At 68.9% G+C, this 57,671-nt stretch carries 50 protein-coding genes, 3 tRNA genes, 3 rRNA genes and 1 pseudogene (2 of these 57 cut by a window edge); 13 read left to right on the forward strand and 44 right to left on the reverse strand.

The genetic code is table 11. The features are described from left to right. From OG587_RS41785 to OG587_RS41800, 4 genes are all read right to left on the reverse strand, one after another. A protein-coding gene (locus OG587_RS41785; protein ID WP_329084383.1) for a CynX/NimT family MFS transporter crosses the window boundary here: on the reverse strand, positions 1-624 show its 5' portion. 606 nt of this gene lie to the left of the window's left edge; 624 of the gene's 1,230 nt are visible here — the first part of the coding sequence; the start codon lies at positions 622-624; its stop codon lies off the left edge, out of view. A gap of 381 nt (positions 625-1,005) precedes the next feature. Further along, positions 1,006-1,689, reverse strand: a complete 684-nt coding sequence (locus OG587_RS41790) for an SRPBCC family protein (RefSeq protein WP_329084385.1) — start codon at positions 1,687-1,689, stop codon at positions 1,006-1,008. Positions 1,690-1,755: 66 nt separating this feature from the next. Beyond that, positions 1,756-2,136 carry a hypothetical protein gene (locus tag OG587_RS41795; protein WP_329084386.1) on the reverse strand — a complete coding sequence of 127 codons (381 nt, stop codon included), beginning with the start codon at positions 2,134-2,136 and terminating at the stop codon, positions 1,756-1,758. Further along, on the reverse strand, positions 2,133-2,495 hold the full coding sequence (locus OG587_RS41800) for a hypothetical protein (RefSeq protein WP_329084387.1): 363 nt from the start codon (positions 2,493-2,495) through the stop codon (positions 2,133-2,135). Before OG587_RS41800 ends, OG587_RS41795 begins: the two co-directional genes overlap by 4 nt. A gap of 86 nt (positions 2,496-2,581) precedes the next feature. Between OG587_RS41800 and OG587_RS41805 the strand changes: the two are divergent. Beyond that, positions 2,582-3,067 (forward strand): annotated as a pseudogene (locus OG587_RS41805) (DUF523 domain-containing protein); the annotation flags it as partial. 155 nt (positions 3,068-3,222) lie between these two features. Here OG587_RS41805 and OG587_RS41810 read toward each other — a convergent pair. After that, on the reverse strand, positions 3,223-3,423 hold the full coding sequence (locus tag OG587_RS41810; RefSeq protein ID WP_329084388.1) for a hypothetical protein: 201 nt from the start codon (positions 3,421-3,423) through the stop codon (positions 3,223-3,225). Here OG587_RS41810 and OG587_RS41815 point away from each other — a divergent pair. From OG587_RS41815 to OG587_RS41830, 4 genes are all read left to right on the forward strand, one after another. After that, on the forward strand, positions 3,413-3,940 hold the full coding sequence (locus OG587_RS41815; RefSeq protein WP_329084389.1) for a hypothetical protein: 528 nt from the start codon (positions 3,413-3,415) through the stop codon (positions 3,938-3,940). The two genes, OG587_RS41810 and OG587_RS41815, sit on opposite strands and share 11 nt — an antisense overlap. Before the next feature lie 43 nt (positions 3,941-3,983). Beyond that, the gene (locus OG587_RS41820) at positions 3,984-4,661 is read left to right on the forward strand and encodes a response regulator transcription factor (RefSeq protein ID WP_329084390.1); all 678 of its coding nucleotides are present in this window, start codon (positions 3,984-3,986) and stop codon (positions 4,659-4,661) included. Beyond that, positions 4,658-5,998: a sensor histidine kinase gene (locus tag OG587_RS41825; protein ID WP_329084391.1), complete on the forward strand. Its 1,341-nt coding sequence runs from the start codon at positions 4,658-4,660 to the stop codon at positions 5,996-5,998. The genes OG587_RS41820 and OG587_RS41825 overlap by 4 nt, the downstream gene beginning before the upstream one ends. 248 nt (positions 5,999-6,246) lie before the next feature. After that, a complete protein-coding gene (locus tag OG587_RS41830; protein ID WP_329084392.1) occupies positions 6,247-7,233 on the forward strand; it encodes a helix-turn-helix transcriptional regulator in 987 nt (328 codons plus the stop codon). Between the two features lie 116 nt (positions 7,234-7,349). Here the strand turns inward: OG587_RS41830 and OG587_RS41835 are convergent, their stop codons facing one another. Then, positions 7,350-8,222 carry an alpha/beta fold hydrolase gene (locus OG587_RS41835; protein WP_329084393.1) on the reverse strand — a complete coding sequence of 291 codons (873 nt, stop codon included), beginning with the start codon at positions 8,220-8,222 and terminating at the stop codon, positions 7,350-7,352. A gap of 88 nt (positions 8,223-8,310) precedes the next feature. Between OG587_RS41835 and OG587_RS41840 the strand changes: the two genes are divergently transcribed. After that, complete coding sequence (locus OG587_RS41840) at positions 8,311-8,922, forward strand: TetR/AcrR family transcriptional regulator (RefSeq protein WP_329084394.1); 612 nt, start codon at positions 8,311-8,313, stop codon at positions 8,920-8,922. Positions 8,923-9,180: 258 nt separating this feature from the next. Here OG587_RS41840 and OG587_RS41845 read toward each other — a convergent pair. The 4 genes from OG587_RS41845 to nadD form a co-directional block, all read right to left on the reverse strand. After that, positions 9,181-9,253, reverse strand: a tRNA-Ala gene (locus OG587_RS41845). Between the two features lie 126 nt (positions 9,254-9,379). Further along, on the reverse strand, positions 9,380-10,012 hold the full coding sequence (locus tag OG587_RS41850) for a histidine phosphatase family protein (RefSeq protein WP_329084395.1): 633 nt from the start codon (positions 10,010-10,012) through the stop codon (positions 9,380-9,382). Next, the gene (gene rsfS, locus OG587_RS41855; protein ID WP_329084396.1) at positions 10,009-10,416 is read right to left on the reverse strand and encodes a ribosome silencing factor; all 408 of its coding nucleotides are present in this window, start codon (positions 10,414-10,416) and stop codon (positions 10,009-10,011) included. Before rsfS ends, OG587_RS41850 begins: the two co-directional genes overlap by 4 nt. Before the next feature lie 358 nt (positions 10,417-10,774). Next, entirely contained in the window at positions 10,775-11,395 is a 621-nt protein-coding gene (gene nadD / locus OG587_RS41860; protein ID WP_329084397.1) for a nicotinate-nucleotide adenylyltransferase, read from the reverse strand. 74 nt (positions 11,396-11,469) lie between these two features. Between nadD and OG587_RS41865 the strand changes: the two genes are divergently transcribed. Together OG587_RS41865 and OG587_RS41870 are read left to right on the forward strand one after the other, a co-directional pair. Next, positions 11,470-12,495, forward strand: a complete 1,026-nt coding sequence (locus tag OG587_RS41865; protein ID WP_329084398.1) for a M48 family metallopeptidase — start codon at positions 11,470-11,472, stop codon at positions 12,493-12,495. A gap of 93 nt (positions 12,496-12,588) precedes the next feature. Continuing rightward, entirely contained in the window at positions 12,589-13,368 is a 780-nt protein-coding gene (locus OG587_RS41870; RefSeq protein WP_329084399.1) for a neutral zinc metallopeptidase, read from the forward strand. Between the two features lie 70 nt (positions 13,369-13,438). On the opposite strand, the gene OG587_RS41875 is transcribed toward OG587_RS41870, so the two are convergent. The 32 genes from OG587_RS41875 to OG587_RS42030 form a co-directional block, all read right to left on the reverse strand. Continuing rightward, positions 13,439-15,307 (reverse strand): serine/threonine-protein kinase, encoded by a 1,869-nt coding sequence (locus OG587_RS41875; protein ID WP_329084400.1) that lies wholly within the window; start codon positions 15,305-15,307, stop codon positions 13,439-13,441. Between the two features lie 208 nt (positions 15,308-15,515). Then, complete coding sequence (locus tag OG587_RS41880; RefSeq protein ID WP_329084401.1) at positions 15,516-15,707, reverse strand: hypothetical protein; 192 nt, start codon at positions 15,705-15,707, stop codon at positions 15,516-15,518. Positions 15,708-15,966: 259 nt separating this feature from the next. After that, positions 15,967-17,256, reverse strand: coding sequence for a glutamate-5-semialdehyde dehydrogenase (locus OG587_RS41885; protein ID WP_329084402.1), 1,290 nt, complete (start codon positions 17,254-17,256; stop codon positions 15,967-15,969). An 18-nt stretch (positions 17,257-17,274) separates the two neighbouring features. Next, on the reverse strand, positions 17,275-18,399 hold the full coding sequence (proB, locus tag OG587_RS41890; RefSeq protein WP_329084403.1) for a glutamate 5-kinase: 1,125 nt from the start codon (positions 18,397-18,399) through the stop codon (positions 17,275-17,277). Positions 18,400-18,548: 149 nt separating this feature from the next. Beyond that, a complete protein-coding gene (gene obgE, locus OG587_RS41895) occupies positions 18,549-19,898 on the reverse strand; it encodes a GTPase ObgE (RefSeq protein WP_329084404.1) in 1,350 nt (449 codons plus the stop codon). Between the two features lie 105 nt (positions 19,899-20,003). Then, positions 20,004-20,261 carry a 50S ribosomal protein L27 gene (gene rpmA, locus OG587_RS41900; protein WP_329084405.1) on the reverse strand — a complete coding sequence of 86 codons (258 nt, stop codon included), beginning with the start codon at positions 20,259-20,261 and terminating at the stop codon, positions 20,004-20,006. 19 nt (positions 20,262-20,280) lie between these two features. After that, positions 20,281-20,583: a 50S ribosomal protein L21 gene (gene rplU, locus OG587_RS41905; protein WP_030924785.1), complete on the reverse strand. Its 303-nt coding sequence runs from the start codon at positions 20,581-20,583 to the stop codon at positions 20,281-20,283. A 209-nt stretch (positions 20,584-20,792) separates the two neighbouring features. Further along, positions 20,793-23,669, reverse strand: coding sequence for an Rne/Rng family ribonuclease (locus OG587_RS41910; protein ID WP_329084406.1), 2,877 nt, complete (start codon positions 23,667-23,669; stop codon positions 20,793-20,795). Between the two features lie 97 nt (positions 23,670-23,766). Further along, on the reverse strand, positions 23,767-24,546 hold the full coding sequence (locus OG587_RS41915) for a TIGR03936 family radical SAM-associated protein (protein WP_329084407.1): 780 nt from the start codon (positions 24,544-24,546) through the stop codon (positions 23,767-23,769). A gap of 101 nt (positions 24,547-24,647) precedes the next feature. Beyond that, complete coding sequence (locus tag OG587_RS41920) at positions 24,648-26,558, reverse strand: TIGR03960 family B12-binding radical SAM protein (RefSeq protein ID WP_329084408.1); 1,911 nt, start codon at positions 26,556-26,558, stop codon at positions 24,648-24,650. Between the two features lie 18 nt (positions 26,559-26,576). After that, complete coding sequence (locus OG587_RS41925; protein ID WP_329084409.1) at positions 26,577-27,473, reverse strand: phosphotransferase family protein; 897 nt, start codon at positions 27,471-27,473, stop codon at positions 26,577-26,579. Next, positions 27,470-28,906: a hypothetical protein gene (locus tag OG587_RS41930; protein ID WP_329084410.1), complete on the reverse strand. Its 1,437-nt coding sequence runs from the start codon at positions 28,904-28,906 to the stop codon at positions 27,470-27,472. The genes OG587_RS41925 and OG587_RS41930 overlap by 4 nt, the downstream gene beginning before the upstream one ends. 31 nt (positions 28,907-28,937) lie before the next feature. Further along, positions 28,938-29,162 carry a hypothetical protein gene (locus OG587_RS41935; RefSeq protein WP_329084411.1) on the reverse strand — a complete coding sequence of 75 codons (225 nt, stop codon included), beginning with the start codon at positions 29,160-29,162 and terminating at the stop codon, positions 28,938-28,940. Between the two features lie 143 nt (positions 29,163-29,305). Next, positions 29,306-30,469, reverse strand: coding sequence for a rod shape-determining protein RodA (rodA, locus tag OG587_RS41940; RefSeq protein ID WP_329084412.1), 1,164 nt, complete (start codon positions 30,467-30,469; stop codon positions 29,306-29,308). Next, on the reverse strand, positions 30,466-30,765 hold the full coding sequence (locus OG587_RS41945) for a hypothetical protein (protein WP_329084413.1): 300 nt from the start codon (positions 30,763-30,765) through the stop codon (positions 30,466-30,468). The genes rodA and OG587_RS41945 overlap by 4 nt, the downstream gene beginning before the upstream one ends. Then, positions 30,762-32,825, reverse strand: a complete 2,064-nt coding sequence (gene mrdA / locus OG587_RS41950; protein ID WP_329084414.1) for a penicillin-binding protein 2 — start codon at positions 32,823-32,825, stop codon at positions 30,762-30,764. The genes OG587_RS41945 and mrdA overlap by 4 nt, the downstream gene beginning before the upstream one ends. 97 nt (positions 32,826-32,922) lie before the next feature. Beyond that, the gene (gene mreD / locus OG587_RS41955; protein WP_329084415.1) at positions 32,923-33,477 is read right to left on the reverse strand and encodes a rod shape-determining protein MreD; all 555 of its coding nucleotides are present in this window, start codon (positions 33,475-33,477) and stop codon (positions 32,923-32,925) included. Further along, positions 33,455-34,477, reverse strand: a complete 1,023-nt coding sequence (gene mreC, locus OG587_RS41960) for a rod shape-determining protein MreC (RefSeq protein ID WP_329084416.1) — start codon at positions 34,475-34,477, stop codon at positions 33,455-33,457. The genes mreD and mreC overlap by 23 nt, the downstream gene beginning before the upstream one ends. Continuing rightward, positions 34,477-35,508 (reverse strand): rod shape-determining protein, encoded by a 1,032-nt coding sequence (locus tag OG587_RS41965; protein WP_329084417.1) that lies wholly within the window; start codon positions 35,506-35,508, stop codon positions 34,477-34,479. Before OG587_RS41965 ends, mreC begins: the two co-directional genes overlap by 1 nt. Before the next feature lie 192 nt (positions 35,509-35,700). Then, positions 35,701-36,111: a nucleoside-diphosphate kinase gene (ndk, locus tag OG587_RS41970; protein WP_329084418.1), complete on the reverse strand. Its 411-nt coding sequence runs from the start codon at positions 36,109-36,111 to the stop codon at positions 35,701-35,703. 91 nt (positions 36,112-36,202) lie between these two features. Then, positions 36,203-38,125: a hypothetical protein gene (locus OG587_RS41975; RefSeq protein ID WP_329084419.1), complete on the reverse strand. Its 1,923-nt coding sequence runs from the start codon at positions 38,123-38,125 to the stop codon at positions 36,203-36,205. Between the two features lie 11 nt (positions 38,126-38,136). Further along, positions 38,137-38,475, reverse strand: coding sequence for a DUF4233 domain-containing protein (locus tag OG587_RS41980; RefSeq protein WP_329084420.1), 339 nt, complete (start codon positions 38,473-38,475; stop codon positions 38,137-38,139). Between the two features lie 181 nt (positions 38,476-38,656). Beyond that, positions 38,657-39,949, reverse strand: a complete 1,293-nt coding sequence (locus OG587_RS41985; protein WP_329094172.1) for a bifunctional folylpolyglutamate synthase/dihydrofolate synthase — start codon at positions 39,947-39,949, stop codon at positions 38,657-38,659. 315 nt (positions 39,950-40,264) lie between these two features. Continuing rightward, positions 40,265-40,381 (reverse strand): 5S ribosomal RNA (gene rrf, locus OG587_RS41990). An 82-nt stretch (positions 40,382-40,463) separates the two neighbouring features. Next, positions 40,464-43,589: ribosomal RNA gene (locus OG587_RS41995) — 23S ribosomal RNA — on the reverse strand. Positions 43,590-44,025: 436 nt separating this feature from the next. Then, positions 44,026-45,549 (reverse strand): 16S ribosomal RNA (locus OG587_RS42000). Together the 16S, 23S and 5S rRNA genes form the textbook arrangement of a ribosomal RNA operon. A 691-nt stretch (positions 45,550-46,240) precedes the next feature. Next, positions 46,241-48,826, reverse strand: coding sequence for a valine--tRNA ligase (locus OG587_RS42005; protein ID WP_443075347.1), 2,586 nt, complete (start codon positions 48,824-48,826; stop codon positions 46,241-46,243). Positions 48,827-49,119: 293 nt separating this feature from the next. Then, positions 49,120-50,400 carry an ATP-dependent Clp protease ATP-binding subunit ClpX gene (gene clpX, locus OG587_RS42010; RefSeq protein WP_329084422.1) on the reverse strand — a complete coding sequence of 427 codons (1,281 nt, stop codon included), beginning with the start codon at positions 50,398-50,400 and terminating at the stop codon, positions 49,120-49,122. Positions 50,401-50,592: 192 nt separating this feature from the next. Continuing rightward, entirely contained in the window at positions 50,593-51,237 is a 645-nt protein-coding gene (locus tag OG587_RS42015; RefSeq protein WP_326642780.1) for an ATP-dependent Clp protease proteolytic subunit, read from the reverse strand. Between the two features lie 11 nt (positions 51,238-51,248). Next, positions 51,249-51,893 (reverse strand): ClpP family protease, encoded by a 645-nt coding sequence (locus OG587_RS42020; protein WP_443075348.1) that lies wholly within the window; start codon positions 51,891-51,893, stop codon positions 51,249-51,251. A 464-nt stretch (positions 51,894-52,357) separates the two neighbouring features. Continuing rightward, on the reverse strand, positions 52,358-53,755 hold the full coding sequence (gene tig, locus OG587_RS42025; RefSeq protein WP_329084423.1) for a trigger factor: 1,398 nt from the start codon (positions 53,753-53,755) through the stop codon (positions 52,358-52,360). Between the two features lie 209 nt (positions 53,756-53,964). Further along, complete coding sequence (locus OG587_RS42030) at positions 53,965-54,831, reverse strand: helix-turn-helix domain-containing protein (protein ID WP_329084424.1); 867 nt, start codon at positions 54,829-54,831, stop codon at positions 53,965-53,967. 243 nt (positions 54,832-55,074) lie between these two features. Here OG587_RS42030 and OG587_RS42035 point away from each other — a divergent pair, with 243 nt between their 5' ends. Then, on the forward strand, positions 55,075-55,584 hold the full coding sequence (locus OG587_RS42035) for an ATP-binding protein (RefSeq protein WP_329084425.1): 510 nt from the start codon (positions 55,075-55,077) through the stop codon (positions 55,582-55,584). Between the two features lie 163 nt (positions 55,585-55,747). Here the strand turns inward: OG587_RS42035 and OG587_RS42040 are convergent. Next, positions 55,748-55,821: transfer RNA gene (locus OG587_RS42040), tRNA-Pro, on the reverse strand. An 89-nt stretch (positions 55,822-55,910) separates the two neighbouring features. Here OG587_RS42040 and OG587_RS42045 point away from each other — a divergent pair. The 3 genes from OG587_RS42045 to OG587_RS42055 all read left to right on the forward strand — a co-directional run bounded on the left by OG587_RS42045 (position 55,911) and on the right by OG587_RS42055 (position 57,196). Next, a tRNA-Gly gene (locus OG587_RS42045) sits at positions 55,911-55,981 on the forward strand. Between the two features lie 331 nt (positions 55,982-56,312). After that, entirely contained in the window at positions 56,313-56,705 is a 393-nt protein-coding gene (locus OG587_RS42050; RefSeq protein ID WP_329084426.1) for an AraC family transcriptional regulator, read from the forward strand. Between the two features lie 80 nt (positions 56,706-56,785). After that, complete coding sequence (locus OG587_RS42055; RefSeq protein ID WP_329084427.1) at positions 56,786-57,196, forward strand: VOC family protein; 411 nt, start codon at positions 56,786-56,788, stop codon at positions 57,194-57,196. A gap of 133 nt (positions 57,197-57,329) precedes the next feature. Here the strand turns inward: OG587_RS42055 and OG587_RS42060 are convergent, their stop codons facing one another. After that, complete coding sequence (locus tag OG587_RS42060) at positions 57,330-57,476, reverse strand: hypothetical protein (protein WP_329084429.1); 147 nt, start codon at positions 57,474-57,476, stop codon at positions 57,330-57,332. Between the two features lie 139 nt (positions 57,477-57,615). Between OG587_RS42060 and OG587_RS42065 the strand changes: the two genes are divergently transcribed. Next, positions 57,616-57,671 carry the start of a phytoene desaturase family protein gene (locus OG587_RS42065; protein WP_329084430.1) on the forward strand. Its footprint extends 1,531 nt past the window's final position, so the window shows 56 of its 1,587 coding nt (coding positions 1-56); the start codon lies at positions 57,616-57,618; the stop codon falls past the right edge of the window.

The following is a 57,671-nucleotide window of genomic DNA, read 5'->3' on the forward strand; positions in this document are numbered from 1 at the left end:
GCCCGCGCCGCGCCGCTCCGGCTCACTGCGCGAGAGCGCAAGCCACGGAATGGCGGCGACGGCGGCGAGCGCCCCCCACACCCCCAGGGCAACGTGCCAGTTGCCGTCGGTGGCCCGCTGGATGGGCACGGTCGCGGCGGCCGCGAGCATCGTGCCCACCGCGAGGGCGGTGGTGTAGACGGTGGTCATGGTTCCGGCCCGGCCGGGGAAGTGACGCTTGATCAGGCTGGGGATGAGCACGTTGCCCACCGCGCCGCCCGACAGCGCCAAGGCGCTGCTGTAGAGGAACACCTCGGCCGAGCCCACCATCGAGCGGATGAGCAGGCCCGCGCCGAGGACGATGAGGGAGAAGAGCAGAAGGCGGTGCTCTCCGACCTTCCCGGCGAGGGCGGGCGTCAGCGCGCCGACCGAGGCGAAGATGAGCACGGGGAGCGTGGTGAGCAGCCCGGCTCCGACGGCGGTCATGCCGAGACCGGAGGTTATCTGGTCGAGAACCGGCCCGACGCTCGTGACGGCGGTACGCAGGTTCAGCGCCGCGAGAACGATTCCCAGCACGAGCAACCAGGCGAGAGAGCCCGTGGTTCCACCGGTGCGGCCCCTGGTCTGATGGGTGAGCACGCTCATGCTGGTTTCAGTCCTCCTCAGTGATTTCATCCAATCGTAGGATGATTGGCTGACCCCAACTCTAACAGGAGTGAAACTTCGGTTTGTTCCTGACCAGGCGTGCCGATTCCGGACGGGCGCGAATCGCTGACAACGTGAAAGCCGGGCCACGTTCCTCTTTACAGAACGTGACCCGGCTCTCTCACGCGCCGGCGCGGCTCTTCGGCTTCCGGGTGCCCGGAATCCCGGACAGTTCGGGCACCGGACGCCTGGGGGGCGACACCGGGCGCGCCCGCGTCGGACGCGCGGCCCAGGGGCCGGCGCCGGACACGTGCCTCGGAGGAGAATCCGCCACCCGATCCGGGCGGCGAGCCTCAGGTACGCGGTTCCGGTGGGCGAGCGTCAGATGCGCGGTCCCGGGGTGGGCGGCGGCTCCTCGCCAAGCCTGCGGCCGGCCGGGGGCAGCGGCTCACCACCGGGCGGGGGAAGCTCCGGGTCCGGCGGGTAGGGCCGGCCCACCGTACGCGGAGGCGGCGAGGGCACGGGCGCGCCGAGACCCTGGCCGCCTCCCGTGCCGGTGCCATGGTGCTCGCCCAACCCCCGGTCACCGGCGCCGGCGGTGTCGCGCTCGTGCGGGCCCGGCACGTCGCCGCGCCACGCGCCGGTCTCGTCGCCGCGCGCCTCGATGAAGGTCTTGAAACGCTCCATGTCGCCACGGACCCGCAGGCGGACGATCTGCAGCCGGTCACCGACGGTCTCGACGAACCCCTCGGGGTCGTACTCCATCTGCAACGTGACCCGGGTGGTGTCGGGGCCGAGATGGTGGAAGGTCACCACGCCCGCCTGGTGCGGCCGCTCGACCGACTTCCAGGCCACCCGCTCGTCGGGGTGCTGTTCGGTGATCTCCGCCTCGAACTCCCGGTGGACCCCCGCGATCTCGACGACCCACGCCGTACGCGTGTCGCTCAACTGCTTGATCGACTCGACGCCCTCCATGAACTCGGGAAAGCTCTCGAACTGGGTCCACTGGTTGTACGCGGTCCGGATCGGGACGTTGACGTCGACGGACTGTTCAATCGAGCTCATGACCGTGCCTCCCTTGTGGTTTGGTCGGTTCGGGAGGCAGACCTGCCCGGCGGGACGCGGGCCTAACTAGCGGCGCCGTAAAAGCCAGTAAAGCCCCAGGACAGGGAGCACGAATGGGATGAAAAGGTATCCGCTTCCGTAACCCGACCAGACCGTGGCACGCGGGAAGGCCTCGGGGTCGGCCATGCTGAGCGTGCCCACGATGAGCACCCCGGCCAGCTCGATACCGCAGGCGACCAGCGCCAGGGTCCTGTTCCCCCTGGCCAGCGCCACGGTGAGCACGATGTAGACGGCGGCGGCGAACGCCGACAGCGAGTAGGCCAGCGGCGCCTCCTGGAACCGGGTGGCGATCTGCACGGCGGCACGCGCCCCCGCGGCGAGGGCGAACACCCCGTAGAGCGCCACCAGCGCGCGTCCGGGCCCGGTGCCGATCGCCGGCTCGCTCACGGCAGTCCCTGCCAGACCTGGAGCATCCGCCCCACCATGCCGGGGATCGCGAAGCCCGCCACCGCGATCACCGCGGGACCCCAGCGCGAGCGCTCGCCGAACCCCCAGAAAGCCGCCGCCGGCGGGATCACCAGGCTGCCCGCCAGGTAGCCGATGAGCGTGGCCGTCTCCGCGGGCCCCTCGCCCCTCACCAGCGCGGCGATCACGAACCCGGCCTGGACGAGCAGGCCGAGTTCCAGCACTCCGAGCGCGACGAGGAGCGTTCTCCCCATCGGCCTGTTCCTGGCCGTGGTGACGAGGCTGAAGATCCCGATCACCAGTGACAGCAGGATCAGGCCGGTCGCGAGCGGGCCGATCATCGAGACCTCACGGGATCGAAAAGCATGGGCAGCAGGGTACTGCCCGGCCCCCTCGCCCTCCGCGCCGCGCCACGTACTCTGGGGCCGTGGAGAGGATCCTGGTCAGCGCCTGCCTGATGGGGCGGAAGGTCCGTTACGACGGGGCCGCCAAGACGAGCGGCGACGCGCTGCTGGCCGCGTGGTGGCGGGAGGGGCGGCTCGTCCCGTTCTGCCCCGAGGTCGAGGGCGGCCTGCCCGTCCCGCGACCGGCCGCGGAGATCGAGGGCGGCGCCGGGGGCGAGGCGGTGCTGTCCGGGGCGGCCCGGGTGCTGACCGCCGGGGGCGCCGACGTCACGGAGGCCTTCCTCGCCGGTGCGCGGGCGGCGCTCGCCGCCGCGCGGGCCCACGGCGTGAGGGTGGCGATCCTGAAGGAGGGCAGTCCCTCCTGCGGCAGCCTGACCGTCTACGACGGCGCCTTCGGCGGCCGGCGCGTGCCCGGCCACGGGGTGACCACCGCCCTGCTCGAGCTGCACGGCGTCGCGGTCTTCGGCGAGGAGCGCGTCGCCGAGGCCGCCGCGCGACTGCGCGAGATCGGCGACCGGCACCCCGGCCCGCGTGAAGAGCACCCCCGCGACCTCGGCGACCGGCACCAGGACCTGCCGGGAGAGCACCTCCGCGACCTGGACGACCGGCGCCCCGGCCCGCCCGGAGAGCGGCCCCGCGACCTCGGCACCCTCGAAGGCCGTTTCTAGTACTCCCACAGGTCGGTGCGGTTCTCCCCGCCGATGCAGAAGACCGCCGAGCCGTGCTGTCCCTGGACGAGATCCACCCGGATCCAGCCGGTGGCCGAGGCGACCTTGGCCTCGTAGCCCGCGTTGGGCGCGGCGGCGATCAGGCGGCACACGCCGTCCTCGATGGCGAACGAGACCGACCCGCCCTTGACGTTCACCACGCGCAGGTTCTCGGTGGAGGTCGACCGCGTCCTGGTGGCCGTCGCCCCGGGCGCGGCGGACGACGAGGGGGCGGGGGCGGCCCGCGCCGCGTCCGGCCCGGACGGAGAGCCGGACGGAGACCTGGACGAAGACCTGGACGGGGAGGAGGACGGCCCCGGACGGGAGAGCCCGCTGTCGCGTGTGCGTACCGGCGCCGCGGCGGTCCTCGACGGGGAGGGGTCGGTGCGCGGCCGGGCGGTGCCCCGTGGGGTGAGGCGGGGCGCCGAGGTCCGGTCCGGCGTGGGGGAGGAGCCGGCGGTCGGCGTGCCGATGGCCTGCGGTCCGGTGGGCGCTCCCCGCGGGAGCCCCGAGTCCCCCGTACGGCCGATGGCGGCGTTGATGGGTTCGATGCTCGCGTCGTCGAAGACCTCGCTGCGGAGCACGTCACGGACGCCGAACCAGGCGACCGAGATCGCCAGGACGGTGGCCCCGCACCACACCGCTATGAATCCCAGCGTCTGCCGCATGTCGTGAATTATTACGCCATATGTCTCATTGTTCACTACCGTTACATGGCATGGCGACGGTTCTAGTGGTCGAAGACGACGAGTACGTGCGATCCGCGATCATCCAGGAACTCAGCAGGCGCCAGCACGCCGTGCGCAGCGCGGGACGTGCGCTCGACGCCCTGAGGGAGATCACCCAGAACCCCCCGGACGCGGTGGTCCTCGACCTCGGGCTGCCCGACCTGGACGGGGCGGAGGCGCTCAAGATGGTCCGCAGCGTCTCCAGCGTCCCGGTCATCGTGGCCACGGCCAGGGACAACGAGGCGGAGATCGTCCGCCTGCTCCAGGCGGGAGCCGACGACTACCTGGTCAAACCCTTCTCCGGCGACCACCTGAACGCCCGCCTGGACGCCGTGCTGCGCCGGGCGCGGAGCGCGACCCCGTCCCCGGTACTGTGCGTCGGCGCGCTGTCGGTGGACCTCAACCGGCGCGAGGCCGGGCTGGACGGTGCCCCGCTCACCCTCACCAGGCGCGAGTTCGACCTCCTCGCCTACCTCGCCGCCCGCGCCGACCGGGTGGTCTCCCGCAAGGAACTGCTCGCCGAGGTCTGGCAGCAGTCCTACGGGGACGACCAGACGATCGACGTCCACCTGTCGTGGCTGCGGCGCAAGCTCGGCGAGAGCGCGTCCTCCCCCCGCTACCTGCACACCGTACGCGGCGTGGGGGTCATGCTGATCACACCGCCGTGAGGCGGACCCTGGCCCTGCTCACCGTCGCGGGAACCTCGATGGTCGCCCTGGCCTTCCTGATCCCGCTCGGGCTCATCGTCAGAGAGATCGCCCACGGCCGGGCCATGGCCGAGGCGGAGCGGCAGGCGTCGGCGCTGGTCCCGGTGCTGGCCATCACCGTCGATCCGGACCGGCTGACCCACGCGCTGCTCAGTACCGGCGCGCGGGACCGGATCGCGGTTCACCTGCCCGGCGGCGGCTCGGCCGGTACCGCCAGGGCCCCCGCCGAGACCGTGGCCGCGGCCTCCCGGCTGACCCGGGCCATCACCGCGGAGATGGACACCGGCTACCTCCTGCTGCGCCCGGTCGCCCTGGACGGCGGCAGGACCGTGGTCATCGAGATCTTCATCCCGTCGGACGACCTCACCCGGGGCGTCGCCTCGTCGTGGGCGGTGCTGAGCGGGGTGGCGGCGGTGCTCGTCGCCGGATCGCTGCTGGTCGGCGACCGGCTGGGCGTGCGCGTGGTGCGCTCGGCCCGGCGGCTGGGCCGGGCGGCGAGCGCCCTGGGCTCCGGGGACCTCAGCGTCCGCATCGAGCCCGAGGGCCCGCCCGAGCTGGTCGCGGCCGGTGAGGCGTTCAACAGCATGGCCGACCGCGTGGTCCAGCTGCTGGCCGCCGAACGGGAAATGGCCGCGGACCTGTCGCACCGCCTGCGCACCCCGCTCACCGCGCTCCGGCTCAGCCTGGACCACCTGGGCCCCGAGGCCGAGCAGAGCAGGAGCGCGCTGAGCCGCCTGGAGACCGAGGTGGACCAGATCATCGCGGCGGCCAGGCAGCCCTCCCGCGCGCCGGAACTCGTCCACTGCGACGCCGCCGAGGTGCTGCGCGAGCGGCTGACCTTCTGGTCCGCGCTGGCCGAGGACCAGCAGCGCCCCTGGGAGCTGATCGGCGCCTCGGCGCCCGCGCGGGTACCGGTCGCGGCCACCGAGCTCAGCGCCGTGGTGGACGCCCTGCTCGGCAACGTCTTCCGGCACACCCCCGAGGGCACGGCGTTCACGGTGACCCTGCACCAGGGCTCGGGCACCGTCGGCATGCTGATCGCCGACGCCGGTCCCGGCATCCCCGACCCCGAGGCGGCGCTGCGGCGCGGGACCAGCGGGGCGGGATCCACCGGGCTCGGCCTGGACATCGCCCGCAGGCTCGCCGAGTCCTCCGGCGGCACGCTGCGGATCGACGCCTCCTCCCTCGGGGGCGCCAGGGTCCAGCTCTGGCTCCGCACCGACCGGCACGACCGTCCCACGCGTACCGCCCGGCGCCTGGTCGGCGACCGCTGGCCCCGCAGGAACGCGCCGCGCTGAGGGACGCACGGAAGGGCTTCCCCGTGCGTTGATTAGGTCACACCTAAAGCCACCTTAAGTAAGGCTAAAACGCACCGTTTCCTCGTTCCTGCTGCTCGATCATGAAGGGGAACGCGGGCGTCACCCCGCGTTCGTGGTTCCCGGTCCGCCCTACCGTGCCGGCCTCGCATCCAGACGGAGGAGGCGCGGCCGGCGCGGCAGGGTGGGCCGGGAACCCACTTCTGCGATCTCGCCGGATAATTCCTGACATGCGCGCGAGCCGTCTCATCTCCCTGCTGATGCTCCTGCAGACCCGCGGCCGGATGACCGCCCGGGAACTGGCCACCGAACTCGAGGTCTCGGTCCGGACCATCTACCGCGACGTGGACTCGCTCCACTCCGCGGGCGTGCCGCTGTACGGCGACGCGGGGCCCTCCGGCGGCTACCGGCTGCTCGACGGTTACCGAACCCGGCTCACCGGGCTGACCACGGGCGAGGCGGAGTCGCTGTTCCTGGCGGGGATGCCGGGTCCCGCCGCCGAACTCGGCCTCGGCTCGGTGGTGACGGCCGCGGGGCTCAAGCTGATGGCGGCGCTCCCGGTCGAGCTCAGGGACAGGGCCGGGCGGATCCGCGAGCGCTTCCACCTCGACGCGCCCAACTGGTACCACGGCGCCGACGAGACCCCGCACCTGGCCGCGGTGGCCGACGCCGTCTGGAACGAGCGCCGCCTGGAGATCCGCTACCACCGCTGGAAGGCCCCCCAGGACGTGGTCCGCACGCTGGAGCCGTACGGGCTGGTCCTCAAGGCGGGCCTCTGGTACCTCGTCGCGCGCGGCGGCGAGCACGTGCGCACCTACCGGGTCTCGCAGATCCTGGAACTGCACGCGCTCCAGGAGCCGTTCGAGCGGCCCGCCGGTTTCGATCTCGCCGCCCACTGGAACGGCGCCCTGGAGGAGTTCGAGGCGCGGCTCCGGCGGGGCGAGGCCGTCATCCGGCTCTCTCCGCTCGGCATGGAACGGCTGCCGGACATGGTCCGCCCGGTCGTCCTGCGCGCCGCGCGGGCCACCGCGGAGCCCCCGGACCACGAGGGCTGGACGCGGGTCACCGTCCCCGTCGAGTCCCCTCGGCACGCGCTGGCGGAATTCCTGCGCTTCGGCGCGGACCTGGAGGTCGTCGCCCCGCCGGAACTGCGCGACCTCGTCGCGGAGACCGCGCGGGCGGTGGCCGGGATCTACGGCGAGCCCGGGACCGGCTGACGCCGGCGCGCGCCACGAGATCGTCCCGAGCGCCGGCGGGCCGGGAACCGGCGCGCGGACGCGCCGGCCGGCGGTGAGCCCCTCTCCCGGCGAGGGGCTCACGCGGGACCGTGTGCTCAGGCCGTCAGGAACTTGAGGATCCGCTGGTTCACCTCGTCGGGCTTCTCCAGGAACGGGAAGTGGCCCACTCCTTCCAGGAGGACGCCGTCCGACCCCTGGGGCAGCGCGTCGACGATGTCGGCGAGTGTCGCCGCGTCGACCACGGGGTCCTCACTGCCGTGCAGGTAGAACGTCGGCTGCGAGGGAAGCTCGGCCAGTACGGCTCCCATCTCCCACTTGTCGGTTCCGAACGTCACCGAGTTGAAGTTGTCGCGGTAGAGCCCGAGACCCGAACGCAGGTTGGCCGGTGCCCGCAGGCTGTCCTTCCCGGCCTTCCGGTCCTCGGCGGAGTCGAAGCCCGGGACGGACCCGCTCCAGTGCTCCCAGAGCCAGTCGATGTAGGCGAAGTCGTTCACGGGCACGATCTGGTCGGCTATGGCCATCTGGAAGAAGTAGAAGTGGCTGTTCTTGTGGATCTGAACGGGGTCCGTGGCCTTGCGGTCGTAGAACCGGACCGGCGGGACGTCGGCCACCACGACCTTTGACCAGCGTTCAGGCGCGTGGGCCGCGGCGCCCCATGTGGCGAAGCCGCCCCAGTCGTGCCCGATGATGACCGCGTCCGTGTCGCCGCCCAGTTCCTGGTGCAGGCTGTTGGCATCGGCGATCAGGTCGGCGATCCGCATGCTGCCGTCCGGCGGGACCTGGGTCGGGGCGAAGCCGCGCATGGCGGGGGCGACAGCCCGGTAGCCCGCCTCGGCGAGAACGGGCATCAGGTGCCGGTACATGCTCGGGGCCTCGGGAAAACCGTGCAGCAGCAGCGCCAGCGGCCCCTCGCCCTCCTCCAGGTAGGCGAAATCGATCCCGTTGGCGGTAACGCGCTTTTCTCGCATGTCTCTTGGTTCCTTGCTTCTGTAACGAACGTTCCACCCAGAACGTAGCACGTCTGGAGCGAACGTTCCAACCAGGTACTGTGGTGAGATGAACGACAAGACACGGCAGGCTCAGGCCGTCCGGCCGGACAGCTCCCTCGGCACCCGCGAGCGCATCGTCCGGACGACCTCACGGCTGATGCAGCGGCAAGGCTACGAAGGGACCGCGATCAAGCAGATCTCCCGAGAGGCCGGCGTCGCGCTCAGCTCCGTCTACCACTTCTTTCCCAGCGGGAAGCAGGAACTGGCCGTCGAGGCGGTCCGCCACGCCGACCAGGAGTTCGCCGGCATCCTGCGCGAGGCGCTGGCCGGCGAGGACGATCCGGCCGACGCGATGATCGCGTGCACCCGGATACTCGCCACGCACCTGCGCGACTCCGACTGGCTCGACGGTTGCCCGATCACGGCCACCGCCCTGGAAACGGCCGGACGTGTCCCGGAGATCCAGCAGGCCGTCACCAGGTCCTTCGAGCACTGGCGGGGCCTGGTCACCGAGCATCTGCGTCACACGGGCATCGCCGAGAACGACGTCCTCGACCTCGCCCACACCGTGATCAACACCCTTGAGGGCGCCGAGCTCGCCGCGCAGGTCTCGAGGAGCGACAAGCCACTGGAGATCGCGGGCCGGCACCTCGCCCGGCTGATCAACACTTACAGATAAGACAGACAAGGACGCGCGGGAACACGGATGAGAGGCCGGGACCACTCAGGACAGCACACCGTCAGCCGCGAGGGCACGGGTCGTGATGGGCCCAGGTGACCACGGGGGGACCACAGGGGGACCACACACCGCCGCGCACGCTCGGACGGGCCCGTCGGCGGCCACGCCGGCCTGGAAAACGACGAGATCCCGCCCGATCACCTCGATCGGGCGGGATCTCGTCAACCACCTTCAGGCCGTTTCGAGAACGACCCGACGTGGAGCTATGGGGATTCGAACCCCAGACCTCCTCCATGCCATGGAGGCGCGCTACCAGCTGCGCCATAGCCCCTGGTCACCGCTTCGAGTGCTCTCGTCGCGGCGCTCGGGAAGCATATAAGGACACCGATGTGTTCACCTAATCGACGACCACACGGCCCGCGCCCGCCACCGGGGCGCAAGCCGCGCCGCTCGAAGGTCACTCCTGGGTGGCCTCGGGGCTGTCGTCGCTGCTGACCGGCTCGGGGAGGGTCCCGGCGTTGTGCTCCAGCAGGCGCCAGCCCTTGCGGGCCTCCTCCAGCACCGACCACGAGCAGTTTCCGAGACCGCCCAGGGCGGGCCAGAGCTCCTGCGGCAGGTTCATGAGCTTGGCGATGCCGAGCCGGATCGCCGCCCCGTGGGAGGCGACGACCAGCAGGCCGTCGGAGTCGATCTCCGCCGCCCAGCGGCGCACGGCCGAGGAGACCCGGTCGGCGACGTCTCCGACCGCCTCACCGCCCGGCGCCTCCCAGTTGGTGAACTCCCGGGGCCACCCCTGGGAGATCTCCTCCCGGGTGAGCCCCTCCCACTGGCCTCCGCCCCGCTCGCGCAGGTCCTTGTCGACGGTGACGTCCAGACCGGTGAGGCGGCCCAGCGCCGAGGCGGTGTCGAAGGCCCGCTGGAGATCGGAGGAAACGATCATGCTGGGGCGGAGCGCGGCGAGCAGCGAGGCCGCGCGGGCGGCCTGCGCGACCCCGGTCTCGTCAAGGGGGATGTCGCTGTGACCCTGAAAGCGGTGCTCGACGTTCCACAGCGTCTGGCCATGCCTGAGGCAGACGACGCGACGACTCACTCAGCTACCGCCCCGCGGGCGCGCTGGGCGGCGACCTGGGTCACGCTGTCCGGCAGCGAGATGGAGGGGCAGTCCTTCCACAGGCGCTCCAGGGCGTAGAAGGTGCGGTCCTCCTCGTGCTGGACGTGCACGACGATGTCGATGTAGTCCAGCAGGACCCAGCGGCCCTCGCGCTCGCCCTCGCGGCGGACGGGCTTGGCGTCGGCCGCGATCCGCAGCCGGTCCTCGATCTCGTCGACGATGGCGCGGACCTGGCGGTCGTTGGTGGCGGAGCAGAGCACGAACGCGTCGGTGATGACGAGCTGGTCGCTCACGTCGTAGGCAAGAATGTCATCGGCCAGTTTGTCCGCCGCCGCCTCAGCGGCGAGCCTGACGAGCTGGACGGATCTGTCGGTTGCTGTCACGGTGTGGGTCAGTCCTCCTGCTAGTCGGCGCTGTCACCTATCAGGGTGCCCGATTCGGCGCTCGTTGAAGAGCCACCTGTTGAACAACGCCTATCGTGTGCCACCCGATTCCGCGCCGCAAACGAATTGGCGGCCTGATCAGGGGCGTCTTCCGCGGTCGGGGCCGCGCTTGTCGATCTCGGGCGGGACGGGCACCGCCCGTGCCGTTCGGCGATCATGCCGGGTGAGCTGCGGATACTCGTCCCACGCAAACTTCTCGAATCATAGCGAATTTCATCGGAACACGTTCTAAGTCACGGCGTTCCCGCAGATCATCACGATTTATCCGATCAGACCCCGCCCGCCGGAGGCCGGAAGATCAGGAGGGAGCGCCACCGTAGAGGTCACGCTTGTTGATGTACTGGACGATGCCGTCGGGGACGAGATACCAGATGGGCTCCCCCGAGGCCACCCGCTGACGGCACTCCGACGACGAGATGGCCAGCGCGGGGATCTCCACCAGGCTCACCTTGCCCTCCGGCAGGCCCGGGTCGTGCAGCACGTGGCCGGGCCTGGTGGCCCCCACGAAGTGCGCGATGGTGAACAGCTCGTCGACGTCGCGCCAGCTCAGGATCTGGGCGAGGGCGTCGGCGCCGGTGATGAAGTAGAGATCCACGTCGGGCCCCCAGGCGGCGGAGATCTCCCGGAGCGTGTCGATGGTGAAGGTGGGCCCCGGACGGTCGATGTCGACGCGACTCACCGAGAACCGGGGGTTGGAGGCCGTGGCGATGACCGTCATGAGATAGCGGTCCTCGGCGGCCGAGACGACCTTGTCGGCCTTCTGCCACGGCTGTCCCGTCGGCACGAAGACCACCTCGTCGAGATCGAAATGGTGGGCGACCTCACTGGCCGCGACCAGGTGGCCGTGGTGGATCGGGTCAAAGGTCCCGCCCATGACGCCCAGACGTCGCTTCCCCTTGCCGGTAGGCGCGTTCATCATGAAACGGACCATACGTGCAAGCCGTGCACAGCTTTTAACCACCCCCCGCGCGTGGCAGGCGGACCCGACGTAGCATGCCGGACATGACCACCACCCCGGATCGCAACCGCGTGCAGCTTCCCGGCATCAGCTCACGCGCCTACGAACACCCCGCCGATCGGTCCGCGCTGGTCGCCCTCCGGTCGCTCAGTGGGTTCGACACGGTGCTCAAGCAGATGTCCGGCCTGGTCAGCGAGCGCCGCCTGCGCCTGATCTACCTCGCCTCGGCCGTGCGCACCGGCGACACCCAGTTCCGAGCGCTGCACGACATGGGCCGCGACGCGGCCTACACGCTCGACCTCCATCGCATTCCCGAGGTCTACGTGCAGCAGAGCCCGCTGGTACAGGCGAAGGCGATCGGCTTCGACGACCCGTTCATCGTCGTCACGACCGGCCTCCTCGACCTGATGGACGAGGAGGAGCAGCGCTTCGTCATCGGCCACGAGACCGCCCACATCCTGTCGGGCCACGCGGTCTACCGCACCATGCTCGACATCCTGACCCGCCTGGCCACGCGCGTGGCCTGGATCCCGCTCGGCTACATCGGCCTGCGCGCGATCGTGGCCGGCCTGGAGGAGTGGCACCGCAAGTCCGAGCTCTCCGCCGACCGTGGCGGCCTGCTCTGCGGCCAGGACTCCGACGCGGCACTGCGCGCCCTGATGAAGCTCGCCGGCGGCTCGCGCCTGCACGAGATGAACATCGAGGCCTTCCTCGACCAGGCCCGGGAGTACGACACGGCGGGCGACGTCCGTGACGGCCTGCTCAAGGTCCTCAACCTGCTGGGCACCACCCACCCGTTCGCCGTCTCGCGCGTCGCCGAGCTCGACAAGTGGCGTCGCGGCGGCGAGTACGAGACGATCCTCGCCGGCGAATACCCCCGCCGCGCCGACGACGCCGGCGCGAAGGTCTCCGAGGAGATCAAGGCCGCCGCCCGCTCCTACCGCGACTCCTGGTCACAGTCCCAGGACCCGTTCATCGGCGTCCTGCGCGACGTGGCCGAAGGCGCCGTCAACGCCGGAGAGCGCATCTTCAACCGCTTCTCCCGCCGCGATGGAAATTAACGAAGAGTTCCACCAAAAGGGCCCGGCGACCACCCCCGGGCCCTTTTTCATATAGGTCAGACATAAGGCGATATTGCCCTAGCATCGTGCCCCATGAGAATTCGGATGATCATCGCTATGGCCGGTGCGGCCGGACTGTTTCTCACGGGTACGGCGAACGCCTACCCGATCAAGGATCCGGTTCTGACGAAGAACGCCTTCTACACCTCCGGCAAGCTCGCCCAGACCAGGTGCGCCGAGCCGCCGATCAAGAACAATGACCGGACGCTGGCCAGGCGGTATATGGCGGCCGTCACCAACTGCCTGAACACCGCGTGGGGAGCGCATTTCAAGGCCGCGGGGCTGCCGTTCGGCAAGCCGAGGCTCAAGTTCGTCAACAAGGTGCCCGCCGGCTACTGCGGCCTCAACGTGGATCCCAAGGAGAAATCGCAGGTTTACTACTGCCGCGAGTCGCGCACGATGGTGGTGCAGATCGGCCAGAACTGGCTCACCAGTGCCGACGACCTCTGGCTGCTCCACGTGACGGGACTGCTGTACGGCGCGCATCTGGCGGGCCTCACCGGCATCGAGAAGGCGTTCGACGAAGCCCCGTACGCGAACAGAAACGAGATGAACGAGCAGATCCGCCGCTCCAGTCTGCAGACCGACTGCCTGGGCGGCGTGTTCACCCGGAGTGTCTGGTCCTCCTTCGGCCGGGGGGCCAAGGACTGGAACGAGTTGCTGCGCACCCTGCGGGACAGCGGTGACGTCAAGGGCCAGGCCCGGACGGCCGGAACGGGCGCCAACCGTGCCGCCTGGACGAAGCTCGGCTACGCCACCGGCGACCCGGCCTCCTGCAACACCTGGACCGCCACCCCGGCCAGGGTCGCCTAGCCTCCGCGAATCCCCCCGGCGGCGCCTCACGAGCCAGGAAAATCCGAGGCGCCCCCGGGACGGGGAGCCCCTACACCAGGAGGGCGATCGCGCGTACGGCCGCGGAGCACAGGGCGACGAACCCGCCCAGCACGGCCAGCGCGCGCAGGCCCTCCTTGCGGAGCTCGACGAGCTCGGCGCCGATCCGCTCGATCTCGCGGCCCAGGATGCCCCCGCAGACGACGCCGAACACGACGCCGGCGACGGCGACCGGGGCGGGATGCGCCCACCAGTCAGGCGGCAGCGAGCCGCCGAGGGTGAGCCAGAGCGCGCAACCGGCGAGGGCGGCCGCCGGCAGCCCCGGCCACGCGAGGGCGGTCAGCAGCGAGACGACGAAGGTCAGCGGGAAGCCCAGCACGCGCAGGACCACCCGGGTCCTGGCCGACTTGCGCTTCCTGACCAGCCAGTGCCCGGCCCACAGCGTACGGGCCAGGGTGGCGAACAACCCGGTGACGGCGAAGGTGGCCGGTGGCCAGATGGCCGTCGCCACGACGCACGGCACGGCCAGCACCGCCAGCAGGAGCAGCGCCGCGTTGCCCGCGGGCAGCGGCCCCGCCCTGCCACCGTCCTGGAGCTCTCCGGCCGCCCCGGCCCGCCCCTGGCCGGCCTGGCGCCGGACGGCCCTGCGGGCGGCGGAGGCGGGACGGCCGCCACGCGACGTCTCGGCGGACGCGGGGGTCCGGCCGGTCCGGGACGCCTCACCGCTCGGGGAGACCGAACGCCCCCCGCGAGGCGTCTCGCCGGTCGTGGCGGCCGACCGGCCACCGCGGGGCACCTCGCCGACCGCGGCGGCCGGGCGCCCGCCGCGGGACGTCTCGCCCGCCACCGGGAGTGCCCGCGCCGCACGGCCCGCCTCACCTGCGGGCACCGCCCGCCCGCCGCGCGGTGTGCCGTCCCCGGCCGGGGACCGGGAGGCTCGCACCGCTCCGTCCACCGGGGTGGAGGGCCTTCCCCTGCCGGTCTCCGCCCTGGCCGCCCGGCCACCCTTGGCGGGATCCTCGCCCTTGGCGCCGGGCTTGGACCGGCCCTCCTGCTTCCTGGCCGGACCGGGCTTCTCCCCCGTGGGAGCGCTCGGCTTCCTGGCCGCCCTCGCCTCGGACGGGATCACCCGGGCCAGGCGGCCCAGGCGGCTGGTGAGGAGGGCCGCGGTGGGGCGCTTGGCCGGCTCGCGGTGCAGGGCGGCGCGGATCAGGGGCAGCAGAGCGGCCGGGACGCCCTCAAGGTCGGCCTGGCCGTTGAGGATCGCGTACATCTGCGCCTCGACGGTGCCCCCGCCGAAGGTGGGGCGGCCGGTCGCCGCGAAGGCCACGGTGGCCGCCCAGGCGTGCACATCCGCGGGCTCGCCCACGTGCTCGTCGGCGAACAGCTCGGGGGCGGCGTAGCCGGGGGTGCCCAGGAAGGTGCCGGTCAGGGTGAGCCGGGTGGCGTCCAGGACGTGGGCGATGCCGAAGTCGATGAGAACGGGCTCGTCGTCCCCGTTGACCACCACGTTGGCGGGTTTGAGGTCGCGGTGCACGACCCCGGCCGCGTGGATGATCGACAGGGCGATGGCCAGGCCCTGCGCGACGCTGAGCAGGCCGCCGCCCACCAGGGGGCCGTCGCGGCGCACCCGCTCCAGGAGGGTGTCCCCCTCGATGTGTTCCATGACCAGATAGGGCCGGTCGCCGTCGAGATCGGCGTCGACGACGCGGGCGACGTAGGGGCTCTCGACCCTGCGGAGGGCGCGGACCTCTCGCTCCAGGCGCACCCGGGCCTCGGAGGTGGCGTCGTGGACGTCGTGGAGCACCTTGAGCGCGACGTTGTCACCCCGGCGGCTGGAGGCGAGGTAGACCTCGCCCATTCCCCCCCGGCCGAGACGCTCCAGCAACGTGTAGGGACCGACCCGCCCGAGACGACCCACGTGACCTCCTGCGTCGGCCACATGGGTCAGGGACCGCTGCGCCTATCGGGTCGCTCACTCCCGCTCGCTTCCCTGCTCTCCAGCCATAGGAGACCACACCATAGCGGGCGAGTGTGACGTTTTCCCGGCGGCACGCCGGACTCCCCGAAAGATCCGGAACAGCGGGAAGCCCGATGGCCGTGGGCCCGCCGGGTCCGGGCGGTGCGCCTCAGACCCGGTGGACGGGCTCGCGGGCCGGGTCTTCCAGCAGGCTGTCGAGCTTCGCGGTGGGTTCGGCCGACAGGTCGCGACGCCTGGTGCGACGCCAGTTGACGTGCCCGCGGCTCTCCAGCAGCAACAGCAGCCGGTCAGCACCGAAGAGGACAAGAGCTATAAAAAGGAACGAAACGACGATTTCCATGGAATCCAGTCAAACCATTAACTACCTCGACTACACTGAGTGACACACCCTAACACTCGGCGACCGGCCGAGGGGCCGAACGAGATCCCCGGCGAACCCGCGGGAAGTGCCGATCCGCCGCCACGCCGCCACGGCGGATCGACGCCCGCTCCGGTGCCCGCGTCGAACACCGCCGGGCGGGCGCTCCCGCCCCACTCCGGCCCCCGCACTGACCGGCGCCCGGGCGCCGCGGGACGCGACACCCGGGCGCCGGGGAGGACTATCGGGAGGTGGCCTCGGACGAGGCGAGGACCGTGCCCTCGCCGGTGCGCAGGTGGCCCTCGCCGGTGTAGACCCACTTGGTCGAGGTCAGCTCCGGCAGGCCCATGGGACCGCGCGCGTGCAGCTTCTGGGTGGAGATGCCGATCTCCGCGCCGAAGCCGAACTCCCCACCGTCGGTGAACCTGGTCGAGGCGTTGACCGCCACGGCCGCGGAGTCGACCAGCGCGACGAACCTGCGGGAGGCGCTGACCGAGCGCGTGACGATCGCGTCGGTATGGGCTGAGCCGTACTTCCTGATGTGCGCGACCGCGTCCTCCAGCGAGTCGACCACGGCGGCGGCGATGTCCAGCGAGAGGTACTCCATCCGGAAGTCCTCCTCCCCGGCGGGCACCACGTCGCCGTACGCCGCGACACGCGCGTCACCGTGCACCGTGACGCCCTCCGCCGCCAGCGCGGCCAGCGCGCGCGGTACGAAGACGTCAGCCACCGCCGCGTGCACCAGGAGCGTCTCGGCGGAGTTGCACACCGAGGGCCGCTGGACCTTGGAGTTGATCAGGATCTGGATCGCGAGGTCCTGGTCGGCGTCGGCGTCGACGTAGACGTGGCAGTTGCCCACGCCGGTCTCGATCACCGGGACGGTGGACTCCTCCACCACCAAGTTGATCAGCGAGGCGCCGCCGCGCGGGATCAGCACGTCGACCAGGCCGCGGGCTCTCATGAGCTCCTTGACCGAGTCGCGGCTCTGCCCGGGGACCAGTTGAACGGCCCCGGCGGGCACCTGGGTGCCCGCCAGCGCCTCCTGCATGATCCTGACGAGGACCGCGTTCGACTCGTACGCGCTGGACGAGCCGCGCAGCAGGGTGGCGTTGCCGCTCTTGAGGCAGAGCGCCGCGGCGTCCACGGTCACGTTGGGGCGGCCCTCGTAGATGATGCCGATCACGCCGATCGGGACCCGGAGCTGGCGCAGCTCCAGCCCGTTGGGCAGCGTGTTGCCCCGGATCACCTCGCCGACGGGGTCGGGAAGGTCGGCGACCTGGCGGACCGCCTCGGCGATCGCCTCGATCCTGGCCTCGTCGAGACGGAGGCGGTCGATCATGTATTCGGAGATCCCGCTCTCCCCGGCCCTCTCCACGTCGAGCGCGTTGGCCGCGACGATCTCGGCGGACCCGGCCACGAGCGCGTCGGCCATCACCCGGAGCGCGGCGTCCTTCGGCGCCCTCGGCAGCGGGGCCAGCTCGGCGGCGGCCTCTTTGGCCGCCAAGGCCACCTTCAGGAAGTCCTCGGACATCTCGCGCTCCAAAAGAAACTAGTTGTGGGATTCCAGTATGACGATGTCGTCGCGGTGGATCAGCTCTCGTTCGTACTCGGGCCCCAGGCTGGCCGCCAGCTCCCGGGTGGAGCGTCCGAGCAGCTCGGGGATCTCCCCCGCGTCGAAGTTGACCAGGCCGCGCGCGACCACCCGGCCGAGCGGCCCGCACAGGTCCACCGGATCGCCCGCCGCGAACTCGCCCTCGACGGAGGTGACCCCCGCCGGAAGCAGCGACTTGCGGCGGCTCACCACCGCCTCGACGGCGCCGGGGTCCAGGTGGAGACGGCCGCGGCCCGTGGTCGCGTGGGCGAGCCAGAGCAGGCGGGTACCCGGGTGGCGCCCGCCGGGGTGGAAGTAGGTGCCGACGTCGGTTCCCGCGAGTGCCTGGGCGGCGTGCGCGGCGGCGGTCAGCACCACCGGCACCCCCGCCCCTGTGGCGATCTTGGCCGCCTGGACCTTGGTGATCATGCCTCCGGTACCGACCGCCCCGCCCCTGCCGAGCTCGACCCCGACGAGGTCCTCGGGCCCGCGGACCTCGGCGAGCCTGCGGGCACCGGGACGGCGGGGGTCGCCGTCGTAGAGGGCGTCCACGTCCGACAGCAGCACCAGCGCGTCGGCCCGGGTCAGGTGGGCGACCAGCGCGGCGAGCCGGTCGTTGTCGCCGAAGCGGATCTCGTCGGTGGCCACGGTGTCGTTCTCGTTGACCACCGGGACGATGCCCAGCTCCAGCAGCCGGGCCAGCGTGCGCTCGGCGTTGACGTGGTGCGAGCGGCGCATCATGTCGTCGGCGGTGAGCAGCACCTGGCCGACCCGCAGGCCGTACCGGGCGAAGGAGGAGGTGTAGCGGGCCACCAGCACGCCCTGGCCGACCGAGGCGGCGGCCTGCTGGGTGGCGAGGTCGCGCGGCCTGGCGGGCAGGCCCAGCGGACCGAGACCCGCCGCGATCGCGCCGGAGGAGACCAGCACGATCTGGGTGCCCGCCTTCCGCCGGGCGCCGAGCACGTCGACCAGGGCGTCCACCCGATCGACGTCGATCGTTCCCTGCGGGGTGGTGAGCGAGGACGAACCCACCTTCACGACCAGGCGCGAAGCCGTACGGATCCGTTCGCGCGCAGAGTCCACGACACGTACCTCTCAAAGATGATCATTTAAAAGACCAGGTTATCCGAGCCGCCCGCGACGGTGTTCCGCACAAGGCGGCCCGCCGAGGTCCCGCCGGCCGAGCCGGTTGTCCGAGCCGTTTCGCGCGAGGCGGCCCCGCCGGGGTCCCGCTAGAGCCGGTTGTCGGAGCCGCGCGGCCCCTGGCGCACGGCCTCCGCGTTGAGCGTCGGCTGCCAGTCGAAGATGTAGCCGCTCTCCATGGAACCGATGATCACCTCGGCACCGGCCTTCGCACCGGCCTTGGTGAGCTCCTCCTCGACGCCGAGCCGCTCCAGCCGGTCGGCCAGGTAGCCCACGGCCTCGTCGTTGGTGAAGTCGGTCTGGCGGATCCACCGCTCCGGCTTGACCCCGGTGACCTGGAAGGTGCGCTCGTCGACCCTGCGGACGGCGAATCCCGCGTCGCCGTGCTGCTTGGGCCTGATGACCAGGCGGGTCGGCTCCAGGACGGGAGCGGCGGCCCTGGCGGCGGCGACCATCTCCCCCATGGCGTAGGTCAGCTCCTTGAGCCCGTCGTGGGTGGCCGCGGAGATCGTGAAGACCCGCAGGCCCCGCTCCTCGAGCATCGGCCCCACGATGTCGGACAGCTCGCGGGCGTCGGGCACGTCGGACTTGTTGAGCACTGCCAGGCGCGGCCGGTCCTCCAGCTTGCCGTACGCGGCCAGCTCGGCCTCGATGGCCTCGTAGTCGCTGATCGGGTCGCGTCCCGGCTCCATCGTGGCGCAGTCGATCACGTGCACGAGCGTGTTGCAGCGCTCGACGTGGCGCAGGAACTCGTGCCCCAGGCCCTTGCCCTCCGAGGCGCCGGGGATCAGGCCGGGCACGTCGGCGACGGTGAAGATCGTCTCGCCCGCGGTGACCACCCCGAGGTTGGGGATCAGGGTGGTGAACGGGTAGTCGGCGATCTTCGGGCGGGCGGCGGAGAGCGCGGCGATGAGGGAGGACTTGCCCGCGCTGGGGAAGCCGACGAGCGCCACGTCGGCGACGCTCTTCATCTCCAGCATGACGTCGACCTCGTCGCCGGGCTCGCCGAGCAGCGCGAAGCCGGGGGCCTTGCGCTTGGCGGAGGCCAGAGCGGCGTTGCCGAGCCCGCCGTGCCCGCCCTCGGCGATCACGTAGCGGGTGCCCGCGCCGATCAGGTCGATCAGGACCTCGCCGGTGTCGGCGTTCTTGACCACGGTGCCGTCGGGCACCGGAATGATGATGTCGCCGCCGTTGGCGCCGTCGCGGTTGGCGCCGTGTCCCTGCTTGCCGTTGTCGGCCTTGCGGTGCGGGCGGCGGTGATACTCCAGGAGGGTCGCCGTGTTGGCGTCGACCTCCAGGATCACGTCACCGCCCCGGCCGCCGTTGCCCCCGTCGGGCCCGCCCAGCGGCTTGAACTTCTCCCGATGGACAGAGGCGCAGCCGTTTCCCCCGTCACCGGCCTTGATGTGCAGGACCACCTGGTCCACAAAGTCCGGCATATCTACTTTCCTACCTCTATCTACGGGAACCTCTGCTGAAAACGCGAACAGGGGTGGACCGCTGAATGCGATCCACCCCTGCCGTCAACGTCTGTCGGCGCGAATCTACTCCGCGACCGGAACGATGCTCACCGCGCGGCGCCCACGCTTGAGACCGAACAGAACGTGGCCCGCGGCCAGCGCGAACAGCGTGTCGTCACTTCCACGGCCGACGTTGTCGCCGGGGTGGAAGTGGGTGCCGCGCTGACGAACGATGATCTCGCCGGCGTTGACCAGCTGACCGCCGAAGCGCTTCACACCGAGCCGCTGGGCGTTGGAGTCGCGGCCGTTCCGAGTGGACGACGCGCCCTTCTTGTGTGCCATCTCGCAAAACTCCCGAAACTCAGGCCTGGTCGATGCCGGTGATCTTCACCTGGGTGTACCGCTGGCGGTGACCCTGGCGCTTCTTGTACCCCGACTTGTTCTTGTACTTCAGAATCCGGATCTTCGGACCCTTGGTCTCACCGAGAATCTCGGCGGCAACCGTGAACTTGCCCGCCTCGGTGGTCACGTCGCCGTCGTTGACGACGAGGACCGTCGGCAGCGAAACCGTGGAACCGACCTCGCCGGCGACCTTGTCCACTTCAAGGACGTCACCGACGGAGACCTTCTGCTGCCTGCCGCCGCAACGAACGATCGCGTACACCGCGGAACCCTTCTTCTGACTGCTTGCTCGCTGGATGCTGCGCCCCGCATCCGGCTGTGGTCATTGATGACGTACCGGGTAGGCGCGCGAACAGGGCGCGCCATGAGCGCACCGGTTCACCAGGGTACCGGATTGACGGTGTCCTGGTCGAACCGGGCGGAACGTCGTGGGGTGCCGGCCTTCGGCCCCGTCCCAATGTGGGACGGGGTCTAATCGGCCGGCCTGGCCTTGCGGGAGCGTCTCCGCCCCCGGCCAGAAGCCTGTGCTGCCTGACCGTCCTCATGCTGGACTCCGTCAAGCGCATCGGTCACCGTATCACGGCCAGACTGGTCACCGGCCGCCACCGCGTGGTTACCGTCCTTGCCGAGCTTGTCCGCGACGGCCTTCTCCACGGCCATCTTGCCCTGGGTGCCGCGCGGCTCGGGCTTGCCCTCGACCGGCTCGGCCGAGACGTGCAGGCCACGGCCGTTGCAGCACTCACAGACGGTGGAGAAGGCCTCCAGGAGGCCCTGACCGACCCGCTTGCGCGTCATCTGGACCAGGCCCAGGGAGGTCACCTCGGCCACCTGGTGCTTGGTACGGTCGCGGGCCAGGCACTCCAGCAGCCGCCGCAGCACCAGGTCCCGGTTGTTCTCCAGCACCATGTCGATGAAGTCGATGACGATGATGCCGCCGATGTCGCGCAACCTGAGCTGGCGGACGATCTCCTCGGCCGCCTCCAGGTTGTTGCGGGTGACGGTCTCCTCAAGGTTGCCGCCCTGGCCGGTGAACTTGCCGGTGTTGACGTCGACCACGGTCATGGCCTCGGTCCTGTCGATCACCAGCGAGCCGCCGCTGGGCAGCCAGACCTTGCGCTCCATCGCCTTGGCGATCTGCTCGTCGATCCGGTACGCGGCGAAGACGTCGTCGCTCTCCTCCCACCTGCTGAGGCGGTCGGCCAGGTGCGGGGCGACGTAGCGGACGTACTCGTCGACCGTCTCCCACACGTCGCCCGCGACGACCAGCGAGGCGAAGTCCTCGTTGAACACGTCACGGACCACCCGGACGGTCAGGTCGGGCTCGGAGGAGAGCAGCTCGGGCGCGCTGGCCGACTTGGCCTTGCGCTGGATGTTCTCCCACTGCGCCGACAGCCTGGCCACGTCGCGGGCCAGCTCGTCCTCAGAGGCGCCCTCGGCGGCCGTACGGACGATGACCCCCGCGTTCTCCGGCATGACCTTCTTCAGGATGCTCTTGAGGCGGGTGCGCTCCTTGTCGGGGAGCTTGCGGCTGATGCCGGTCATCGAGCCGTCGGGCACGTAGACCAGGTAGCGGCCCGGCAGGCTGATCTGGCTCGTCAGGCGGGCGCCCTTGTGGCCCATCGGGTCCTTGGTGACCTGCACCAGCACCGACTGGCCCGACTTCAGCGCCACCTCGATCCGCTTGGGCTGTCCCTCCAGCCCCGCGGTGTCGAAGTTCACCTCCCCGGCGTACAGGACCGCGTTGCGGCCCTTGCCGATGTCGACGAACGCGGCCTCCATGCTCGGCAGGACGTTCTGCACCTTGCCGAGATAGACGTTGCCCACGTACGACTGGCTCGCCTCGCGGTTGACGTAGTGCTCGACGAGGACGTTGTCCTCCAGCACCGCGATCTGGGTGCGCCCGCCGGTGCGGCGCACCACCATCATGCGCTCGACGGACTCCCTGCGCGCCAGGAACTCCGACTCGGTGATGATCGGCGGACGCCTGCGGCCGAGCTCGCGGCCCTCGCGGCGGCGCTGCTTCTTGGCCTCCAGGCGGGTCGAGCCGCGCACGCTCTGCACCTCGTCAACCGAGGTGCTGCGCCCGGCGCGGGGCGCGCGGATGCGCACCACCGTGTTCGGCGGGTCGTCCGGGACGTCGCCCGGCTCGTCCGTGCCCCTGCGCCGCCTGCGGCGACGGCGGCGCGAGCTGCCGCTCTCGGCGTCGTCGTCCTGCTCGGCCTCGGGCTGCTCCTCGTCGTCCTGCTCGGCCTCGGTCTCCTCGGCCTCGTCGAGGTCGCGGGTCTTGCCGCGGCCCCGGCCGCCCCTGCGGCGCCGGCGCCGGCGACCGCTGGCGTCGTCGTCACCGTCGGAGTCGTCGTCCTCGGGCTCCTCGACGAGCTCGGCCTTCTCGGCCCGGTCGGCCCGGTCGGCCTTCGTCTCGACGGGCTCGGGCTCGGGCTCGGCGGGCTGGACCGGCGCGGGACGCGTGGCGGGCTGTGCGGCCCGCTGCGGGTCGGGGGCCTGGAACAGCGGCTGGAACACCGCGGCGGGCGCCTGGAAGGTCACCGAGGGCACCTCGGAACGTTCCTGGGCGGCCAGACCGAAGGGGTCGGCGAACAGGCCGGGCCGCTCCTCGATGATGTCCTCACCCGCGGGCTCGTCGTCGAGCGGCTCGTCGGCGGGCAGGTCGAGCAGCAGCTCCGCCTCGATCTCCTCCGCCTCGGCGGGGGACGCCTCGCGGGCGTCCTGCTCGGCCTCGACCGGCGGCACCTCGCGCGAGACGGCCTTCTTGCGCGTACGGGTGCGCTTGGCGGGGGCGGCGGGCGCCTCCTGGGGCGCGACCTCGGCCTCGCCGAACGGCTCGGGGACGGCGAAGGGGTCCGGCACGGCGGGCGCCACCGGGGACGCCGGGACCACCGGGGACGCCGAGGACGCCGTCACGGGCGCCGCGGTCTCCGCGACCGGCGCGGGCCCCGTCTCGATCGGCCCGGCCGGCCCGGCCGGCTCGGCGGGCTCCGCGACCGGCTCGGCCGGCGGCTTCTTCGCACGGCTACGCCGCGTGGCGGTGACCGCACCGTCCGACACCGCCGCCTTGCGCCTGGTGGCGCGCTTGGGAGCCGCCGCGGCGGGCTCCACCACGGGCTCCGGCGCTCCGGCCGGAGACTCCACCTCGGGTGCCGCAGGTGCCACGTTCTCCGCGACCGGCGCGGGTGGTGCCGTGATCACGGGGGCCGGCTCCGGCGGCTCCGGCGGAGGTCCGGCGGGCCGGCTCGCGGCCCTGCGGCGGGTCGCCGGTGGCCGTGTCTCTTCTGTCGTCGTATCCCCGCCAGGGGTGTTGACCCCGGCGTTGGGCTCGTTGTCGAGCATGCGGGCGCTCTCCCGTTCAGCTCCCGGGCGCGTCTCCGCGCCGCGCGGGAGCTCTCGTCTCTCACTGTCCGCCAGGCCTGGGGCCCGGCGCCAAGTCCTATATGTCGCCGCCGACGTGCCTGCCCACCGGTTCCGCTTCGCCGCCGCGCGTGATGTCGCGGTCCAGGCCGAACGGGTCGGCGGGCTCACCGGTGTGAACGTCCAGCGGGCCCTGCGCCAGCCTGGTTACCTCGGGGGGCACCGGCGGCGCGAAGTCAGCCACAAGACGCAGTCCAGTGAGAACGTCGTCGGGTCGAACGGCAGGAGTTTCGTGCCGTACAACCATGCGAAGTATGACACATGGCTGACTGGACGCCTGACCTGCTGTTGTCTCAGTTCCCTCAAATACCGTGAGGTTCAGCACCGCTTCACGTGCGTCGAAGCGTCGCATCCCCTTCTTCGTAAGGCGTTCGACCTCGACGTGGTCCGTGGCGACGAACTTCTCGACCGCGGCCCCGACGAGGGCGGGATCGGCTCCCGGCAGCCGCAGCTCCCACGCCGAGCACTCCATCTGGTCGGCCAGGCTCGCGGAGCCCGCCTCGACGACGTCGAGCACGTCGAGACCGGGCGGCAGCGAGGTGTCCAGAGCGGCTCGCAGCCGGTCGGGGTCACACTCGCGCGTCACGCTGATCTCGAAGTACTCGGCCTCGCTGGCGACCCCGGTGGGGGCGGCCGCTCCCACGTAGGAGATCTTCGGGTGGGGCGAGAAGCCCGCGCTGAACGCCACCGGGACGTCGGCTCGCCGGACCGCCCGTTCGAGGGCCCGGGTGATGTCGCGGTGACTGGTGAAGCGCAGGCGGCCTCGCTTGGCGTAGCGCACGCGCAGGCGCTGCACCACGGGCGCGGGCGGCGGCCCGTCGGGAGCGGGTTTCAGGGTGGTGTCGTCCTTCCCAAGTCGTGGTCGTCGTTTCCGGGGGCGGTGCTCACGTACCGCCTACCTCAGACAACCGTCAGTGGTAGCAGCTTCTTCCCGGTGGGCCCGATCTGGATCTCGGTCCCCATCGTGGGGCAGACGCCGCAGTCGTAGCACGGGGTCCAGCGGCAGTCCTCGACCTCGACGTCGTTGACCGCGTCCTGCCAGTCCTGCCAGAGCCACTCGCGGTCGAGACCGGCGTCGAGGTGGTCCCAGGGCAGGACCTCGTTCTCCTGGCGCTCGCGTGTGGTGTACCAGTCGACGTCGACGCCGACCTCGGCGGCGGCGTCCATCCAGCGCTGGTAGGAGAAGTGCTCGCTCCAGCCGTCGAACCGGCCGCCCCCGGCCCACACCGCGCGGATGACCTCGCCGACCCGGCGGTCACCCCGGGAGAGCAGGCCCTCCACGATCGAGGGCTTGCCGTCGTGGTAGCGCAGGCCGATGGCGCGGCCGTACTCCCTGTCGCCGCGCAGGGCCTCCTTCAAGGCCCTGAGCCTGCGGTCGACCGTCTCGTGGTCGGCCTGGCCGGCCCACTGGAACGGGGTGTGCGGCTTGGGAACGAAACCGCCGATGGAGACCGTGCAGCGGACGTCGCGCGACCCGGTGGCCTCGCGGCCCGCCTTGATGACCTTCTTGGCCAGGTCGGCGATGCCCTGGACGTCGGCGTCCTCCTCGGTGGGCAGGCCGCACATGAAGTAGAGCTTCACCTGCCGCCAGCCCTGGGTGTACGCGGTGGTGACGGTCCTGATCAGGTCTTCCTCGGTGACCATCTTGTTGATCACCTTGCGCATCCGCTCCGAGCCGCCCTCGGGGGCGAACGTCAGGCCGGAACGGCGGCCGTTGCGGGAGAACTCGTTGGCCAGGTCGATGTTGAAGGCGTCGACCCGGGTCGAGGGCAGCGACAGGGAGGTGTTGGTGCCCTCGTAGCGGTCGGCCAGCCCCTTGGCGACCTCGCCGATCTCGGAGTGATCGGCCGAGGAGAGCGACAGCAGGCCGACCTCGTTGAAACCGGACGCCTTGACGCCCGCCTCGACCATGTCGCCGATCGTGGTGATCGAGCGCTCGCGCACCGGACGGGTGATCATGCCGGCCTGGCAGAACCGGCACCCGCGGGTGCAGCCGCGGAAGATCTCCACGCTGAACCGCTCGTGCACGGTCTCGGCCAGCGGGACCAGCGGCTTCTTGGGGTACGGCCACTCGTCCAGGTCCATGACGGTGTGCTTGTGGATCCGCCACGGCACGCCCGACCTGTTGGGCGCGACGCGCTGGATCCGGCCGTCGGCGTGGTAGTCGACGTCGTAGAACTTCGGCACGTAGACCCCGCCGGACTCGGCCAGCCGCATCAGCAGCCCGTCGCGCCCGCCGGGCGAGCCCTCGGCCTTCCACTCGCGGATGACCTCGGTGATCGCGATGGCGATCTGCTCCCCGTCGCCCAGCACGGCGGCGTCGAGGAAGTCGGCGATCGGCTCGGGGTTGAACGCCGCGTGCCCACCGGCCAGGACGATCGGGTCGTCGTCGCCCCGGTCGGCCGCCTCCAGCGGGATGCCCGCCAGATCCAGCGCGGTCAGCATGTTGGTGTAGCCGAGCTCGGTCGAGAAGGAGAGCCCGAGCACGTCGAACGCCCGTACGGGCCGGTGCGCGTCGACCGTGAACTGGGGCACGCCCTCGGAGCGCATGAGCGCCTCAAGATCGGGCCAGACCGCGTAGGTCCGCTCGGCCAGCGTCTCCGGCAGCTCGTTGAGGATCTCGTAGAGGATCTGGACGCCCTGGTTGGGCAGTCCGACCTCGTAGGCGTCCGGATACATCAGCGCCCAGCGGACCGTGGTCTCGTCCCAGTCCTTGACGGTCGAGTTGAGCTCACCTCCGACGTACTGGATCGGCTTCTGCACCTTGGGCAGGAGCGCTTCCAGGCGGGGAAACAGCGACTCGACAGACATGCCACCAAGAATATCCGCCTAGAGAGGGTGCCACAGGCGGTCGTCGCCCGCTCGCAACGAGTCGAGCCGGTGCCGGAGCTCCTCACGGGCGGTGCGATCACGGTGTGCGTTGCGCAGCACGGCCGTGAGAGTCTGCAGTTCGCGCATGTCGCGCAGCACCGGATAGCCCTCCCACTCGGTCGCGTCGTAGCCGTAGGTCTCGCTGAAATTGGCCCGCTGACGTTCGGTCAGCCCGAATCTGCCTCCCTGGAGTGTCGGGATCAGATCGATCTCCCTGGGCCCCGCGCACACCCCGTCCCAGTCGCACAGCAGGAAACCGCCGGGCGTGCGGATCAGGTTGCCCCGGTGGGCGTCCGCGTGGACGAGCCCGTACGGCAGGACGAACTCCACCCGCTCGTAGTAGGCCTCGGCCAGCGCCTCGCAGCGGCCGAGCAGCCAGTCGCGGTCGTCGCGGGCCAGCGCGACGCTCGCGCCGATCGCCCGGCGCACCCCCCCGAACGGGTCGTGGGTCGGCAGGTCGAACGGCGCGGGCGGCAGATCGTGCAGCCGGCGCAGCAGCGGCCCCAGCTGCGCCGGGTCGGGAGGCGGCCCGATGTGCTCCTCGTGGTGCCAGAACGTCGCCAGGAAGCCCTCCGCGACGACCGGCTGCTTGATCTCCAGCGGCCTGACGGCGGGGAATCCCCGCTCGGCGAGCCACCGGGTGACCCGGATCGAGGTCACCAGCCGGTCGTACCTGCCCGGTGTGGTCGCCTCCGCCAGCCGCACCACCACCTTCTCGCCCGCCAGGTGGTAGACGGCGTTGGCGAAGTCGCGCATCAGCGTCGCGCCCCCGGTGTCGAGCCCGGTCTGCCGGCCCGACTCCGTGAGTGCCACGGCGGCGCGTGAGAGGAGTGAACCCTCCGCGGCGATGGTCATCGTCCATTTCTCCCGTCCGAGATGGCGCCCCTGGCCCGCTTTGGCAGGTCAACGGCGCAGAAACCCTCGATCTGCCCGGCCATCCGCTCCCCGCCGGGCCGCGAGGCCAGCAGCGCGCGGCTCGCGCCGAGGGTGGCGCCCAGGCTTCCGATGCGCCGTTCCGGCGGGAGGGCGAGAATCGGCGCCATGGCGTCCTCGGCGCCCGCGGTGTCGTCCTCCATCAGGTGGGCGATCGCCAGGTGGGCGCTGGCCATGGCCTCGCACCCGTAGGAGCGGTTCTCCGGCTCCCCCGAGGCGTACAGGGACAGCGACTCGCGCGCCGACTCGATGGCCGGGGCGGAGGCGCCGAGCTGCAGCTGGGCGACCGCCGCGTAGTAGCGCTCCTTGGCCGGGCCGAACGCGAACTCCCCGGCGATCTCGTCGTGCAGCTCGTCACCCCCGCCCCCGGCCACGCGGGCGTCGACCGCCTCGCGCAGCGCCTCGAAGGCCTCCCCGCGACGCCCGAGAAGCGCGTACGAGCGGGCCCTCAGCATGTGCAGGCGGGTGGCTCCCGAGCCCGTGCGGACGTGGGTCAGGCCCTCCTCCGCGTAGCGGGCCGCGTCACCGTGGCGGCGGTCCCACAGCGCCACCGACGACTGCATGCCGCGCGCCCACCCCATCAGCGCCGCGTGCCCGGCCACCTTGCCGTACGTCCAGGCGGCTCGGGCTAGGGTGTCGGCGGGGACCCGGCGGTCCATGTCCATGCTGGCGTTGGCCATCAGCCCGCACAGCGCGCCGGTGAGAAAGTACAGCTCCCTGGCCTGCCCGGGGTGGATGCGCCGCTCCAGCGCCCTGCGGGTGCGCTCCTGCAGCTCGCGCATCTCCACGAAGAGCGGCAGCGGGGCCTCGGACACGTAACGCCTGCCGACCCAGATCACCTGGGTGCGCAGCCGCTCCAGCGCCCCGGCGCCCAGCTCGCTCTCCTCGGCCTGCTCGGCGTGCGCGCCAGCCTCGTCGGCCGCCACCGTGATCACGTCGAGGACCGGTGGCGCGGGCGGCACCGAGCGCAGCTCCTCGGGCGTGTAGTCCTGGGCGAAGCCGAGCTGGACCGGGCCGGTCTGGAAGAGCCTGCACAGCAGGTCCGTGTAGTCGCGGTCGGGTCTCGCCCCCGCCTCCCACTCCCGCCAGGAGCGCTCGCTGAGCCCGCGCCGCTTGATCCCCTCCCTGTCGCACATGGCGTGGAAGTGGTCGATGGCCTCCTCCACGGTCCAGCCGTGGGCGAGCCTGCGGCACTTGAACCTGGTCTGCTGGGGACAGCAGACGTGGATCTCGTCCACCATCTGCTGGATGACCGCGGCGGACGGCGGGCCGACGACACCGGCCAGCGTACGGTTGCGGATGATCGTCGCGCACGCCAGCGCGGCGCGGTCGCCACCGCGTGAGACCGGGGTCATCGGCGCTCCGGGGGGTGTCTTGGCGCCTCTGTCACGAGCCGCTGCTCTGGAAGGGCACGACCGTGCCGCCGTTGCGGAGCTGCGCCTGGAAGAGCTGCCCGCACAGGCTGCTCGGGGTCTCGGCGAACCACACCGCCGGCGGGCTGCCCGCCGACACCGCGGCCCAGCGCCCCTTGCTGAACACGATCCGGTAATCGGGAAACGCGGTCCGTAGCAGTTCCAGTGCCCGTTGCCGCTCGGCGAGCTCAGAGATCACGGTTCCTCCGTCATCGCGAGTTCCGTCTTCGTTCCCAGAATGTTCGCTTGACGAACGCCATACCAGTGAGAATCGGAGGTTTCCTACATGCGGGCCGCTCTCATGTAGGCGCTGGAAAAGCGGCGAAACGGGCGCCGAGCCGGTTACTGGAAAGGTTGCCGACGCATGTGGATCGCCTGGAGCAGACCGAAGGCGATCATATTGGCGAAGGTGGCGGTACCGCCATAGGAGACGAACGGCAGCGGAAGGCCGGTGATCGGCATGATCCCGATCGTCATCCCGATGTTGACGAACGACTGGAAGGCCAGCCAGCACACGATCGAACCGGCCATCAGCGCGCCGAACCTGTCGTCACACTCGCGCGCGATCCGCACCCCCCGCAGCAGGATCACCCCGAGCAGCGCCACCACGGTGGCCGCGCCGAGGAAACCGAACTCCTCCCCCGCCACCGTGAAGATGAAGTCGGTGTGCTGCTCGGGCACGAAACGGCCGGTGGTCTGGCCACCCCCGAACAGCCCCTTGCCGAACACCTCCCCCGACCCGATCGCGATCAGCGACTGGGTGCTGTTGTAGCCGACGCCGCGCGGATCGCTGGCCGGGTTGAGGAACGCGGTGAACCGGGCGATCTGGTACGGCTCCAGGACGTCGAGGAACCACGCGGCCACCCCCGCGCCGATCACGCCGAGGGTGAGCCCCGCGATCCAGCGCTTGCGGACCCCCGCCACGACGATCGTGCCGGCCGTGATCACCCCGATGACCATCGTGGTGCCCAGGTCGGGCTGGAGCATCACCAGCCCCATGGTGAAGGCGGACACCACCAGCGCGATCACGACGTCGAAACCGCGCGGCCGGTCGGTGCCCCGGGCGGGCTGGGCCAGCAGCATGGCGAGCATCAGCACCAGGCCGAGCTTGGCGAACTCCGACGGCTGGAACGCGAAACCGCCGCCCAGCATGATCCACGAGTGGGCGCCGTTCACGGTGCTGCCGAGCGGCGTGATCACCAGGATCAGCCCGACCAGCGTCGCGCCGTAGATCAGCGGCGCGAACATCCGCAGCGCCCGGTGGTCCACCATCGCGGCCGTACCGGCCAGCACGGCCCCGATGACGAGGTTGAGGATGTGCTTCTTGACCAGCCCCGTGGAACCGGCCGCCCACGTCCTGGTCGACGACCAGACCAGCATCGTGCCGATCACCGCCAGCGCGGCGACGGCGACCAGCATCAGCCCGTCCATCCGGCCCACCGTGGAGGCCGCCGCCACCGTCCGCCCGGCCAGGGACGTCCTCGGCGGCGCGGCCGCCCGGTTCACGCCGCCTCCCCTGCGGACGTCACCGCCGACACCGTCACGGCGGTCACCACCGATGCCGTCACGAGCTCCACCGCGAACGCCGTACCGGACACAACCGCGGACACCGGCCCACATGCGACCGCGAACGCCGTACCTGACACCGGCCCACGTACGACCGCGAACACCGCCGTGAACGCCGTACCGGACACCGGTCCGCGCCCCACCGCGAACGCCGTACCGGGCATCGAGGCGGGCGCGACCGCGGACATCCCCACGAGCACCGGCACCGGCGTCGCGGGCGGCGCCACGGGCGTCATCGCGACACCGTCCCGTCCTTGGCGATCACCGGGAGCGCCCTCGCCGGGCGCCCGTCCGGCAGGATCGAGGCGGACGGCTTCCCGTCGGGTTTGAACCCGTAGATGCCCTCGTAGATCTTCCGTACCGCCGGGGCCGCGGTCTGGCCGCCCATCCCGCCCTGGGACACCATGGCGACGATCACGAACCGCGGCTTGTCCGTCGGGGCGAACGAGGCGAACCAGGACGTGTCAGCCTTGCCGTAGACCTCGGCGGTGCCGGTCTTTCCGCCGATCTTGACCTTGTCCATGGGGAATCCCGAGAAGGCCCCGGCCGCGGTGCCGTCGGAGGCGACCTCGCTCAGCGCCCCCTTGATGTAGGCCCGCTCCTCCCGCGAGATCGGCAGCCTGCCCACCACCGGCACCTTGATCTCCTTGACCTTGGTGCCGTCGGGACGCACCAGCGCCCAGCCCACCTTGGGACTGCGCAGTTTGCCGTCCCCGACCAGCGCCGCGTAGGCCGCCGCCAGTTGCAGCGGCGTCACCAGCACATCGCCCTGCCCGATGGAGAAGTTGGCGGCGTCACCCGGCCGCCACTGGAATCCCTCCAGGCAGTTCTCGTACGCCAGCCGCTTGAGGAAGGCGGCCCTGCTGGGACTGCTCTTGGCCACCTCCGGATAGCCGGTCTTGGCCCGCTTGCAGTTGTCCTCCTTGGTCACCGCCCACAGCGTCTTCTTCCACGCCCGGTCGGGAATCCTGCCCGGCGACTCGCCCGGCAGGTCGATGCCCGTGGGGCGGCCGAACCCATAGGCGCGCGCCATGTTCGCCATCGGCTCCTTGGTCCTCCCCTTGGGATTGAGCCCGCCGTCGCGCAGCCACTGCTCGTACGCCGCCCGGTAGAAGATCGTGTCGCAGGACTTCACCAGCGCCGTGTGCAGGTCGAGGGTGCCCAGCCCGATGCCGCGGAAGTTGTTGAACGGCCGGTCGCCCACCATGAAGGACCCCGGGCAGTCGTACTTGCCGTGCAGCGGGTAGCCGTCCCTGAGCATCGCCGCCACCGACGACACCTTGAACGTCGAGCCGGGCGCGAACTCGCCCTTGATCGCCCGCGACACCAGCGGCTTGCCGGTCTTGCCGGACAGCAGCCGCTGGTACTCCACCTCGGAGATGCCCCCGCTCCAGACCGCCGGATCGTACGTCGGCGCGCTGGCCAGCGCGATCACCCGGCTGGTCCTCGCGTCCAGCACCACCGCGGCCGCCCCGTCGGCCTTGGGCGCGCCCTTCATCGCCTCGGCCAGCGCCTTCTCCGCCAGGGCCTGCACCCTGGCGTCGATGCTGGTGATGAGCGTGTCGCCCGGGATCGGCGACACGTGCCGCTCCACCCCGATGACCTTGCCGAGCCGGTCGACCTGCACCCGCCGCATCCCGGGCGTCCCCCGCAGCGGCACGTCGTAGACCGCCTCCAGGCCGTCCCTGCCCACCAGGTCGACCCCGGAGAACGCCGCCCTGAGCCCGTCGCGCCTGTCCAGCTCCTCCTGCGTGATCGGCTGCAGGTAGCCGAGCGCCTGCGCGCCCGCGCTCCTGCCCGGATACTCCCGTACGGCCTGCACCTCGGCCGTGACCCCGGGGAACTCCTCCTGCCGCTCCAGAATCTGCAGGGCCTCGCGCGTGGTGACGTCGACGTCGATGGGAATCGGCTGGTACGGGGATCCCGGCCAGCAGGGGCGGGCGACCCCCGGGCCGCACGCCCTGATCCGCTCCCGCAGCTCAGTGGGACGGCGGCCGAGCACGGTGGCCAGCCTCTGGAGCACCTCCTCGCCGTTGCCCGCCATCCGGTTCAGGCGCGTACGGTCGACCGAGACCACCAGCGTGGTCCGGTTGCGCACCAGCGGACGGCCCGTCGCGTCGAGGATCTGCCCGCGCACCGCGGGGACGACGACGTCACGCGTGCGCGTCTCGGTCGCGGCCTCCACGTACTCCGTGCCTCGCACCACCTGCACCTGCCAGAGCCGCACCGCGAGCAACGCCAGCATCGACACCACCAGCACCTGCACCATGACCAGACGCCCCCGCATCAGGCCCATGTCCGCTCCTCCCCGCACACCCCGCAGAAACCCCCTGTCCACGCCCCGCTCCCCGGCCCGCCGGACCCCCACCGCGTACGTGGCCGCGTACGTGGCCTCATACGCGGCTCCGCAGGGCGGACCTGGGCACCTGGATGAGGCGCGGCTCCGGCCCCCGGACGACCCTTCGCACCATCCACACCACGGGGGGCGCGGCGAGCAGGTTGTAGACCATCGCCTGCGGCAGCACCGTCGTGAGCATGGACACACCGGTCCGCGGATCCCCCACCAGGGCGCCGGTCATCAGAGCGACCACGGGGCCGGCGACCGCGCAGGCCAGCGCCGCGAGCGGCCCCGCACTCGGCTGGCTCTCCACCGCCCGTCCCGCCATGAAGCCGATGAGGCAGAACACGAGCGCGTTGTGCCCGAGCAGGTGCGCCGCCGGCGGCAGCAGGTCGCTGACAAGACCTGCTGCGAAGCCCATGACGGCCCCCGCGGCGGCCCCGCGCGCCAGCGCGTACCCCACCACGGCGAGCAGCACCAGATCCGGCGCGGCCTGCCCCGGCAGCGGAAGCCTGTTGACGACGGTCACCTGGACGATCATGATCCCCAGGAGCAGCACCACGAAGATCGCGTTGCGGCCCATCCCGTCAGACCCCTTCTCGCCGGCCACGGGGAGCCTCCGCCTCACGCGAGCCGGAATCGGACTCGGGGCCGGACTCAGGGACGGAATCGGACTCGGAGCCGGACTCGGAGCCGGGTGAGCGTGGCGTGGACCGTCCCGGCGTCGAAACCTTCGCCTTGCGCGGGCCCGGAGGGAGCACCGCGTCCCGCGGGTCACGGCGCGGCGCCTGCACCACGACCCCGACCACGTCCAGCGCGGTGAGATCGGCGGACGGCCGCGCGTACGCGATGCGGGTCAGCTCACCCGGCGTGGCCTCCACCCGCTCCACCACGCCGATCGGCACCCCCGCCACGTACGGCGCGCCGCCCTGGGAACCAAAGCTCACGATGCGGTGGCCGGGGATGATCGGCGCGGTCGAGTCGAGCAGCCGGAAGCGGACCAGGCGGCCGTTCTCCCCCACGCCGTGCACCACCCCGATCTCGTTGCTGCCCTCCAGCCTGGCCCCGGCCGCCGAGGCGGGGTCACTGAGCAGGACCACCGTCGAGGTGGACGGCCCCACCTGGACCACCCTGCCGACCAGGCCGTCGGCGTTCAGCACGGTCATCTCCGGGCGCACCCCGTCGGTGCGCCCCACGTCGAGCTCGACGGCCTCCTCGAACCCGGGAGCGCCACGCCGGGCGATCACCTGGGTGGGCAGGATCCTGTATCCGCCGATCCCCGCCACACCGAGCAGCCTGTGAAGCTCCCGGGATCGCCCCCGGTCGAGACTCTGCGCCGCCAGGTCGTGCCTGAGCCGCTGGTTCTCCGCCCGCAGCTTCTCGAGGCGGCCTCGCGCCGAGGGAGCCCCGGCCATCGTCTCGAAGAACTCGCCGACCGGTCGCACGAATCCCGCCCCCGCGCTCTCCGCGGCGCCGAACAGCGTCGTGCCGGCCGTCCTGAGCGGACCGAACGGCGACTCCGTGACCGAGCGGTGGTCGATGGTGACGAGCACGAGCGCGGCGGCCAGCAGCAGCCCCAGGTTGACCCGTGCCCTGCGGGTGTCCTTCATCAGTGCCGCGGCTCGGGGACCAGGACCTGCTGCAGGGCGTCGAAGTCCTCGACGCACTTGCCCGAGCCGAGCGCGACGGAGTCGAGGGCGTTGTCGACGAGGTGGATCGGCATGCCGGTCTCGGCCTTCAGCCTCTCGTCCATGCCCTTGAGGAGCGCCCCGCCCCCGGTGAGGGCGATCCCTCGGTCCATCAGGTCTCCGGAAAGCTCGGGCGGGCACTTGTCGAGCGTGGTCTTGACCGCGTCGACGATCGCGTTCAGCGGTTCCTCGATGGCCTTGCGGATCTCCGCGGCCGACACCACGATCGTCTTAGGCAGGCCGCTGACCAGGTCGCGGCCCCGAATCTCGGCGTGACTCTCCTCGGGGAGCATGCACGCGGAACCGATGGCCATCTTGATCTCCTCGGAGGTGCGCTCGCCGAGCATCAGCGAGTACTCCTTCTTGGCGAAGGCGATGATCGCCTGGTCGAGCTCGTCGCCGCCCACCCTGATCGACTGGCTGGTGACCACACCGCCCATCGAGATGATCGCCACCTCGGTGGTGCCACCGCCTATGTCGATCACCATGTTGCCGGTGGGCTCGTGCACGGGGAGCCCGGCGCCGATCGCGGCGGCCATGGGCTCCTCGACGATGTAGACCCTGCGCGCGCCCGCCTGGTAACCGGCCTCCTTGACCGCTCGCTGCTCGACCCCGGTGATCCCGCTCGGCACGGCGATGATGATGCGCGGCTTGGCGAAGTGGCGGCGCTTGTGCACCCGCTGGATGAAGTAGCGCAGCATGCGCTCGGTGACGTCGAAGTCGGCGATGACACCGTCCTTGAGCGGGCGGATGGCCACGATGTTGCCGGGCGTGCGGCCTATCATCCGCTTGGCCTCGATACCAACGGCCACGATCTTCCCCGTCGCGGTGTTGATCGCTACGACCGACGGCTCGTTGAGCACGATCCCGCGGCCCCGCACGTACACGAGGGTGTTCGCGGTGCCGAGGTCGACCGCCATGTCACGGCCCAGAAAAGCAAGATTGCTGCCCATGAGGAAGGCCGGCCTCCTTCCGTCAGGTCGTCGGCGAAAACTACGGAACGCACTCGAATCGTAACGTGACGTACCCACCATTGAGCGCAATGAGGCGGCCTGCCGCAGCAAAATCTTGGGTTAGCCGAACAGGGCGGGCCTCGCCGTCCACAAGGACGACGAGGCCCGGCAAACGCGGCGAAAGCGCGCGTTCTAGAAGCGGTCCGGGAAGAAGATCTTGATCTCCCTTGCGGCGGACTCGGGGGAGTCGGAGCCGTGGACGACGTTCTCGCCGATCTCCAGGGCGTGGTCGCCGCGGATGGTGCCGGGTGCGGACTTGACGGGGTCGGTGAGGCCTGCGAGACCCCGGAAGGCCTCGATGGCGCGCGGCCCCTCGAGCACCAGCGCGACCAGCGGGCCGGAGGTGATGAACTCCACCAGCTCGCCGAAGAACGGCCGCTCGGAGTGCTCGGCGTAGTGCACCTTGGCGGTGTCGACGTCCAGGGTGCGCAGCTCCAGCGCCACGACCTTCAGACCCTTGCGCTCGACACGGGCGATCACATCGCCGATGAGACCACGCGCCACACCGTCGGGCTTGATCAGGACAAGGGTGCGCTCGGACACTGAAGTTCTCCTTTGAACACGTATGGGTCGCGGACTGCGGTAAACGCGCGAAGTTTACCGTCCTTCGCGCGATTCCCCGTGGTCGGCGAGGTCACTGGAGCGCGGGCCCGTTCCCCGGGCCGTCCTCGGGCGAGGGCGCGGGCGGCGGCACCACCACGGGCGGCGCGACGACCTTCTCCGGCTCGGTCTCCGTCTCCGGCTCGGGGTCGCGCTCGGGGACGCGGTCGGGCTCGTGCCGGGGCCTGGGCCGCCCGCCCTTGCCCGCCCCCTGCCCGCCCCCGGTGGCGGCCATGGACCCGCTCATGGACCCGGTCGCGGCCATGGGCCCGGCCTCGGGATTCGGGCGGACCCGCGATTGCGGACCGGCCTCGGACCGTGGCCGCACCACCGGGTGTCTCGCCTGCCCGTCCCGTTCGGCTCGCCCGGACTGCCCGGAGGGTCCAGCCTGTTTGGGAGGTCCCGACGCCGTGGCGGCCGGCCACGCGCCGCCCGCGAGATCGACCTCCCCGGCGGGAGAAGGCACCAGTCCGGAGCCGGAACCCGCCCCGGGCGAGACATCGTCCGTACCGGCCCAGGTGTCCCGCGTGTCCCAGGTGTCCCGCGCGCTCGCCGGGGTGCCAGGCAGCAAGCGGGCCAGGACGGCACCGAGCACGATCACCACGAGCACCAGACCGCCCCCGATCAGCGCCCACAGGTGCAGGGCGTCCACGAACCCGTCGACCAGCGCCTGCGGGGTCGTGGCGTCCTCCAGACGGGTGACCTGGACGCCGCTGCCCAGCAGGAAGCCCACGAGCACCGCGGGGAAGAACAGCGACAGCGCCAGGAGCGCGGCCCCCTCGCCGCAGGAGCGCAGCGCGCCGGTGAGCGCCACCGAGGCGCCGCCCGCGAGCAGGACGAACGGGAGGATCAGCGGGAGCCCTCCCGGAGCGGGAAGGAACAGCCGCACGGCGCACAGGCCCGCGACCATCACCACAAGCCCGCCCGCGGTGACCATGGGCATGGCCGTGTCGCCCAGCCGGTTCACCAGCACGGCGGACAGCAGGCCCACCAGCGCGGCGATCGCGAAGGCCGGCCACAGGCCGGACAGACCCGGACCTCCCAGCCCGCCGAGCTCCACATAGGTGATCTGGGCGGCGGTCGGCAGGACGACTACGCCGACCGCGACCATCGCGTAGGCCGGCGCCCGGCCGACGCCCCCCTTCGAGGCGCTGGAGGAGGCCAGGGCGAGCAGGACGAGGACGGACACCAGTGCCGCACGGATCACCAGATCCGGCGACCAGTCGAACGTGCTGCCCAGAGCGAGGGCCGCGACGCCCGCGGCGGGCACGACCACCCACAGCGTGCGCCCGCGCTCCGCGACGACCGGCACGGGACCGGCGCCGCTCTCGCCCTCCCTCAGCCACAGCACCAGATAGAGCGCGGCGAGCGCGAGCGCGACCCCGGTGAGCATCGGGTACGGCTGGAGGGTGACGCGCCAGGAGTCGACCTGGTCAAGGGGCCACAGCGCGAGCGCCTGGGCGGCCAGGAGGCTCGCCGTCAGCGCGGCCGCCCACACGGCCCTGAGGAACACCGAACGCCCCCAGACTGCCATCAGGGTGGCGGGAACCAGCAGGCCCGCCCCGACCCCGTGCAGGACCCGCAGGACCCCTACCAGCGTCGTGGACCCGGCGTACCCACCGGCGGCGTCGGCGAAGGCGAGCAGGGTCAGCCCCGCGACCATCATCGGGGCCGCCCTCATCCGGTGCACGGCCACCGCCGCCACCGGCACGGTCAGGACCATCGCGGGAAGCGCCAGCCCGTGCGCCCTGATCATCGCTATCTGCGAGATGTCCGGCGGCAAGAGGGCGGCGACCACCGAGATGGTGTTGGGAATGGCGACGATCGCCAGCGGCAGCACTACCGCGACGAGCAGTCCGAGGACGACGTCGAGCATCAGGGAGACCCGAAGTGCGCGCACCAGGCCCGTGGGCCTGGCGGACACCGCCCGAGTCGGCTGGATGGGAGGGACGGCCATGTTGGCCGACTTTAGCGAGAAGTCACGCCCTCGACACGGCGAGCGACGAATATCGCTGTGATCCACAGTGCGGCGAAGAGCGCACCGAGGAAGAACATGGTCGGAACCATGAGTCCGGAGGCGATGGCGAGCACCTGGATCACGCTTCCCGCGACGTAGGCGAAAGGCCGTTTGAGCAGGCCGATCACCACGACGCAGAGAAGCGCCAGGCCGAGGCCGACGGTGGCCGCGACGGCCGGTTCGACACCCTGCGTGTTGATGGCCACCGGCGTGAACAGACCAACGACTATGGCCTCCATGCCGAGCACGCTCGCGCAGAGACGTCTCATCCCCGGAGTGACCGTGATCATTTTCCGCTCCTCCGGAGTCGCCTCGGCCATGCCCTACCCGCCGCGCCCGGCCGGCTCATTCCGTCTTGTCCGCTCACTGCGTCCTGTCCACTCACCGCGTCTTGTCCGCTCGGCACGTCCTGCCTGCTTACCACGTCTTGTCCGCTCGACACGTTCTGCCTGCTCACCGCGTCTTGTCCGCTCACTGCGCCTCGTCCGCCCTGAGCAGGAGCCGCGCGTCACCGGCGGTCACCACCGACCCGGTGATCAGCACCCCGGCCCCGCTGAACTCGCCCAGGGCGTCGACCATGCCGATCGCCCGATCGATCGCGCTGTCCAGCCTCTCGACCTGGTGCACCCGGTCAAGCCCGAAGATCTCCTCGGCCAGCGCGGCGAGATCGTCCACGTCCATGGACCTCGGTGAGGAGTTCCTCGTCACCACGATCTCGTCCATCATCGGTTCCAGCAGCTCCAGGATGCCCTGGACATCCTTGTCCTCGAACACCGCCACCACGCCGATGAGCTTCGCGAAGTCGAAGGACTCCTGCACGGCGTCCAGGCTGGCCTGTATCCCCGCCGGGTTGTGCGCGGCGTCGACGACCACCGTGGGCCCCCGGCGAACCACCTCGAGCCTGCCGGGCGAGCGCACTTCCAGGAACGCCTGCCGCACCAACTCCGCGTCGAGAGGCTCATCCCCGCCGGTCAGCGCCTCCACCGCGGCCAGCGCACAGGCCGCGTTGCTCGCCTGGTGGGCGCCGTACAGGGGAAGCAGGATGTCCTCGTACGTCCCCTTGAGCCCCTTGAGCCGGATCAACTGCCCGCCGATGGCGAGTTCCCTGCTCAACACGCCGAACTCCAGCCCCTCGCGTGCCACGGTGGCACCGACATCGGCCGCCTGCCTCATCAGCACCGAGGCCGCGGGGAGCTCCTGCTGCGCGAGCACCGCGGTCGCCCCGGGCTTGATGATGCCGGCCTTCTCCCCGGCGATCGTCTCGACGTCGGGCCCGAGATAGTCGACGTGGTCGAGGGAGATGGGCGTGATGACCGCCACGGCACCGTCGGCGACATTGGTGGCGTCGGTGACGCCACCCATTCCCGTCTCTATGACCGCGACGTCCACGGGAGCGTCGGCGAAGGCGGCGAACGCCATCGCGGTGAGGGTCTCGAAGAAGGAGAGCCGCCGCCCCTGGGCGTCGACCATCTCCAGGTACGGCGCGATGTCCTCGTACACCTCGACGAAGCGCTCCTCGCTGAGCGGGGAGCCGTCCACACTGATGCGCTCGCGCATGGAAACGAGGTGGGGGCTGGTGAACCGGCCGACGCGCAGGTTGCGCTCGCGCAGGAGTGCTTCGATCATCCGGGTCGTGCTCGATTTGCCGTTCGTACCGGCCACGTGCACGACGGGATAGGAGTGCTGCGGAGAGCCGAGCAGATCCACGAGCGCGGCGATTCTGTCGAGGCTGGGCTCGAAGTTCCACTCGACACCACGCTGCATGATCGCTTGTTCAACCGCTCGATAGTCCACGTCTCCAGCCTACTGACGTCCTGGGCGGGTCCCGGACAGGCCCGTAAAGGCTGGTGCAACGCGGACCCCGTAACACATAAAACTCCACAGGCCGGAAAATCCAGGCAGGGCAGCCATACCTGGGCGGAGTTCATCGAAGACAGGTCCCATAACCACAGAAAAGGCCTCCGGAAAGCCTGGAGTCCGGAGGTTCTGGAAGTCCGGGAGTCTGGAACGCCGTGGGAAACAGGGGGCCCGGAAAGCACGAAAGCCCCCACCAAAGGTGGGGGCCTACGTGAAACAATTGTCCGGCGGTGACCTACTCTCCCACACCGTCCCCGGTGCAGTACCATCGGCGCTGAAGAGCTTAACTTCCGGGTTCGGAATGTAACCGGGTGTTTCCCCTTCGCCATAACCGCCGTAACCCTATGAAACACACAAACCAATGTTTGTTGTCTCAGAATTGCGTAGTGGACGCGAGCAAAACATGCAAGCACGTTGCTTTGTGGTCAAGTCCTCGGCCTATTAGTACTGGTCAGCTCCACACATTACTGCGCTTCCACTTCCAGCCTATCAACCCGGTCGTCTACCGGGAGCCTTACCCACTCTCATGGTGGGAGACCTCATCTCAAGGCGAGCTTCCCGCTTAGATGCTTTCAGCGGTTATCCCTTCCGAACGTAGCCAACCAGCCGTGCTCCTGGCGGAACAACTGGCACACCAGAGGTTCGTCCGTCCCGGTCCTCTCGTACTAGGGACAGCTCCTTTCAAGTCTCCTGCGCGCGCAGCGGATAGGGACCGAACTGTCTCGCGACGTTCTAAACCCAGCTCGCGTACCGCTTTAATGGGCGAACAGCCCAACCCTTGGGACCTACTCCAGCCCCAGGATGCGACGAGCCGACATCGAGGTGCCAAACCATCCCGTCGATATGGACTCTTGGGGAAGATCAGCCTGTTATCCCCGGGGTACCTTTTAGCCGTTGAGCGACGGCGCTTCCACATGCCACCGCCGGATCACTAGTCCCAGCTTTCGCTCCTGCTCGACCCGTCGGTCTCACAGTCAAGCTCCCTTGTGCACTTACACTCGACACCTGATTGCCAACCAGGCTGAGGGAACCTTTGGGCGCCTCCGTTACTCTTTAGGAGGCAACCGCCCCAGTTAAACTACCCACCAGACACTGTCCCTGATCCGGATCACGGACCGAAGTTAGACGTTCAAAACGACCAGAGTGGTATTTCACCAATGACTCCACCACCACTAGCGTGATAGCTTCACCGTCTCCCACCTATCCTACACAAGACGTTCCAAACGCCAATGTCAAGCTATAGTGAAGGTCCCGGGGTCTTTCCGTCCTGCTGCGCGTAACGAGCATCTTTACTCGTAGTGCAATTTCGCCGGGTCTGCGGTTGAGACAGCGGGGAAGTCGTTACGCCATTCGTGCAGGTCGGAACTTACCCGACAAGGAATTTCGCTACCTTAGGATGGTTATAGTTACCACCGCCGTTTACTGGCGCTTAAGTTCTCAGCTTCGCACACCAAAGTGCACTAACCGGTCCCCTTAACGTTCCAGCACCGGGCAGGCGTCAGTCCGTATACATCGTCTTACGACTTCGCACGGACCTGTGTTTTTAGTAAACAGTCGCTTCCCCCGGCCTCTGCGACCCCCACCAGCTCAGAGCGCGAAGCTCATCACCAGCGAAGGCCCCCCTTCTCCCGAAGTTACGGGGGCAATTTGCCGAGTTCCTTAACCACAGTTCACCCGATCGCCTTAGTATTCTCTACCTGACCACCTGAGTCGGTTTAGGGTACGGGCCGCCACGACACTCACTAGAGGCTTTTCTCGGCAGCATAGGATCACCCACTTCGCCACAATCGGCTCGGCATCACATCTCAGGATACATAAGAGGCGGATTTGCCTACCTCTTTCCCTACATGCTTACCCCAGGACTACCATCGCCTGGGCTGGGCTACCTTCCTGCGTCACCCCATCGCTTACCTACTACCAGTTCAGGCCAGGCGTTCAGTCTCACCCACACCCCGAAGGGCGTTAGGGACTTAAGGACCCTTAGTATCACTGGATTCAGTATTGGCGCATCGTAGCGGGTACGGGAATATCAACCCGTTGTCCATCGACTACGCCTGTCGGCCTCGCCTTAGGTCCCGACTTACCCTGGGCGGATTAGCCTGCCCCAGGAACCCTTGGTCATCCGGCGCAGAAGTTTCTCACTTCTGATTCGCTACTCATGCCTGCATTCTCACTCGCACAGCCTCCACAGCTGGATCACTCCGCTGCTTCCCCGGCCGCACGACGCTCCCCTACCCATCCACACACCTAAACCACAAAGGCTCGGTACATGTGTGAATGCCACGACTTCGGCGGTGTACTTGAGCCCCGCTACATTGTCGGCGCAGAATCACTTGACCAGTGAGCTATTACGCACTCTTTCAAGGGTGGCTGCTTCTAAGCCAACCTCCTGGTTGTCACTGCGACTCCACATCCTTTCCCACTTAGCACACGCTTAGGGGCCTTAGTCGGTGGTCTGGGCTGTTTCCCTCTCGACTACGGAGCTTATCCCCCGCAGTCTCACTGCTACGCTCTCACTTACCGGCATTCGGAGTTTGGCTGACGTCAGTAACCTTGTCGGGCCCATTAGCCATCCAGTGCTCTACCTCCGGCAAGAAACACGTAACGCTGCACCTAAATGCATTTCGGGGAGAACCAGCTATCACGGAGTTTGATTGGCCTTTCACCCCTAAACACAGGTCATCCCCCAGGTTTTCAACCCTGGTGGGTTCGGTCCTCCACGCGGTCTTACCCGCGCTTCAACCTGCCCATGCCTAGATCACTCCGCTTCGGGTCTACAGCATGCGACTCAAACGCCCTATTCAGACTCGCTTTCGCTACGGCTCCCCCACACGGGTTAACCTCGCCACACACCATAACTCGCAGGCTCATTCTTCAAAAGGCACGCAGTCACATCACAAACAAGGCGAACCTCGTTTACGCTCCTACGGCTTGTAGGCACACGGTTTCAGGTACTATTTCACGACCCCTCACCGGGGCGCTTTTCACCTTTCCCTCACGGTACTTGTTCACTATCGGTCATCAGGGAGTATTTAGGCTTACCAGGTGGTCCTGGCAGATTCACACAGGATTTCTCGGGCCCCGTGCTACTTGGGATCCCCTCAAACAGTCCAACCAATTTCGCCTACCCGACTCTCACGGTCTACGGCGCAACTTCCCAGAAGCTTCGACTATCGGAAGGATTTCTAACTGTCTGGAGAAACGGCAGTTCCTCCCAGAGGGTCCCACAACCCCGCAAACGCAACGCCTGCCGGCTATCACACGCCTACGGTTTAGCCTGATCCGCTTTCGCTCACCACTACTCACGGAATCACTATTTGTTTTCTCTTCCTACGGGTACTGAGATGTTTCACTTCCCCGCGTTACCACCAACCGCCCTATACATTCAGGCGGAGGCAACACCACATGACTGGTGCTAGGTTTCCCCATTCGGACATCCCCGGATCAAAGTCTGGTTGGCGACTCCCCGGGGCTTAACGCAGCCTCCCACGTCCTTCATCGGCTCCTGATGCCAAGGCATCCACCGTGTGCCCTAAAAAACTTGGCCACAAAGATGCTCGCGTCCACTATGCAAATCTCAAACAACAAACAGCGACCAAACCCACCCCGCCACCAACACCCACCACCACACACAAAACATGCGCAGCTGTGAACTGGTCTGACAGGAGGTCGGCCCCGCACGAGGCAAAACAGACACCCACCCCGAACCCGGGGCAGGCACCAGGGCCACCACCAACCGGCAGCAGCCCCGAACATGGTCCGTTTCCTCAGGACCCAACAGTGTGTTCGAACCAGCCCAACCCCTGAAACCGTCGTTCCCACTCCCTCCGAAGAGGGCGGTACTAGCCGGCCAGCGACCAAGCCGATCCGAGTAGCCAGTGCTCCACTAATGAGCGTGTCACGCAGGGAACATTCGCCCCTGACCGCGACATAGACCCATCCCACCCAGCCAAGCTGGACGGAAGTGAGCCGGTGCTCCTTAGAAAGGAGGTGATCCAGCCGCACCTTCCGGTACGGCTACCTTGTTACGACTTCGTCCCAATCGCCAGCCCCACCTTCGACCGCTCCCCCCAGACAAGCTGGTTGGGCCACGGGCTTCGGGTGTTGCCGACTTTCGTGACGTGACGGGCGGTGTGTACAAGGCCCGGGAACGTATTCACCGCAGCGTTGCTGATCTGCGATTACTAGCGACTCCGACTTCATGGGGTCGAGTTGCAGACCCCAATCCGAACTGAGACCGGCTTTTAGGGATTCGCTCCACCTTGCGGTATCGCAACCCTCTGTACCGGCCATTGTAGCATGTTTGCAGCCCAAGACATAAGGGGCATGATGACTTGACGTCATCCCCACCTTCCTCCGAGTTGACCCCGGCAGTCTCCAATGAGTCCCCACCACCCCCGAAGGAGCGTGCTGGCAACATTGAACAAGGGTTGCGCTCGTTGCGGGACTTAACCCAACATCTCACGACACGAGCTGACGACAGCCATGCACCACCTGTCACCCAGTCCGAAGAGGCACCCATCTCTGAGTGTTTCCGGGCGATGTCAAGCCTTGGTAAGGTTCTTCGCGTTGCGTCGAATTAAGCAACATGCTCCGCCGCTTGTGCGGGCCCCCGTCAATTCCTTTGAGTTTTAGCCTTGCGGCCGTACTCCCCAGGCGGGGCGCTTAATGCGTTAGCTACGGCGCGGAAACCGTGGAAGGTCCCCACACCTAGCGCCCAACGTTTACAGCGTGGACTACCAGGGTATCTAATCCTGTTCGCTCCCCACGCTTTCGCTCCTCAGCGTCAGGTAAGGCCCAGAGAACCGCCTTCGCCACCGGTGTTCCTCCTGATATCTGCGCATTTCACCGCTACACCAGGAATTCCGTTCTCCCCTACCTACCTCTAGCCAGCCCGTATCGAATGCAGACCTGGAGTTAAGCCCCAAGCTTTCACACCCGACGTGACAAGCCACCTACGAGCTCTTTACGCCCAATAATTCCGGACAACGCTTGCGCCCTACGTATTACCGCGGCTGCTGGCACGTAGTTAGCCGGCGCTTCTTCTGCAGGTACACGTCAACTTCGTCCCTGCTGAAAGAGGTTTACAACCCGAAGGCCGTCATCCCCCACGCGGCGTCGCTGCGTCAGGCTTTCGCCCATTGCGCAATATTCCCCACTGCTGCCTCCCGTAGGAGTCTGGGCCGTGTCTCAGTCCCAGTGTGGCCGGTCGCCCTCTCAGGCCGGCTACCCGTCGTCGCCTTGGTAGGCCATTACCCCACCAACAAGCTGATAGGCCGCGAGTCCATCCCCAACCGAAAAACTTTCCACACACCAACGATGCCGTCATGTGTCATATCCGGTATTAGACCCAGTTTCCCGGGCTTATCCCAGAGTCAGGGGCAGGTTACTCACGTGTTACTCACCCGTTCGCCGCTCGAGTACCCCGAAGGGCCTTTCCGCTCGACTTGCATGTGTTAAGCACGCCGCCAGCGTTCGTCCTGAGCCAGGATCAAACTCTCCAAACAATGTCTGAACAGTCCTTACCCAGCTGAAAGCACCCACCACACATGGTGGATGTAATCAACCAAAGGAATCCATCCCCCACCCGAAAAGAGTGGTAGGACGGGGTTGTGCTTCATGCACTGGCTTTTAACACACTGTTGAGTTCTCAAGAAACGGACGCGTACACCATCACCCTGACCCGACCAACCGGCCGACCAGAACTCCGGGGCGTTCCATTTCGTATTACTATCTTATCGGGAGTGCCGGTTTCGTGTCAAACTGTCGGATTTTCCGACCCTCGACTCGAACCCGCCGAACCCGCTAGGATTTCGACCACCCCGTTTCCAGGGCAACCCCTCTAACTTACTCCAACATCCGGTCGCTGTCCAATCGTACGGACACGCCCGATTTGCCGGGATTTTCAGAAGGGTTCTGCAGGACGTTGCCCTGCATGAAGAACTCTAGCAGCCCCCTAGGGCTGCGATGACCAACTTCCCGGTAAGAACTAGGTCTTCCCTGAGGCGCCAGCCCTCAAACACGAGAACCCGGGGTCAAGAGACCCCGGGTTTTCGTCAAGGCGACCGCCTGGCCGGAACGGTCTTCCTCCCGGTTGTCAGGCCAAGTCCCCGCTTGTCAGGCCAAATCTCTGGTCGTCGGATCGAGTCCCCGATCGTCAGGGCGAGCCCCTGCCGCGAAACTCACGCCTCCGGACGATCAGCCGGCCAGCAGCGACGTCAGCTGGGCGAGCAACCGCTCGATGTCCTGATCGGCCTGTGCGGCACGGGAGCGCACCTTGGTCACCACGTCGTCGGGCGCCTTGGCCATGAACTGCTCGTTGCCGAGCTTCGCGGCGACCTGGGCCGCCTCCTTGCGCGCCACCGCGAGGTCCTTCTCCAGACGCTTGCGCTCGGCGGCCACGTCGATCGTTCCCGCCGTGTCGATCTCCACGGCGATCCCGGCCACGTCAAGGCTGGCGGTCGCGGCGAACGACTCGGACGGCTGGTCGAGCCGGAGCAGCGACCGGATCGCCCCTTCGTGAGGGGCGAGTGCCGTACCGGTGAGAGAGAGCCGCGCGGCGACCCGCTGGCCCGGCTTGAGCCCCTGGTCGGAACGGAACCTGCGCACCTCGGTGATCAATCCCTGCATGGCGAGGATCTCCTCCTCCGCCGAGGGGTCGCGCAGCGACTCCTGGACCGTCGGCCAGGATGCGACCACGATCGACTCCCGCCCGGTGACCGCACGCCACAGTTCCTCGGTGACGAACGGCACCAGGGGGTGGAGCAGGCGGAGCAGCGAGTCGAAGACGTGGCCCAGCACGAGCCGGGTGTGCTCCTGGCCGGAAGCGATCTGGATCTTGGCGAGTTCCACGTACCAGTCGCAGACCTCGTCCCAGGCGAAGTGGTACAGCAGGTCTGAGATCTTGGCGAACTCGAAGTTCTCGAACGCGGTGTCCACCGACGCGGTGATCTCCTGAAGCCGGGAGAGGATCCAGCGGTCGGCGGCGGTCAGCTCCTCGGTCGGGAGTTCACCTGTCACGGCGCCGTTCATCAGCGCGAAGCGGGTGGCGTTCCAAATCTTGTTGCAGAAGTTGCGCGAGCCCCCGGCCCATTCCTCGCTGATCGCCACGTCGGAGCCGGGGTTGGCGCCGCGCAGCAGCGTGAAGCGGGTGGCGTCGGCGCCGAAGCGCTCGACCCAGTCGAGCGGATCGACGACGTTGCCGAACGACTTCGACATCTTCTTGCCGTACTGGTCGCGGACCATGCCGTGCAACGCCACGGTCCGGAACGGCGGCTCGCCGTCCATGGCGTAGATGCCGAACATCATCATCCGGGCGACCCAGAAGAACAGGATGTCGTAGCCGGTCACCAGGACGGAGGTCGGGTAGAACTTCGCCAGCTCCGGCGTCTTGTCCGGCCAGCCGAGGGTGGAGAACGGCCAGAGCCCCGAGGAGAACCAGGTGTCGAGGACGTCGGGGTCCTGGACGTAGCCCGCGGGCGCCTGCTCGTCGGGGCCGACGCAGACCACCTCTCCATCCGGGCCGTACCAGACCGGGATGCGATGTCCCCACCACAGCTGCCGGGAGATACACCAGTCGTGCATGTCGTCGACCCAGTCGAAGTAGCGCTTGGCCAGCTCCGGCGGGTGGATCTTCGTCCGGCCGTCGCGGACCGCGTCGCCGGCCGCCTTCGCCAGCGGCGAGACGTTGACGAACCACTGGAGCGAGAGCCGGGGCTCGACCACGGTCTTGCAGCGCGAGCAGTGCCCGACCGAGTGGAGGTAGGGGCGCTTCTCCGTGACGATCCGGCCCTCCGCACGGAGCGCGGCCACCACAGCGGGCCTGGCCTCGAAGCGGTCGAGACCCTGGAACGGGCCGTGTGCGGTGACCACCCCCCGCTCGTCCATGATGGTCAAGGACGGCAGCGAGTGGCGCCGGCCGATCTCGAAGTCGTTCGGGTCGTGCGCCGGGGTGACCTTGACCGCTCCGGTGCCGAAGGCGGGGTCGACGTGCTCGTCGGCGACGATCGGGATGCGGCGCCCGGTGAGCGGCAGCTCCACCTCGCGGCCGATCAGGTGCGCGTAGCGCTCGTCGGAGGGGTGCACGGCCACGGCGGTGTCGCCGAGCATCGTCTCCGCCCGGGTGGTGGCGACCACGATGGAGTCGTCACCGTCGCCGTAGCGGATCGAGACGAGCTCGCCCTCGTCCTCGCTGTGCTCGACCTCGATGTCCGACAGCGCGGTCAGGCAGCGCGGGCACCAGTTGATGATGCGCTCGGCGCGGTAGATGAGCCCGTCGTCGAAGAGCTTCTTGAAGATCGTCTGAACGGCCCGAGAAAGGCCGGGGTCCATGGTGAAGCGCTCGCGCGACCAGTCGACACCGTCGCCGAGCTTCTTCATCTGGCCGAGGATCCGGCCCCCGGACTCCTCCTTCCACTGCCAGACGCGCTCGACGAACGCCTCGCGACCGAGGTCGTGCCGGGACAGGCCGTCCTTGGCGATCTCGCGCTCGACGACGTTCTGGGTGGCGATGCCGGCGTGGTCCATGCCGGGCAGCCAGAGCGTCTCCTGGCCGCGCATGCGGGCGCGACGGGTCAGCGCGTCCTGGATGGAGTGGTCGAGGGCGTGGCCGATGTGCAGGACACCGGTCACGTTCGGCGGGGGCAGGACGATGCTGTACGGCTCGCGCTCACTGCTCGGGTCGGCGGTGAAGTGCCCCTCCGATACCCAGCGCTCGTAGCTCCGGGTCTCCACGTCGGCGGGTGCGTACTGGGTAGGCAGCTCTGGCGTCGTCACGATGCCCAAGTCTAGGGATGTCCGCGTGTTCCCTGTCCCACGGACCGTCCTATGGATCACTTCTCCCGTGACTTCTTCCGTCGGGCGAGACGATCCCCTCCCCCGGCGGAAACCGGCGATCGGCGGCGAACGCCGACGAACATGGGGCGGAGAGCGGCGGATACGGACGAGGACCGGCGGGGCATCGGCGGACCACCAGTAGCCATTGACAGGAACCGGACAGCCGGAAACGGCGGCGCCCCCCGCGGGAGAACCCGTGGGGGGCGCCGGTCGTGCGAACCAGAAGCGGTTCGCGCGGGATTCTAGGCCGACTTCTCGCGCGGCGGCCGCTGCTGCTTGTTGAGCTGGTCACGCGGGACGAGCGTGGGATTGACGTGCTCCAGGACCGACTCGCGGGTGATGACCACACGTGCCACGTCCTGCCGCGACGGCACCTCGTACATCACCGAGAGGAGGACCTCCTCCAGGATCGCCCGCAGGCCGCGGGCGCCGGTGCCGCGCAGGATCGCCTGGTCGGCGATGGCCTCCAGCGCGTCGTCGGTGAACTCGAGCTCGACGTTGTCCAGCTCGAACAGGCGGCGGTACTGCTTGACGAGGGCGTTGCGCGGCTCGGTGAGGATCTGGATGAGCGCCTCGCGGTCGAGGTTGTGAACGCTCGTGATCACCGGGAGCCGGCCGACGAACTCGGGGATCATGCCGAACTTCAGCAGGTCCTCGGGCATGACGTTCTCGAAGATGTCGGCGCCGTCGATGTCTTCCTTGGAGCGGATGATCGCGTTGAAACCGATGCCCTTGCGGCCGACCCGGGACTCGATGATCTTTTCGAGACCGGCGAAGGCCCCACCGCAGATGAACAGCACGTTGGTGGTGTCGATCTGGATGAACTCCTGATGCGGGTGCTTGCGGCCACCCTGCGGCGGCACGCTCGCGGTCGTGCCCTCCAGGATCTTCAGCAGGGCCTGTTGCACGCCCTCGCCGGAGACGTCCCTGGTGATCGACGGATTCTCGCTCTTGCGGGCGATCTTGTCGACCTCGTCGATGTAGATGATGCCGGTCTCGGCCTTCTTGACGTCGTAGTCGGCGGCCTGGATCAGCTTGAGCAGTATGTTCTCGACGTCCTCGCCCACGTAGCCCGCCTCCGTCAGGGCGGTGGCGTCGGCGATGGCGAACGGAACGTTCAGCATCTTCGCCAACGTCTGGGCGAGCAGTGTCTTGCCGGAACCGGTGGGGCCCAGGAGCAGGATGTTGGACTTGGACAGCTCGATGCCGTCGTCACGCCCGCGCTCGCCGGACTGCACCCGCTTGTAGTGGTTGTAGACCGCTACGGAGAGAGCCTTCTTCGCCTGGTCCTGACCGATGACGTAGGCGTCGAGGAATTCGTAGATCTCCCTCGGCTTGGGAAGGCTGTCCCACTTGAGCTCAGAGGACTCGCTGAGCTCCTCCTCGATGATCTCGTTGCAGAGGTCGATGCACTCGTCGCAGATGTATACGCCGGGTCCGGCGATGAGCTTCTTGACTTGCTTCTGGCTCTTTCCACAGAAAGAACACTTCAGCAGGTCTCCCCCGTCGCCGATGCGTGCCACCCCAGATACTCCTTTGCGTGGGACCGCCCTGGCTACCGCGGTCCGTTTCTTCCGACCGGCCCGATACCCGATCGAAAAGTCATCCCGCTTAGGTTTCGACGTTACCGTCTTCTGAGCCCTCAGTGAGCCCCCTAGCGGCGAGTCGCACCGGAACGTGCCTGATTCGGCACGGTTCCGGTGCGATATGCCTCGTTAGGAGGCTACGGCCTTCGCGAGTTTCTTGCGGGACGGGATGATGTCGTCGATCAGCCCGTACTCCTTGGCCTCGACGGCGTCGAGGATCTTGTCCCGCTCGATGTCCTTGCGGACCGCCTCCGGTGCCCTGCCCGAGTGCTGAGCGATGATCGTCTCCATTTGCGCGCGCATCCTGAGGATCTCACGCGCCTGGATCTCGATGTCGCTTCCCTGGCCGCCACCCTCGGTGGAGGGCTGGTGGATCAGCATCCGGGCGTTCGGCAGGGCGAAGCGCTTGCCCGGCGTGCCGCCGGCCAGCAGGACCGCCGCCGCCGAGGCCGCCTGGCCCAGGCAGACCGTCTGGATCTCCGGCCGGACGAACTGCATCGTGTCGTAGATCGCCGTCATGGCGGTGAACGAACCGCCCGGCGAGTTGATGTAGATGCTGATGTCACGGTCGGGGTCGAGCGACTCCAGGGTCAGCAACTGCGCCATGACGTCGTTGGCCGACGCGTCGTCCACCTGCACGCCGAGGAAGATGATGCGGTCCTCGAAGAGCTTGGCGTACGGGTTCATCTCCCGCATGCCGTAGGACGTGCGTTCGGTGAAGGACGGAAGAACGTAGCGGCCGTTGATGTCTCCCGGCCGGATCAACTCACTCACCTTGTGCCCCTTCAGGAGACGGCGCCCGAGGAGGGCACCTGTCGAGCGCTGCGCACGACCTGGTCGATGAAGCCGTAGTCCTTGGCCTCCTCGGCCGTGAACCAGCGGTCGCGGTCGGAGTCGGCCTCGATCTGCTCGAGGTTCTGACCGGTGTGGAACGCGATGCGCTCAGCGAGGGTCTTCTTGACGTAGAGCATCTGCTCCGCCTGGATGGCGATGTCGGCGGCGGTGCCGCCGATGCCACCGGAAGGCTGGTGCATCATGATGCGGGCGTGCGGCAGGGCGTATCGCTTGCCCCGCTCGCCGGCGCAGAGGAGGAACTGGCCCATGGAGGCGGCCAGACCCATCGCGACCGTGCACACATCGTTAGGCACGTATTCCATCATGTCGTAAATCGCCATACCAGCGGTTACGGAACCGCCTGGCGAGTTGATGTAGAGCCAGATATCGCGCTCTGAGTCGTCCGCGGCGAGCAGAAGCAGCTCGGCGCAGATCCGGTTGGCGATCTCGTCGTTGACCTGGGTGCCCAGCACGATGATGCGCTCACGCAGCAGCCGCTGGTAGAGCTGGTCTTCGAGCCTGAACGAGCCGTTCGGCTGGCTCATCGACTCGGGCCCGGAGCCGGTCGGCTGGTAGAAGGTCGGCGGGCTGGTCACAGCGTCACCTTCCGATGCGTCGTAATCGATTGGCTTTGCTTGTGACCTTAACGCGCGCCACCTACCGGACATGCCGCCTCAACGCACTGTTCGCTGACGGCGCATGCTGCCCGCCGTCTCCCCACCACGTCCGGAACCCCCCGCCGCGCACCCCGGCGAAGGCTCCGAAGCCGGAGCCCGTACGGCGTGTCGCGGCTCGCGGGGGGTGAGGCGGGCCCCGAAGAGGGACACGTACCGCGCAGGTGGGATCACCGGAGGTGCCGGCGGCTCTCAGAGGGCCCAGGAACCCGCGAGGTCCCCCGGGAGGACGGAGGGCCGGAGGGATTCCGGAGGCCTTCAGGCGCCGCTCTGCGGCACGCTCACCACCACCCGGAAGACGAAGACGCCCCCGTCGCGAGGAACGCGGCGGGGGCGTCGGGCGGCGGGGGTGCCGGGCGAACCCGGCGTCTCCCGCTCGGCCGGGACTACTTGGCGACCTCGACCTCGTCGGCCTTGTCGGCCTCGACGGCTTCGGCGGCCTCCTCGGAGACCTCCTCGCCGTTGATCTCGGTGTAGATGGCCTTGAGGTCGACCTCGTTGCCGGCCTCGTCGACCACCTTGGCGGCGTCGCCGACGACGGTCTTGGCCTTGTCGCGGACGATCTCGACCATGGCCAGCGTGAGCTGGTCGTTGTCGGCGAGGTGCTGGGCCAGCGTGTTGGGCGCGACGTTCATCTGCATGGCGCGGCGCACCACGAAGTTGGTCAGCTCCTGCTCGCTGACGCCGAGGTCCTCGCTCTTGACGATCTTGTCAAGGACGAAGCCCGTCTTGAGGGCCTTGGCGGCGCTCTCGTCGAACTCCGCGAGGCGCTCCTCCTCGGTGGTCTGGTAGAGGCGGAAGTACGCCTCCTTGCTCAGGCCACTGTCGGCGATCTGGTGCTCGAGGTTGTGCTTGCGGTTGTCGACCTCGACCTTGAGCGCGCTCTCGGGCAGCGGAATGTCGATCTTGCCGAGCAGGGCGTCGAGGGCGTTCTCGCGGGCCTGGACGACCTGGTCGATCAGCTTGTTGCGGCGGGCCGTCTCGCTGATGCTCGCCTTGAGCTCGTCGAGGGTGTCGAACTCGCTGGCGAGCTGGGCGAACTCGTCGTCGAGCTCGGGGAGGACCTTCTCCTTGACGCTCTTGACGGTGATGGTGACCACGGCCTCCTCGCCGGCGTTCTCGCCGCCGACCAGGTTGGTGGTGAACTCCTTGGTCTCACCCGCGGACAGGCCGGCCAGGGCGTCGTCCAGCCCCTGCAGCACCGAGCCGGCGCCGACCTCGTAGGAGACGTCGTTGGCCTGCTGCTCCTCGATGTTGGCGCCGTCGATCGCGGCGGCCAGGTCCATGACGACGAAGTCGCCGGAGGCCGCGGGACGCTCGACGCCGGTCAGCGTGGCGAAACGCTGGCGCAGGCCGTCCAGCTGCTCGTCGATGTCCTTGTCGGAGACCTCGGAGACCGGGACGGTCACCTCGATGCCCTGGTAGTCGGGGACGTCGAAGCCGGGGCGGACGTCCACCTCGGCGGTGAACTCGACCTGCTGGCCGTCCTCGATCTTGGTGACCTCGATCTCCGGCTGGCTGACCGGGAAGATATCGCTCTCGTCGACGGCCCGGCCGTACAGCTTGGGCACCGCGTCGTTGAGGGTCTCCTCCAGCACCACCGCGCGGCCGAACCGCTGCTCGATGATGCGGGCCGGAACCTTGCCGGGGCGGAATCCGGGCACGCGCACCTGCTGCGCGACCTTCTTGTACGCCGCCTGCAGGCTCTCGCCGAGCTCCTCGAACGGCACCTCGACGGTAAGCCTTACCCGGGTCGGGCTGAGCTCCTCCACAGCGGTCTTCACGGGGTCGTCTCCTTGATCAAGCTTTGAGTGATCGCGGGCGCGTCAGGTCGTAACGGCTACCGCGGCAAGCTCGCGCGCCGCGCCCACATGAGCGGCACCTGGCACAGCCGTCGAGACACGCGAGATTAGGGCATGCTCCACAGCGGCGGGTGTTCAGCGCCGCTGGCCAGTCTAGGGCAGAGCGGCACCATGGAGCGACCAATGGCCGCTCAGTCCTCCTTGATGATCCGCCGCAGAATGTCGTTCGTCTCCCCGGGCGTGGTGCTGACCGCGCACAACCGCTCCATGACCTCGCTGTAGCGGTCGACGTCCTCGCGCTTGTCCAGGTAGAGGGCGCTGGCCAGTTGTTCCACGTAGACGACGTCGGGGAGCTCGTTGTCGTTGAAGCGGAGCACGCTGAAGGCCCCGCCCTCCGCGCTGTGGCCGCCGAAGCTGAAGGGCATGACCTGGATCGTGATGTTCGGCTGCCGCATGAGGTCGAGCAGGTGCTCCAGCTGGGCGCGCATGACGTCCGCGCCGCCGATGGGACGCCGCAGCGCGGCCTCGTCGATGACGGCCCAGAAGAACGGGCCGTCCGGCCGGCCGAGCACCTGCTGGCGCTGCATCCGCAGATCGACGCGGCGGGCGATCTCCTCGGGCGAGACGCCGGCGCTCCCCGCGGTGATGACCGCCCTGGCGTACTCCTTCGTCTGCAGCAGGCCGGGCACGAACTGCACCTCGTAGGTGCGGATCCGGGAGGCCGCCTCCTCGAGGCCCACGTACGTCTGGAACCACGAGGGCAGCAGGTCGTTGAACCGGTGCCACCAGCCGGGCTCGTTGGCCCTGAGCAGCAGATCCATCACCGCCGACCGGGCGCGCTCGTCCTCCACCCCGTAGAAGGTGAGCAGGTCCGCCACGTCGCGTTCCCTCAGGCCCACCCGGCCGAGCTCCATCCTGCTGATCTTGGATTCGGATCCGCGGATCAGGTGGCCCGCCTCCTCGCGCGTGAGCCCCTTGGCCTCGCGCAGGCGACGCAGTTGGGAGCCTAAGAGGATACGCAGAGCTGTGGGACCCGATCCCGGTTGAACCTGCGTCACTTCGCCTCCCTCTGTACTTGGGCCAGCGCACACAGTGTCACTACTTCCGGCCGCTATGACAAGGTCTCAACTCCCTGCCCAATTCGCCAAGTCGCCGTCCTAACCGCCCATGCGGCTGCACATTGCAACTGCACGTGCATTTGGGTCTTGCAGCAGACGTTCCGGTGACCCATGATGGCTTAGTGCATATTGGGCTTATGGTGCACAAGCTCTGAAAACTCTCAAGTGGTACGGAGACTCACGATGACAGCGGGAGGTACCGGCAGGATGGTGGAGGAGCCAAAATCGGCTGCCGACTACCTGCAGGCGACCCGCCAGGTGAGCTTTGACGAGCTGCTGGAGGCCAACCACTCCGGTGCCACGGCGTGCCCCCTGCCCAGCCAGGCCGACTCGGTGAAGACCGCCCGGGACGTGACCCGCTCGACGCTCCACGACTGGGGACTGGCGGAGCTCAGCGATGACGCAGCGCTAGTGGTTTCGGAACTCGTCACCAACGCGGTCCGTTACGCGCTGTGTCCGCCCAGCCAGATGGAGATCACCCCGATCACGCTCGTCCTGGTGCACCTCTCCCCGCACGTGCTCCTGGCCGTGACTGACCCGAGCGACGAGATTCCGACCCCCAAGGAGCCCGACTTCGTCTCGGAGAACGGCCGGGGCCTCTACATCGTGGAGACCTACAGCCAGGGCTGGGGCTGGGATCACCTCAACTGCGGCGGCAAGGCCGTCTGGGCCTTCTTCAGTCCCCGCCACTGACGATCACGCCACAGCGGGACCGTTCCCGTACGGGCCTCTCGGCCCACATCCCGCGCCAAGGGCACCGAAGGCCTCGTGTGTCTCGCGCGCCCCGCGCGGCGCGGAGCCCCGCCCGCCGCGACCAAAAAACCGGGCACCGGTCGGAACCGATGCCCGGCACACGTCGGGGTGACAGGATTTGAACCTGCGGCCCCCTGCTCCCAAAGCAGGTGCGCTACCAAACTGCGCCACACCCCGGTAAGTCGAGTGCGCGCACGCTCCGGAACTCCGGTACGCTTACGCCCTGACGAACGGATGAAGTCTAGACCAGACTGACGCCGGCTCGTGCGGACGTAGCTCAATGGTAGAGCCCCAGTCTTCCAAACTGGCTACGCGGGTTCGATTCCCGTCGTCCGCTCAGAATGGCAAAAGGCCAGGTCAACCAGCATATGGTTGACCTGGCCTTTTGGATTTCCCACGCTCGTATCGGGCTTCCATGCCATCCGCGTGCCACTAACTTTCTTTTTTTCTTTTCCTCGCGCCGCCGCCAGCACCTCGCGTGGCGCCGCGGGGACGACTTCGTCCCGGTCCCGGCTCGCGTGTCGGCGGACGGGCGCCACCCGCGCGAAGGCGTGTTCCCCCGCGGGACGTCGGCTCTTCGAGGCCCACCCCGTCGGCCACGGTCACGGGAACCGTCGTGGAGGGGCGGAGCGCTCACGAGCGGCGGAGAACCGTGGTGTGATGGCGCTGTGAGCCGCGCCGTGGAGGAGAGCAACCGCCGCATGCTTCGGGCGCGGGACGCGATGGACCGCGCCTACGCGCAGCCGCTGGACGTCCCGGCCCTGGCCCGGATCGCCCATGTGTCGGAGGCGCACTTCACCCGCACCTTCCGGGCCACGTTCGGCGAGACGCCGCACCGCTATCTACAGCGCCGCCGGGTCGAGCGCGCGATGTTCCTGCTGCGGGAGACCGGCCACAGCGTGACGGACATCTGCTTCCGGGTCGGCTTCGGCAGTCCGGGAACCTTCAGCCGCACGTTCCGCGACATCGTCGGCCGGTCGCCGAGGACGTACCGCAGGGAGGCGACGGCCATGAGCGTGCCGACGTGCTTCACGATGGCGTGGACGCGACCGAGCGACTGACCGTTCGTACTGTCCGTACTGTCCCCGATTGGTCAGTTTTGGATAAGTTTTCGGCCGATCCTCCCGGTAGCGTCATTCGCATGTTCAACGCCATCACGCACTCACAGATCTATGTTCTCGACCAGGACGAGGCCCTGGACTTCTACGTCGGCAAGCTCGGCCTGGAGGTCGGCGCCGACATCGACCTGGGCGTCATGCGCTGGCTCACCGTCAGCGTCCCCGGCCACCCCGAGCGTCAGGTCCTGCTGGAGAAGCCGGGCGGTCCGACGATGTCCGAGGAGACGGCTCGGCAGGTCCGCGAGCTGGTGACCAAGGGCGCGACGGGTGGTCAGCTCATCTTCACCACGGACGACTGCCACAAGACGTACGAAACGCTGCTGGGCCTGGGCGTCGAGTTCACCGAGGAACCCACCGACCGCCCGTACGGCATCGACTGCGGCCTCCGCGACCCCTTCGGCAACCACATCCGCTTCACCCAGCCGAAGGCTTAGGAGTCCGACGGGGGTTCACCGGGTTCCCTGGGAGACCCGGCCCCATGAACGACGCCCTCCGGCGGAAGGGACCTCCCCCTGTCGTCAGAGGCATCCGGTGACGACTGACCCGCAGGCATGGGGCGCCCGCGGATCAGTCGTCACCCGTGATGAACGTGCCGACGGTGTCGGCGTCGGCCTTGACGACGTGGATCTCCCGGGGCCCGGCGCCGGGGCCCTGGACCCGGATCTCGTCCTGCTGACGTAAAGGCGGGCGGCCGGCTCCCAGAGCGGCCGGCACGAATGCTTCGCCCTCTAAGTGATACCAAGTCCTACTCCGTCTGGAAATATCGGGGAATCTCTGTTAAACACGAGGTTCGCATATAGATCATTCTTTACAATCCTCCATACCAGCAGTCAGAGTGCCCCCTGGAGGGAAAGTGTCGGAGTTCGACGGCGTCATCGTGGGCGGGGGCCATAACGGCCTCACGTGTGC

It is taken from the genome of Streptosporangium sp. NBC_01469, assembly GCF_036227305.1.
Classification (GTDB): Bacteria; Actinomycetota; Actinomycetes; order Streptosporangiales; family Streptosporangiaceae; genus Streptosporangium.

Excerpts from the sequence above, each read along its gene's own strand:
- OG587_RS41790 (WP_329084385.1), bottom strand. The coding sequence starts at position 1,689 with ATGAGCTCGATTGAACAGTCCGTCGACGTCAACGTCCCGATCCGGACC.
- OG587_RS41800 (WP_329084387.1), bottom strand. The coding sequence starts at position 2,495 with ATGATCGGCCCGCTCGCGACCGGCCTGATCCTGCTGTCACTGGTGATC.
- OG587_RS41820 (WP_329084390.1), top strand. The coding sequence starts at position 3,984 with ATGGCGACGGTTCTAGTGGTCGAAGACGACGAGTACGTGCGATCCGCG.
- OG587_RS41830 (WP_329084392.1), top strand. The coding sequence starts at position 6,247 with ATGCGCGCGAGCCGTCTCATCTCCCTGCTGATGCTCCTGCAGACCCGC.
- OG587_RS41835 (WP_329084393.1), bottom strand. The coding sequence starts at position 8,222 with ATGCGAGAAAAGCGCGTTACCGCCAACGGGATCGATTTCGCCTACCTG.
- OG587_RS41840 (WP_329084394.1), top strand. The coding sequence starts at position 8,311 with ATGAACGACAAGACACGGCAGGCTCAGGCCGTCCGGCCGGACAGCTCC.
- nadD (WP_329084397.1), bottom strand. The coding sequence starts at position 11,395 with ATGATGAACGCGCCTACCGGCAAGGGGAAGCGACGTCTGGGCGTCATG.
- OG587_RS41865 (WP_329084398.1), top strand. The coding sequence starts at position 11,470 with ATGCCGGACATGACCACCACCCCGGATCGCAACCGCGTGCAGCTTCCC.
- OG587_RS41870 (WP_329084399.1), top strand. The coding sequence starts at position 12,589 with ATGAGAATTCGGATGATCATCGCTATGGCCGGTGCGGCCGGACTGTTT.
- OG587_RS41880 (WP_329084401.1), bottom strand. The coding sequence starts at position 15,707 with ATGGAAATCGTCGTTTCGTTCCTTTTTATAGCTCTTGTCCTCTTCGGT.
- OG587_RS41885 (WP_329084402.1), bottom strand. The coding sequence starts at position 17,256 with ATGTCCGAGGACTTCCTGAAGGTGGCCTTGGCGGCCAAAGAGGCCGCC.
- obgE (WP_329084404.1), bottom strand. The coding sequence starts at position 19,898 with ATGCCGGACTTTGTGGACCAGGTGGTCCTGCACATCAAGGCCGGTGAC.
- rpmA (WP_329084405.1), bottom strand. The coding sequence starts at position 20,261 with ATGGCACACAAGAAGGGCGCGTCGTCCACTCGGAACGGCCGCGACTCC.
- OG587_RS41910 (WP_329084406.1), bottom strand. The coding sequence starts at position 23,669 with ATGCTCGACAACGAGCCCAACGCCGGGGTCAACACCCCTGGCGGGGAT.
- OG587_RS41920 (WP_329084408.1), bottom strand. The coding sequence starts at position 26,558 with ATGTCTGTCGAGTCGCTGTTTCCCCGCCTGGAAGCGCTCCTGCCCAAG.
- OG587_RS41925 (WP_329084409.1), bottom strand. The coding sequence starts at position 27,473 with ATGACCATCGCCGCGGAGGGTTCACTCCTCTCACGCGCCGCCGTGGCA.
- OG587_RS41930 (WP_329084410.1), bottom strand. The coding sequence starts at position 28,906 with ATGACCCCGGTCTCACGCGGTGGCGACCGCGCCGCGCTGGCGTGCGCG.
- OG587_RS41945 (WP_329084413.1), bottom strand. The coding sequence starts at position 30,765 with ATGACGCCCGTGGCGCCGCCCGCGACGCCGGTGCCGGTGCTCGTGGGG.
- mrdA (WP_329084414.1), bottom strand. The coding sequence starts at position 32,825 with ATGGGCCTGATGCGGGGGCGTCTGGTCATGGTGCAGGTGCTGGTGGTG.
- mreC (WP_329084416.1), bottom strand. The coding sequence starts at position 34,477 with ATGAAGGACACCCGCAGGGCACGGGTCAACCTGGGGCTGCTGCTGGCC.
- OG587_RS41965 (WP_329084417.1), bottom strand. The coding sequence starts at position 35,508 with ATGGGCAGCAATCTTGCTTTTCTGGGCCGTGACATGGCGGTCGACCTC.
- OG587_RS41975 (WP_329084419.1), bottom strand. The coding sequence starts at position 38,125 with ATGGCCGTCCCTCCCATCCAGCCGACTCGGGCGGTGTCCGCCAGGCCC.
- OG587_RS41980 (WP_329084420.1), bottom strand. The coding sequence starts at position 38,475 with ATGATCACGGTCACTCCGGGGATGAGACGTCTCTGCGCGAGCGTGCTC.
- OG587_RS41985 (WP_329094172.1), bottom strand. The coding sequence starts at position 39,949 with ATGCAGCGTGGTGTCGAGTGGAACTTCGAGCCCAGCCTCGACAGAATC.
- OG587_RS42035 (WP_329084425.1), top strand. The coding sequence starts at position 55,075 with ATGACAGCGGGAGGTACCGGCAGGATGGTGGAGGAGCCAAAATCGGCT.
- OG587_RS42055 (WP_329084427.1), top strand. The coding sequence starts at position 56,786 with ATGTTCAACGCCATCACGCACTCACAGATCTATGTTCTCGACCAGGAC.